Origin of the sequence: Streptomyces sp. NPDC005262 (genome assembly GCF_042872425.1) — a bacterium.
Taxonomy (GTDB): domain Bacteria; phylum Actinomycetota; class Actinomycetes; order Streptomycetales; family Streptomycetaceae; genus Streptomyces.
The window spans coordinates 115,344-173,014 of sequence record NZ_JBIAKK010000009.1; the positions used below are offsets into that span (position 1 = coordinate 115,344).

Annotated in this window: 44 protein-coding genes and 5 pseudogenes (2 of these 49 cut by a window edge); 26 read left to right on the plus strand and 23 right to left on the minus strand. The window is 69.4% G+C overall.

All coding sequences use genetic code 11. From position 1 onward, the window contains the following. Nucleotides 1-285 carry the beginning of a helicase-related protein gene (locus ACFYP5_RS22735; RefSeq protein WP_389038911.1) on the minus strand. Its footprint begins 2,712 nt before the window's first position, so the window shows 285 of its 2,997 coding nt (coding positions 1-285); its start codon is at nt 283-285; its stop codon lies off the left edge, out of view. 158 nt (nt 286-443) lie between these two features. Between ACFYP5_RS22735 and ACFYP5_RS22740 the strand changes: the two genes are divergently transcribed. After that, nucleotides 444-3,032, plus strand: a complete 2,589-nt coding sequence (locus tag ACFYP5_RS22740; RefSeq protein WP_389038914.1) for a DEAD/DEAH box helicase — start codon at nt 444-446, stop codon at nt 3,030-3,032. A gap of 96 nt (nt 3,033-3,128) precedes the next feature. On the opposite strand, the pseudogene ACFYP5_RS22745 reads toward ACFYP5_RS22740, so the two are convergent. Beyond that, a pseudogene (locus tag ACFYP5_RS22745) lies at nt 3,129-3,218 on the minus strand (DNA helicase); the annotation flags it as partial. Nucleotides 3,219-3,302: 84 nt separating this feature from the next. On the opposite strand from ACFYP5_RS22745, the gene ACFYP5_RS22750 reads away from it, so the two are divergent. Beyond that, on the plus strand, nt 3,303-3,590 hold the full coding sequence (locus tag ACFYP5_RS22750; protein WP_389038916.1) for a hypothetical protein: 288 nt from the start codon (nt 3,303-3,305) through the stop codon (nt 3,588-3,590). A gap of 109 nt (nt 3,591-3,699) precedes the next feature. Further along, nucleotides 3,700-4,049: pseudogene (locus ACFYP5_RS22755) on the plus strand (nucleotidyltransferase domain-containing protein); the annotation flags it as partial. A 278-nt stretch (nt 4,050-4,327) separates the two neighbouring features. On the opposite strand, the gene ACFYP5_RS22760 reads toward ACFYP5_RS22755, so the two are convergent. The 3 genes from ACFYP5_RS22760 to ACFYP5_RS22770 form a co-directional block, all read right to left on the minus strand. Beyond that, a complete protein-coding gene (locus ACFYP5_RS22760; RefSeq protein ID WP_389038918.1) occupies nt 4,328-5,146 on the minus strand; it encodes a phosphotransferase family protein in 819 nt (272 codons plus the stop codon). 179 nt (nt 5,147-5,325) lie between these two features. After that, a complete protein-coding gene (locus ACFYP5_RS22765; protein ID WP_389038920.1) occupies nt 5,326-5,832 on the minus strand; it encodes a MarR family winged helix-turn-helix transcriptional regulator in 507 nt (168 codons plus the stop codon). Continuing rightward, a complete protein-coding gene (locus ACFYP5_RS22770; RefSeq protein WP_389038922.1) occupies nt 5,829-7,655 on the minus strand; it encodes an FUSC family protein in 1,827 nt (608 codons plus the stop codon). Before ACFYP5_RS22770 ends, ACFYP5_RS22765 begins: the two co-directional genes overlap by 4 nt. A 130-nt stretch (nt 7,656-7,785) precedes the next feature. On the opposite strand from ACFYP5_RS22770, the gene ACFYP5_RS22775 reads away from it, so the two are divergent. Further along, nucleotides 7,786-8,550, plus strand: a complete 765-nt coding sequence (locus ACFYP5_RS22775; RefSeq protein ID WP_389038924.1) for a VOC family protein — start codon at nt 7,786-7,788, stop codon at nt 8,548-8,550. A gap of 211 nt (nt 8,551-8,761) precedes the next feature. Continuing rightward, the gene (gene pcaB / locus ACFYP5_RS22780) at nt 8,762-10,165 is read left to right on the plus strand and encodes a 3-carboxy-cis,cis-muconate cycloisomerase (protein ID WP_389038927.1); all 1,404 of its coding nucleotides are present in this window, start codon (nt 8,762-8,764) and stop codon (nt 10,163-10,165) included. 69 nt (nt 10,166-10,234) lie between these two features. Here pcaB and ACFYP5_RS22785 read toward each other — a convergent pair whose 3' ends face one another. Further along, complete coding sequence (locus ACFYP5_RS22785) at nt 10,235-10,879, minus strand: GNAT family N-acetyltransferase (RefSeq protein ID WP_389039281.1); 645 nt, start codon at nt 10,877-10,879, stop codon at nt 10,235-10,237. Between the two features lie 136 nt (nt 10,880-11,015). Continuing rightward, nucleotides 11,016-11,882, minus strand: coding sequence for a phospholipid scramblase-related protein (locus ACFYP5_RS22790; protein ID WP_389038929.1), 867 nt, complete (start codon nt 11,880-11,882; stop codon nt 11,016-11,018). A gap of 102 nt (nt 11,883-11,984) precedes the next feature. Here ACFYP5_RS22790 and ACFYP5_RS22795 point away from each other — a divergent pair, with 102 nt between their 5' ends. From ACFYP5_RS22795 to ACFYP5_RS22810, 4 genes are all read left to right on the plus strand, one after another. Beyond that, nucleotides 11,985-12,434 carry a hypothetical protein gene (locus ACFYP5_RS22795; protein ID WP_354393165.1) on the plus strand — a complete coding sequence of 150 codons (450 nt, stop codon included), beginning with the start codon at nt 11,985-11,987 and terminating at the stop codon, nt 12,432-12,434. Nucleotides 12,435-12,497: 63 nt separating this feature from the next. Continuing rightward, complete coding sequence (locus ACFYP5_RS22800; RefSeq protein ID WP_389038932.1) at nt 12,498-13,148, plus strand: DUF3105 domain-containing protein; 651 nt, start codon at nt 12,498-12,500, stop codon at nt 13,146-13,148. 26 nt (nt 13,149-13,174) lie between these two features. After that, the gene (locus ACFYP5_RS22805; RefSeq protein WP_389039284.1) at nt 13,175-13,795 is read left to right on the plus strand and encodes a DUF305 domain-containing protein; all 621 of its coding nucleotides are present in this window, start codon (nt 13,175-13,177) and stop codon (nt 13,793-13,795) included. Nucleotides 13,796-13,904: 109 nt separating this feature from the next. Further along, nucleotides 13,905-15,149: an ROK family protein gene (locus tag ACFYP5_RS22810; RefSeq protein ID WP_389038934.1), complete on the plus strand. Its 1,245-nt coding sequence runs from the start codon at nt 13,905-13,907 to the stop codon at nt 15,147-15,149. A 76-nt stretch (nt 15,150-15,225) separates the two neighbouring features. Here the strand turns inward: ACFYP5_RS22810 and xylA are convergent, their stop codons facing one another. Next, a complete protein-coding gene (gene xylA / locus ACFYP5_RS22815) occupies nt 15,226-16,395 on the minus strand; it encodes a xylose isomerase (protein ID WP_389038937.1) in 1,170 nt (389 codons plus the stop codon). A 270-nt stretch (nt 16,396-16,665) separates the two neighbouring features. Between xylA and xylB the strand changes: the two genes are divergently transcribed. The 3 genes from xylB to ACFYP5_RS22830 all read left to right on the plus strand — a co-directional run bounded on the left by xylB (nt 16,666) and on the right by ACFYP5_RS22830 (nt 20,400). Next, nucleotides 16,666-18,150, plus strand: coding sequence for a xylulokinase (gene xylB, locus ACFYP5_RS22820; protein ID WP_389038940.1), 1,485 nt, complete (start codon nt 16,666-16,668; stop codon nt 18,148-18,150). A 118-nt stretch (nt 18,151-18,268) separates the two neighbouring features. After that, nucleotides 18,269-19,555: a VWA domain-containing protein gene (locus ACFYP5_RS22825; protein ID WP_389038943.1), complete on the plus strand. Its 1,287-nt coding sequence runs from the start codon at nt 18,269-18,271 to the stop codon at nt 19,553-19,555. Next, the gene (locus ACFYP5_RS22830) at nt 19,555-20,400 is read left to right on the plus strand and encodes a hypothetical protein (protein ID WP_389038946.1); all 846 of its coding nucleotides are present in this window, start codon (nt 19,555-19,557) and stop codon (nt 20,398-20,400) included. The genes ACFYP5_RS22825 and ACFYP5_RS22830 overlap by 1 nt, the downstream gene beginning before the upstream one ends. Before the next feature lie 89 nt (nt 20,401-20,489). Here ACFYP5_RS22830 and ACFYP5_RS22835 read toward each other — a convergent pair. Beyond that, nucleotides 20,490-21,137: pseudogene (locus ACFYP5_RS22835) on the minus strand (ThuA domain-containing protein); the annotation flags it as partial. 356 nt (nt 21,138-21,493) lie between these two features. Between ACFYP5_RS22835 and ACFYP5_RS22840 the strand changes: the two are divergent. From ACFYP5_RS22840 to ACFYP5_RS22850, 3 genes are all read left to right on the plus strand, one after another. After that, a complete protein-coding gene (locus ACFYP5_RS22840; protein WP_389038949.1) occupies nt 21,494-22,861 on the plus strand; it encodes a cytochrome P450 in 1,368 nt (455 codons plus the stop codon). 162 nt (nt 22,862-23,023) lie between these two features. Continuing rightward, complete coding sequence (locus ACFYP5_RS22845; RefSeq protein WP_389038952.1) at nt 23,024-23,422, plus strand: DUF6221 family protein; 399 nt, start codon at nt 23,024-23,026, stop codon at nt 23,420-23,422. A gap of 412 nt (nt 23,423-23,834) precedes the next feature. Continuing rightward, complete coding sequence (locus ACFYP5_RS22850; RefSeq protein WP_389038955.1) at nt 23,835-24,383, plus strand: DUF4232 domain-containing protein; 549 nt, start codon at nt 23,835-23,837, stop codon at nt 24,381-24,383. Nucleotides 24,384-24,625: 242 nt separating this feature from the next. Here ACFYP5_RS22850 and yicI read toward each other — a convergent pair whose 3' ends face one another. After that, entirely contained in the window at nt 24,626-26,911 is a 2,286-nt protein-coding gene (yicI, locus tag ACFYP5_RS22855; RefSeq protein ID WP_389038958.1) for an alpha-xylosidase, read from the minus strand. 61 nt (nt 26,912-26,972) lie between these two features. Further along, nucleotides 26,973-29,843, minus strand: coding sequence for a glycoside hydrolase family 3 C-terminal domain-containing protein (locus ACFYP5_RS22860; protein WP_389038960.1), 2,871 nt, complete (start codon nt 29,841-29,843; stop codon nt 26,973-26,975). A gap of 572 nt (nt 29,844-30,415) precedes the next feature. Here ACFYP5_RS22860 and ACFYP5_RS22865 point away from each other — a divergent pair. The 6 genes from ACFYP5_RS22865 (at nt 30,416) to ACFYP5_RS22890 (ending at nt 39,467) form a co-directional block, all read left to right on the plus strand. After that, nucleotides 30,416-32,020: an extracellular solute-binding protein gene (locus tag ACFYP5_RS22865; RefSeq protein ID WP_389039288.1), complete on the plus strand. Its 1,605-nt coding sequence runs from the start codon at nt 30,416-30,418 to the stop codon at nt 32,018-32,020. A 101-nt stretch (nt 32,021-32,121) separates the two neighbouring features. Further along, the gene (locus tag ACFYP5_RS22870) at nt 32,122-33,213 is read left to right on the plus strand and encodes an ABC transporter permease (RefSeq protein ID WP_389038963.1); all 1,092 of its coding nucleotides are present in this window, start codon (nt 32,122-32,124) and stop codon (nt 33,211-33,213) included. Next, nucleotides 33,210-34,193, plus strand: coding sequence for a carbohydrate ABC transporter permease (locus ACFYP5_RS22875; protein ID WP_389038965.1), 984 nt, complete (start codon nt 33,210-33,212; stop codon nt 34,191-34,193). Before ACFYP5_RS22870 ends, ACFYP5_RS22875 begins: the two co-directional genes overlap by 4 nt. Before the next feature lie 77 nt (nt 34,194-34,270). Then, nucleotides 34,271-36,541, plus strand: a complete 2,271-nt coding sequence (locus tag ACFYP5_RS22880; protein WP_389038968.1) for a 1,4-beta-glucanase — start codon at nt 34,271-34,273, stop codon at nt 36,539-36,541. A gap of 14 nt (nt 36,542-36,555) precedes the next feature. Then, nucleotides 36,556-38,532 carry a beta-galactosidase gene (locus tag ACFYP5_RS22885; protein WP_389039291.1) on the plus strand — a complete coding sequence of 659 codons (1,977 nt, stop codon included), beginning with the start codon at nt 36,556-36,558 and terminating at the stop codon, nt 38,530-38,532. A 227-nt stretch (nt 38,533-38,759) separates the two neighbouring features. Continuing rightward, nucleotides 38,760-39,467: a hypothetical protein gene (locus tag ACFYP5_RS22890; RefSeq protein ID WP_389038970.1), complete on the plus strand. Its 708-nt coding sequence runs from the start codon at nt 38,760-38,762 to the stop codon at nt 39,465-39,467. A 54-nt stretch (nt 39,468-39,521) separates the two neighbouring features. On the opposite strand, the gene ACFYP5_RS22895 is transcribed toward ACFYP5_RS22890, so the two are convergent. The 4 genes and pseudogenes from ACFYP5_RS22895 to ACFYP5_RS22910 all read right to left on the minus strand — a co-directional run bounded on the left by ACFYP5_RS22895 (nt 39,522) and on the right by ACFYP5_RS22910 (nt 43,949). Then, nucleotides 39,522-40,532, minus strand: a complete 1,011-nt coding sequence (locus tag ACFYP5_RS22895; RefSeq protein WP_389038972.1) for a LacI family DNA-binding transcriptional regulator — start codon at nt 40,530-40,532, stop codon at nt 39,522-39,524. 292 nt (nt 40,533-40,824) lie between these two features. Next, a pseudogene (locus ACFYP5_RS22900) lies at nt 40,825-41,046 on the minus strand (carbohydrate ABC transporter permease); the annotation flags it as partial. 354 nt (nt 41,047-41,400) lie between these two features. Beyond that, on the minus strand, nt 41,401-42,654 hold the full coding sequence (locus ACFYP5_RS22905) for a cytochrome P450 (RefSeq protein ID WP_389038974.1): 1,254 nt from the start codon (nt 42,652-42,654) through the stop codon (nt 41,401-41,403). Next, complete coding sequence (locus tag ACFYP5_RS22910; RefSeq protein ID WP_389038976.1) at nt 42,651-43,949, minus strand: cytochrome P450; 1,299 nt, start codon at nt 43,947-43,949, stop codon at nt 42,651-42,653. The genes ACFYP5_RS22905 and ACFYP5_RS22910 overlap by 4 nt, the downstream gene beginning before the upstream one ends. A gap of 262 nt (nt 43,950-44,211) precedes the next feature. Here ACFYP5_RS22910 and ACFYP5_RS22915 point away from each other — a divergent pair, with 262 nt between their 5' ends. Further along, nucleotides 44,212-46,884: a TIM-barrel domain-containing protein gene (locus tag ACFYP5_RS22915; RefSeq protein WP_389038979.1), complete on the plus strand. Its 2,673-nt coding sequence runs from the start codon at nt 44,212-44,214 to the stop codon at nt 46,882-46,884. 149 nt (nt 46,885-47,033) lie between these two features. Here the strand turns inward: ACFYP5_RS22915 and ACFYP5_RS22920 are convergent, their stop codons facing one another. After that, a complete protein-coding gene (locus tag ACFYP5_RS22920; RefSeq protein ID WP_389038981.1) occupies nt 47,034-47,201 on the minus strand; it encodes a hypothetical protein in 168 nt (55 codons plus the stop codon). On the opposite strand from ACFYP5_RS22920, the gene ACFYP5_RS22925 reads away from it, so the two are divergent. Together ACFYP5_RS22925 and ACFYP5_RS22930 are read left to right on the plus strand one after the other, a co-directional pair. Then, nucleotides 47,194-49,761: a tetratricopeptide repeat protein gene (locus ACFYP5_RS22925; protein WP_389038983.1), complete on the plus strand. Its 2,568-nt coding sequence runs from the start codon at nt 47,194-47,196 to the stop codon at nt 49,759-49,761. The two genes, ACFYP5_RS22920 and ACFYP5_RS22925, sit on opposite strands and share 8 nt — an antisense overlap. 67 nt (nt 49,762-49,828) lie before the next feature. Next, nucleotides 49,829-49,990: a DUF397 domain-containing protein gene (locus ACFYP5_RS22930; protein WP_389039293.1), complete on the plus strand. Its 162-nt coding sequence runs from the start codon at nt 49,829-49,831 to the stop codon at nt 49,988-49,990. A 233-nt stretch (nt 49,991-50,223) separates the two neighbouring features. On the opposite strand, the gene ACFYP5_RS22935 is transcribed toward ACFYP5_RS22930, so the two are convergent. The 5 genes from ACFYP5_RS22935 to ACFYP5_RS22955 form a co-directional block, all read right to left on the minus strand. Then, a complete protein-coding gene (locus ACFYP5_RS22935) occupies nt 50,224-50,991 on the minus strand; it encodes an amino acid ABC transporter ATP-binding protein (protein ID WP_389038985.1) in 768 nt (255 codons plus the stop codon). Nucleotides 50,992-50,998: 7 nt separating this feature from the next. After that, the gene (locus ACFYP5_RS22940) at nt 50,999-51,787 is read right to left on the minus strand and encodes an amino acid ABC transporter permease (protein ID WP_329167476.1); all 789 of its coding nucleotides are present in this window, start codon (nt 51,785-51,787) and stop codon (nt 50,999-51,001) included. Between the two features lie 50 nt (nt 51,788-51,837). Continuing rightward, the gene (locus ACFYP5_RS22945; RefSeq protein ID WP_389038987.1) at nt 51,838-52,668 is read right to left on the minus strand and encodes a transporter substrate-binding domain-containing protein; all 831 of its coding nucleotides are present in this window, start codon (nt 52,666-52,668) and stop codon (nt 51,838-51,840) included. Between the two features lie 395 nt (nt 52,669-53,063). After that, nucleotides 53,064-53,276 carry a DUF397 domain-containing protein gene (locus ACFYP5_RS22950; RefSeq protein WP_389038990.1) on the minus strand — a complete coding sequence of 71 codons (213 nt, stop codon included), beginning with the start codon at nt 53,274-53,276 and terminating at the stop codon, nt 53,064-53,066. Next, complete coding sequence (locus ACFYP5_RS22955; RefSeq protein ID WP_389039296.1) at nt 53,273-54,127, minus strand: helix-turn-helix domain-containing protein; 855 nt, start codon at nt 54,125-54,127, stop codon at nt 53,273-53,275. The genes ACFYP5_RS22950 and ACFYP5_RS22955 overlap by 4 nt, the downstream gene beginning before the upstream one ends. 166 nt (nt 54,128-54,293) lie before the next feature. On the opposite strand from ACFYP5_RS22955, the gene ACFYP5_RS22960 reads away from it, so the two are divergent. Next, a complete protein-coding gene (locus ACFYP5_RS22960; RefSeq protein WP_389038992.1) occupies nt 54,294-54,806 on the plus strand; it encodes an ATP-binding protein in 513 nt (170 codons plus the stop codon). A gap of 184 nt (nt 54,807-54,990) precedes the next feature. Further along, nucleotides 54,991-55,648, plus strand: a pseudogene (locus tag ACFYP5_RS22965) (class I SAM-dependent methyltransferase). Between the two features lie 50 nt (nt 55,649-55,698). Here ACFYP5_RS22965 and ACFYP5_RS22970 read toward each other — a convergent pair. Then, nucleotides 55,699-57,024, minus strand: coding sequence for an epoxide hydrolase family protein (locus tag ACFYP5_RS22970; RefSeq protein WP_389038995.1), 1,326 nt, complete (start codon nt 57,022-57,024; stop codon nt 55,699-55,701). A gap of 577 nt (nt 57,025-57,601) precedes the next feature. Next, nucleotides 57,602-57,671, minus strand: the end of a protein-coding gene (locus ACFYP5_RS22975) for an alpha/beta fold hydrolase (RefSeq protein ID WP_389038998.1). The gene runs 923 nt beyond the window's last position; only the last 70 of its 993 coding nucleotides appear in the window; its start codon lies off the right edge, out of view; its stop codon occupies nt 57,602-57,604.

Here is a 57,671-nt window from a genome sequence, read left to right on the forward strand (position 1 = left end):
GGCAAGCATCGGGTCGAACAGGCCGGCCAGCGAGATCCGCTGAGCCTCGGCGACCAGCTTGAAGTCGCTTGCCTTCGCATCGAAGGCGCGGCTGCCGCTGCGGGCGACGCTCAGCTTGTCCTCATCCTTTCGGAAGACGACCCGCTGGTCGAGGCCGCCCGCGGCGGTCTTGTAGGTCAGCTCGAGTGCGTTCGTACCGTGCCACTGGGCGGCGATGACCGTGACGATCTCCGCCGGTATGAGTCCCTCGATGCGCAAACCCGGCTTGAGCTCCTCGAGCAGCACGTACAGAACCTCCTGGTTGGCAGCCTGCGAACGCTACTCGGACGTTCCGGCGATTTTGCGGTCCCGTCGACTTCGTCAACCGGGGTCGCTAATCTTCGCAGAGGTCATGCGAGTCGGCGGGGGCAATGGAGCGAGAAGAACGTCAGCACCTTCGTGGTGTGGTGGAGGAAGTCAGCGGGTGGCGCAAACTCGCGGCGAGGATCGTCAAGGAACGCGAGCCCGTCGAGGCAGCGGCGGAAGGTGCGGCCAGGCAGTTCTTCGGCCGAGTGACTTCTCTCGGGACCGGCGCCACCACCGCATGGCGCGTACTGCAGCTCGCGCCGTCCGATGCCGACCTGGTGACCTCCCTGGCGAGCCGTCGGGCCCTTCCGGCGCTCACTGCCCATGCCCAACAGGGCATCCACCAGTTGACCGGCGAGGCCAGCCGGGCGCTGACGGCCGTCCGGGCGCTGTTCGGTGCCCGCCGGATATTTTCGGGCAAGAGCCGTAAGGGCGAAGCAGGGCAAGCTGCGGCATACCTGATATCCCTCCACGAATGGGCTGCAAGCACCCCACTCGTCAGCGAGTTGGAAAGCCTGGCAGCATGGGATGGGAAGACTCTCCCCGCAATCGAGCCCTCGACCATCCTCGATGACACGGTCGGCTTCGCCCAGCGCCTCGGCGACCGGGCCGAGCTCGTTGGACGGCACGAACTGGACGTCGCCAAGACCGCGGTCAGCGCGATCGATCAGGCCCTGCAGCGCGAGGACCAGTTCAGAGCGGCAGTCAATGCCGCCGGCAATGCCGTCCGACAGGACGAAACTCGCAAGCTGGTCGCCGAGATGCCCGTCGAGCGGCTCAAAGACGCAACCAGCGGCCAACTGCGGATCACGGCGCTCATCGATGCCGGAATCAGGAACGTGCAGCAGGTCCTCGACCAGAAATCACGGATCCGATCCCTCCCCGGAGTCGGCGAGACGACGGGCAACCGGATGGTCGGCGCCGCGCGAACCATCTGGCAGACCACGCTGGACGAGATGCCGGTCCGGATCGACATCAAGAACCGATCCCGCGCCACCACGCAGCTCCTCAAGACGATGCGCGCTTGGGACGCGGCACGTTCTATCCGCAGCGCGACAGCGGACCTCGCTGCCGCCGACGCGGTTCGGCCGCTCCTCCAAAGCCTTGATTCCAAGACGTCCCACGTGGCTGTCGTCCCCCAGGCCCGGACCGTCGACGAGTTGCGTACCGCGCTGGCGGCCGTCGAGCACCGCGGGGCGCTGCTCAAGGGCGGGGACACCGCCGCAGGCGGTGATCCCTGGGAGGATTTCATCGCCCGCCCGGCCGACTACTACGCGATGCTCGCGGATCTCGGATTCCTGGCCGACGACGCCGAGAAGAGCCAAGGCGACCTACCGACCGAAATCGTCGAGGCGGTCAGGGAACTCAAGCTCGACACCACCCATCTGAAGGCGTCCCTGCGCGGGTACCAGTCATTCGGCGCCCGCTTCGCGATCGTGCAACGCAAGGTCATCATCGGCGACGAGATGGGGCTGGGAAAGACGGTCGAAGCACTGGCCGTACTCGCCCACTTGCGCGCCAAGGGCTCCTCGCACTTCCTGGTCGTCTGCCCAGCCGCTGTCGTGACCAACTGGGTGCGCGAAGCCCAGGCCAAGTCCGATCTGCGAGCGTTTCGCCTGCACGGGCCCGGTCGCGACGATGCCCTGAAGTCCTGGATCCGCAACGGTGGAGTCGCGGTCACCACCTACGACATCCTCGGTTGGCTGGAAGACCGGATCCCCGAACGCGCCCGGCCTGCATGCCTGGTGTTCGACGAAGCGCACTACGTCAAGAATCCGGGCGCCCAGCGAACCCGGCGCTCCACGGCCTTGATCGAGCGCTCGGAACGGGCGATCCTCCTGACCGGCACCCCGCTAGAGAACCGGATCGAGGAATTTCGCAATCTCGTCGGCTATCTCCGGCCAGACCTGTCGATCAGTGCCTCGGAAATCGCTCCTCGCCAGTTCCGGAAGCAAGTGGCGCCGGCCTACCTTCGGCGCAATCAGGAAGACGTCCTCACCGAGCTCCCGGAGCGGGTCGACGTCGACGAGTGGATGCCGATGTCCAACGCCGACGAGCAGCACTACCGAGCGGCTGTCATCGAAGGCAACTTCATGGCCATGCGCCAGGCCGCGCTACGCGCCGGCGCCAAGTCCGAGAAGATGCAGCGCCTCATCGACATCGTCCAGGAGGCAGAGGACAACGAGCGTAAGGTGCTGGTCTTCTCGTACTTCCGTGACGTCCTCGACGAAGTGGCGTCGGTCCTTCCGGGAAAGGTGTTCGGGCCCCTTACCGGCTCCGTTCCCGCCGCGAAGCGACAGAGCATGGTTGACGAGTTCTCCCAAGCCCGTCACGGGGCAGTCCTCATCGCGCAGATCGTGGCAGGCGGCGTCGGACTGAACATTCAGTCGGCATCGGTCGTCGTGATCTGCGAGCCCCAGCTCAAGCCGACGACAGAATGGCAAGCCATCGGCCGCTCCCACAGGATGGGGCAGCTGGAGTCGGTGCAAGTACACCGCCTGCTCTCCGAAGAAGGCGTCGACCAGCGCATCATTGAGATCCTGGCGCGCAAGAACCAGCTCTTCGCGGAGTTCGCCCGCGTCTCCGAAACCGCCGACAGCGCTCCGGAAGCGTTCGATATCACGGACGCTGAGCTGGCACGGGAGATCGTGGCGGCCGAGCGCGAGCGCCTGCTCACAGGCGGCTGACGGACGCAAGGCACGGATTCTGATCGCGAATGATCTGACAGCCGGCGCTCCGCCCCGCGGTAGGTGGTCACCGCAGGGCAGAACCGCGTCGGTCTGCTACAGGGGGAGGAACGGGCTGGGCTTGCCGTGCCAGGAGATGCGCAATGCGTCCCGGGCTCGCGTGGTGGCGACGAAGAGTTGGTTGCGGCTCCGTATCGAGTCGTGATCAAACTGCCTGCTGCATAAGCCGGTGGTGGCCGCCTGCGGGGACTCGCGTGAGAGCATCCGTCCATGAGTAGCGACCTGGAAGTGAGTGCTCTGGCGATCAATGTCACGATCCCGCAGGCGCTCCGCTGGACGGACACTCGACGCGGTGAAGCGTTCACGCTCACCACACTCAACGTCCGGCTTCTCCCGGACGGCAGCCTCGCCGCAAAGGCCTATGGCCGACCCGTCAGTGGTGGTCGGGGCGCATACGTCTCGTTCCCAGTCCCCGACAATCCCGAACTGGCATCCCTGATCGCAGACGCCGCCAGCCGTGCCGGGAGGTTGTGGGCCGCCCATCGTGGTCTCAGCTGAGCCCAGTTCGACTCGATGGCAGACGGTGGCAGTCCCAGATTTCGCTCCCGCGGCGCGGCCGGGGAGGATAGATCTTCTTGCATGACGCGAGTGCAACTGACGGATGACCCTCACGCCGGCGGAAAGGGAAAGGAGTCGCTACGGCCTTACCTGTTACATGGACGACCTGGTCGACACCCCGTCGGCCAATCGGTATGAACAGCTTTCCCTCGCCGACTTCACCCTGCGCGAGGCGGCACATCTGCTCACCGCCCATCACGGCGCTTGGACGGCATCGGCAAGTGGCTGCCCCGCCGACTGCTGAGCGCGGACCCGGTACGTGGCAAGGCTCTGCTGGACGGCCATCAGGCCGTGGCCGATCGCGCCGACCCCGCACCGCTGGCCGCTGCAGCCGAGCAAGTTCTCGATCTGCTCGGCGGACCGCTGCGCGAAGGATACGCACTCCTCTGGCGCACCTGATCCGACGAGCCACACTTCACGCTCTGGGGCGGACGCTCAAGAATTTCGCTCTGAACATTGTCCCGCGACATGCGTGAAGGTCGGCATGCCGAGGTCGGTGGGCCGGGTGACTGTGGTGGCGTCAATCTGTCCGAGCTGGTCACGGGCACCAGCGAGGCCGCGCACCGCCGGTCCGAGCAGGCGCGCCGCTGGTCAGGGCACGACCAGTCAGCCAGCCCAGCGCGTTACGAACATGGGCCTCGCTGCCGACCCGCCCTCGGCAACCACGAACACGCTCGTCAGTCCAGCAGGTTCAACAAGCGGCCGGCCTGTCTTTCTGTAGTCCCTGGCGGGTTCCTCGGCTTGTCACCCTTGTCGAAGGAGAGCAGGAACAGCCAGACCAGGGCGAGGAGCCGACGGCAGTCCTTCAACCGAAGGGATTCAGCTGCCGTCAGCTCGAATTGCTCGAGAAGGGCCTCAACGTCGAGGGGCTGGTCCACCCAGCTGGCCACGTGCTCGGTGATCTCAGCCAGCTCAAAGGCGCGATCGCTGACTCCCGAGTCCTCGAAATCGACGACGCGCACTTCGGAGCCGTCCCACAGGTAGTTCGCGAGATTGCCGTCCCCGGGCCCGAAGACTCGTGGGACGTCTGGCTGACCGGCGGTCTCCATACCCGACTCGGACAACCAGGCCAGGCCGAGGTTCATGGCGCGGCTCACCTCGTCGCTGGCCATGGCCTGAGTCTGCGGCGTCCAAGAGCGAAGTCGAGAAATGAGGTCCTTCTGATGCGCTGGTCGACGAGGGACTGCGACCAGCGCATCAGGCGGCACCGCTGCATAGAGCCTCGACAGCGTCGCGGCCAGCGCCTTGATTTGCCCGTCGTCGAGCGAGCGGCCACGCAAGGGCTCACCAGGCAGCCGGGACATCACCACCGCGGGTTCCGGTGCCTCAAGGTCCGCTTCCCAGGGTTCGGGAGCCAAACCGGGCGCATACCTGGCAAGCAGCTTCAGTGCCCGCCACTCACGCTCAGCTTGCTCGCGATGCTCGCCCCGAAACCGCTTGATCGCGCTACGGGAACCCAACTCGACCCCGTGAGTACTCCACTGTTCAGAGCTCATGGACAGCGATCCTGGCAGGGAACCCCGCTGGTGCGCCGACTGGCCCGGTTCACGAAGCGGCCCGTCTCGCCTCGGTCGGCAAGCGCGCGTCAGCGAGCTGCGACATCCGTGGGTGGCCGACGTCCGGAGCCGGCCGTTCGACGGCCGGCGCCCACGCGCAGCGGGGTCCGGTGCGGAGGTCAGCGCCGGGACCCGCCGATGCGTCCCTCCAGCTGGACCAGCAATTCGCTGAGCTGCGCGCTGAGTTCGCCGCGGGTCCGCTCGTCGAGGCCGGAGAGCACGGCGCGTTCGTACGCCAGTTGCCGTGGCAGCAGCTGGTCGACCAGGGCGCGCCCTCCCTCGGTGAGACGGACGTGTGTGACGCGCCGGTCGCGCTCGTCGCTACGGCGGTCGACCAGGCCACGCTCCTGGAGGATCCGGAGGCGCTTGGTGACGGCCGCGCCGGAGGAGAACGTCTCCCTGGCCAGTTCGCCGGGGGTGAGTTCGCGGTCGGTACGCCGTACGGCGCCCAGCAGGTCGAATTCGGCGCGGGAGAGTCCGGCGGCGCGCAGCGGTGCGTCCTCCGCCTGCTGGAGCAGGGCGGCGCAGCGGTTGATGCGGCCGATGAGTTCCATCGGTCCGGTGTCCAGCTCCGGGTTGACGGCGTGCCACTGCCGTACCACCGAGGCGACGATGTCGTCGGTCACACCGCTCCGATCTCCGGGGCGGGGGCGATCAGCCCCTGCCGTGTTGCTGTCGCCGCGAGCGTACGGTGTCCGGCCTGCTCGGCCGCGAGAATGTGCTCCTCGGGCAAGGCGCGCTGCCACCATTCGCCGGCTGCCGTGTCGCCGGCCTCGCGCAGTTCGACGAGCGATCCGGTGAGCCTGCGGCGGGCGGCGTCGAGGGCTGCGGGCGCGGGTGCCGGGGCGGCGATGGTCTGTACGGCGTGGGCCCGGGCCCGGTCGGTGGCGGCGAGGGCCCGTTCCAGCCGTCCGGTGGCCCGTCGGTTGGTGACGGCCATGGCGGCGAGGATTCCGACGGCGGCGCCGATGACGGTGTCCAGGACCCGGTCGCCGATGAGCTCTCCGGCCGGGTGCGTGCCGCCGAACTCCAGGACAAGGAGGGCCATCGGGGTCACGGCTATGGAACCGAGCCAGTAGTTACGGGTGATCAGGGCCTCTGCGGCGAAGTTGAAGAAGAGGCAGCAGCCGATGAGTGCGAGTGAGCTCGTCCGGGAGACGGGGAGGACCACGGCGAAGACGAGCACACCGAGGAGGTTGCCGAGGGTGCGCTGCAGGGCGCGGTTCCAGGAGAGCGTGACATTGGCCTGGTAGAGGGAGGCGGCGGTGACGATCGCCCAGTAGGGGCGGCCGACGCCGACGGCCATCGAGACATATCCGGCGAGGGCGCAACCGATGAGGGCGCGGGCGGCGATGGGCAGCAGCGGGGAGCCGGGGGCGAGTGCGCGCAGCACCGCCCGGCGGGCGTCGCGTCGGCCTACGGTCCGGCGCGCGGCACGCTCGGCGTCGATCCCGAAGAGCTCCTCGGCGGTGCCGGGCGCGGCCGGCGGGGTGGGGACGGGGCCGCGGGCCCTGGTCTGCCGGGCCCAGGCGCGAAGCCGGTCGGGGCCGGCGACGCGGGCTTGGAGGTCGTGGTCGCCGGTGCGGGTACCAACGGCCGTGGGGACGAGCTCGCCGTCCCGGTCCGCTGCACGGGCGTGGCCGCCACCGTCGGCGTCACCGCCCCGACGCGCGTGGCCACCGGGGTGCGCACCCAGGGCTCCCCGGGCGAGTGCGGCTTCGGCGTGGACGACGAGCCGCTCCAGCTCCCGGCGTACGGGGGTGGGGCGCCCGGCGGCGAGCAGTGTCTGCCAGGCCGTGTGGACGGCGGCGGCCGCGGCGTGCCGGGTGCGGTGCCCCGGGTCGTCCGCGTACGCGGCGGCAGCGGTCAGGGCTCGGGCGGTCGCGCGCCGCTCCGGGCCCTCCCGGCGCAGCAGCGCGGGCCCGACGGTGACCAGCCAGGAGACCGCGCCCGCGGCCACGGTCAGCGCCAGGTGTCCGGGGACCTGGCCGAGGTGCTGCGGGGCGAAGAGTGCGGCCGAGGTGACAAAGGTAAAAATCACCGGTCCGGGCGGTCCGATGCGGGTGGCGTCGCAGAGCACCTTCTGCCCGGCCGCGAGAAGCGCGCCGACGGCGATCAACACGGCCGTCGAGTCGGTGAGTGATGCTGTGACCAGGGATACCGCCATACCGATGAGCATGCCGACGACGACTCCGGCGACGGTACGGGCGCGGCGGGCGTACGGAAGGCTGTGGCCGTACAGGGCACAGAGCGAGCCGGCCATCGTGTACATCACGAGGTCGAGCCGGCCGAGGGCGAACAGCGCGAGATTCGGTACGGCGGAGGCGACGACCACGCTCAGCGCCGGCTTGAACCACATGTCCGAGGGTCGGGCCAGGCGCAACGGGCCGACCAGGGGAAGTCTGCGGACGGAGGAGGGCTGCCGGGTACGAAGGGTTGAATCGCTCACCAAAACACTTTAGCAGATATTACACTCGTAAAACACTTCCGCGCTGGCCCCGCTCCCCCGCCGGCCATAACGTGCGAGAACACGCACCTCCACGCGTCCACGCAGCGGCAGAGGGAACAGAGGAAACGCAATGAAGCTCACCGAACCGGTGTCCGGTGGCCCCTGCTGGGTCGAGCTCAGCACGCCCGACATCACGGCAGCCAAGGCGTTCTACGCGGCGCTCTTCGGATGGCGGTCCGAGACCGACCCGCGCGAGGAGGCCGGCGGCTACACGCTGGCGCACCTCGGTGATGAGCGCGTCGCCGCACTCAGCCCCGTCTATCAGCCGGGCCAGCCGCCGGCCTGGACGGTGTCGTTCGCCACCGAGGACACGGACGCCACGGTCGACAAGGTGACGGCGACAGGCGGCTCGCAGCTGGTCGGCCCGATGGACGTCTTCGACCAGGGGAGGTTCGCGGTGGTCGCGGACCCGACCGGCGCGGTGTTCTCGCTGTGGCAGGGCCGCGCCTTCGCGGGCGCCGACCTGCTGAACGAGCCGGGCGCGCTCGGCTGGGTCGAACTCGTCACCCGAGAGGCCGATACCGCCCTCTCCTTCTACCCGGCGGTCTTCGGCTGGACGGTCACCGCGTCGGAAACGTACCCGCAGTGGGGCGTGGACGGCGCCGATTTCGGCGGCATGCTGGTGATGGACGACAAGTTCCCGCCCGAGGCACCGCCGAACTGGCTGCCCTACTTCGCGGTGACCGACGTCGACGCGACCGCGGCCACCGCGCAGGGCGCGGGCGGCGAGCTGATGATGCCGCCGACGAGCGTCCCCGGCGGCCCACGGATCGCGGTGGTGCGTGACCCGCAGGGCGCGGTCTTCGGCATCTACCTGGCAGGCGAGGAAGGCTAGGGCTGTCCGTCGGATCACGGGCGGGACCGGGGCCGTCACCCGGATCCGTCTCCGGCCGGTGCGGCTCCGTCCATGCCGGGGGCCCGCCGCTGGAGTCGCTGGACACGGAGCGCCGGGCCAGACTGATCGCGACGCCCACGGACCGGCGCACCCACCGGTTCGACATCCGTCCGCACGGCGCCGGCCGAACGGTCCTCCTGGAGTGCAGCTGATGTACGAGAGCGATGCCGGCCTGCTCGCCCCCGGGCGGGCCGGCTCCCCCGCCGAGGCCACCACCGGCGACAGCGCCTTCCTTCAGGCGATGCTCGACGCCGAGGCCGCGCTGACCCGCGCCCAGTCCGCCTGCGGACTCGCCCCCGCCGCGGCAGGGCCTGCGGTGACGGAGACAGCGGACGCCGACCGCTTCGACGTACGCGATCTGGCGCTGCGGGCCCGCTCCGGCGGCAACCCGGTCATCCCGCTGGTCGTGGACCTCACGGCGGCGGTTCCCGAGGACGCCCGGCCTTATGTGCACCGGGGTGCGACCAGCCAGGACATCCTCGACACGGCCGCGATGCTGGTCGCCTCACGGACGCTGGCAACGATCCTCGACGATCTGGAGCGGGCGGCGGGCGAGGTGGCACGGCACGCGGCCACGCACCGCGACACACAGATGGCGGGGCGCACGCTCACCCAGCACGCCGTACCGACGACGTTCGGACTGAAGGCTGCGGGGTGGCGTGCGCTGATCCTCGACGCCCGGGACCGGCTGAGTGCGGTACGGGCGTCGCTGCCCGCCCAACTGGGTGGCGCGGCAGGAACACTGGCGGCCTTCGCCGCCTTCTCCGCTCCCGCCGCCTCGCCCACCGCTCAGGAGGACACCGAGGAGCAGGAGGACACCGACGGGCGGGGGGAGGTCGACCTGCTCGCCCTGGTCGGCGCCTACGCGCGCGAACTCGGGCTGGCGGAACCGGTGTTGCCCTGGCACACGCTTCGTACCCCGATCGCCGATCTCGCCGGTGCGCTCGCCTTCACCGCGGGCGCTCTCGGCAAGATGGCCGCGGATGTGCTCACACTCTCCCGCACCGAGATCGGCGAGGTCGAAGAGGAAGAGGGCGGCGATTCGTCGGCCTTGCCGCACAAGGCGAATCCCGTGCACGCCACGCTGATCGCGGCGGCTGCCCGCCGCGCCCCGGGCCTGGCGGCCACTCTGTACAGCTCGCTGGCCGCCGAGGACGAGCGGCCCGCCGGGGCGTGGCACGCCGAGTGGGAGCCGCTGCGCGAATTGCTGCGGCTGGTCGGCGGCGCGGCGCGCGACGGCGCCGCACTCGCGGCCGGGCTGCGGGTCGTCCCGTACACCATGCGGGAGAACCTCCAGCTCACCGACGGACTGATCGTCTCGGAGCGACTGGCTGCCGTGTTCGCCGACCGGATCGGCCGGGCGCGGGCCAGGGAGGTGCTTGCGGCCGCGGCGGACCGGGCTCACTCCGAGACGACGGACCTCGCCGATGTGCTCTTCGACGTCGTGCGCGAGGAACCCGGGCTCGCCGGCCTCGATCTGGCGGAACTGACCGACCCCACCCGGTACATCGGGTCCGCGGGCCCCCTCACCGACCGGGCACTGGAACGCCGATGACTCCGCCGCCCGACCCTGCCGAGCCTCGGTGACTGCACACCGGTCCGGGCGATCACCACGCTGCCACCGCTAACGGTTGTCAGGACGGGCATCCCGACCGGCGGCGACGCTCGCCGCGTCGCCCCGGATCCGGGCATGGATGTGCATGTCGTGCCACCCGTCTGCGTGCAGATGCCCCCGCCGCCGGGTGCCCTCCAGCGCGAAGCCCGACTTGGTCGCGACGCGGCAGGACGCCTCGTTCATGACGGAGTGGGCGAGTTCCAGACGCTCGAAACCGACCTCGTCGAAGGCCCAGCGCGCCACGGCGGCCACGGACCTCGGTGCGACGCCCTGCCCGCGGGCGGCGGGCAGGGTCCAGTAGGCGCATTCGGCCTGTCCGATGCCCAGCATCAGCGAGCGGAGCGAGATCCGTCCGAGCAGTTCCTCGGCTCCGTCCGGCGCACCGTTCCTCGGGCGGACGACCGCCCAGTGGACACCGGTCTCGGCGTGCCAGGCGTCCTGCCACTGCTCGATCCAATCGCGGGCCTCGTCCCCGGAGTCGGCCCGCCGCAGGTGCCAGCGCTGGATCGCCGGATCCGAGAAGGCGGCGAGAACGGCGGGTGCGTCGGTGCGCTCCCACGGTCGCAGGAGCAGATCGCCGGCGACCGGCAGGGCGGGCTGCGCACCTTCCGCCAGACGGCCGGAAGGGATGTGGGGCGGCACCAGGTAGGGCATGTCCGTCATCGTCCCACCGGGTGGCGTCCCTCCCGGGCAGCGGCCGTGCGGCCGTCCCGGGGACAAGCCTCCGCCCGCACCCCCGTATACATGTGTACGGGGCGCGGGCGGTGCGTGTCGTGCGGAGGGACGCCGGTCAGCCGAGGCCGCGGGCATCCTGCTTGAGGGCGGTGTCCACGGTCAGTGCCGTTGCCACGACGAGGCTCAGCAGCGGCTCGGGCAGCTGGTAGTGGATCTGCAGCACGTAGTTGTCCGCCGTCGTGAACAGCGTCTTCGCGAGGCCTTCCCAGGTCTTGGTGATCCGGGCGATCTCCGCGTCGTTGTGGTCGACGATCGCGAAGTTCCAGGCGCGCCAGTTCTCCGCCTTGATGGCACCGACCTTCTGACCGTCGACCATGATGGCGAAGTTGATCTTGCCGATGGCGTTCTGCTGGACGATCTCGCCGACGGGGCTGCCGTCCGGGCGCTGCACGACGACCCGGGACTTGATGAACTTCGCCGGGCGGGTCAGGAGCAGCTGCGGCTGACCGTACGCGTCACGGATCTCGAGCTTGTGGGTGAGGTACTGGTCGATGCTGGAGACGAACCGCAGCACCTTGCGCAGCGCGCTCTGGCCGACCTGGATGACCGAGCCGATCGTGTTGCCGTGCTGGTCGAAGACGCTGTACTCGTTCGTCACCTCGATCAGCTTGGCCTTCTGGTTCACGACCAGGACCTGCTGGTTGAAGAGCGAGGCGCCGCCGGGGACACCACCCTGCTGAGGCTGCGCCACCTGCTGAGGGGCGAACTGCTGCGGCGCGGCCTGCGGCTGAGCGGGGACCTGCTGATACCCGGGGGCGGCCTGCTGCTGGGGAACCTGCCCCTGGGCCGGCGCCTGCGGCTGCTGTCCCCCGGCCGGGTTGGTGTGCTCGGTCCACTGGGAGCCGTCCCAGTAGCGCAGCAGCTGGGGCGCGCCATGAGGGTCCGGATACCAGCCCGCAGATACGTTCGAGTGCATTGTCACCGGGGCACACTATCCCGCCGGTCCGACAGCGGAAGTGTCTACTGCCGGATCCACAGCCACCCCATACTTCTTGAAACTTCACACACCGATACGATGTCGGTGATGACCAGGCTCGGCGAACGGCCCCACGCACGGCGCGGTGACGTCCGTGTGTCCGCCGTGCTCGGCTGGGTGTTCGCCCTGCTCGCCGTGGTCTCGTGCTGTTCGCTCGCCGAGACCGGCGCGGCCGCGCACCACGTCATGACCGCGACGACGACCGCGACTGCGACCCCCACTCCGGTCACGGCTCCCGGCACGGCTCCCCCGCCGACGGCGCGCATCGTCGTCGTGGCCGAGGCTCCGGGCGGCAGGGGCGCCGGCAGTTCCTGCCACGGCACCTCGGAGCATGCGACACCCGTCGTCCTGTCCCCCCAGGCCGCCCCCGTCGCGCTCCCCACCTCGACGGTCACCGCACCGGAAGGCCGGCTCACAGGTGCCGCCGGTATCCGCGGCCCGTCCAACGATGCCGGTGGCGCCGTCGACCGCCTCCGTCTCCAGGTTCAACGGACCTAGAAGCAGGCCCGGTTCTTCCGCCTGCCCACTTTCCGTACATCGTGTTGAACCCGAGGACTCCCCATGACTTCCGCCAAGAAGCAGCACAACCCTGCCGCCGCGCGCCGCGCCAAGCTGGAGGAGGCCCGCCGCAAGGAGCGGGCCCGCGAGCGCCGCAGCCGCGTCATCACCATCGCCGCATCCATCGCCGTCGTCGCCGGACTCGTCGCGGGCGGCGGCTATCTGATGTCCGCCGCCGACAAGCAGGACCAGGCCGAGGAGCAGGCCAAGTCCTCCCCCGTCCGGGGCGAACGGAGCTGGGACGAACTCACCCAGAACCACGTCCGGAAGAAGGTCGACTACCCGATGAACCCGCCGGTCGGCGGCGACCACAACCCGGTGTGGATGAACTGCGACGCCGACGTCTACACCGCGCCGGTCCCGAACGAGAACGCCGTCCACTCGCTGGAGCACGGCGCCGTCTGGGTCACGTACAACGAGAAGGCGAAGCCCGACGACATCGCGAAGTTCGCCGAACGCGTCGCCAGGACGCCGTACTCGCTCATGAGCCCGGTGAAGGACCAGGACGCCCCGCTGATCCTCAGCGCCTGGGGCAAGCAGGTCACGGTGAAGAGCGCGACCGACGCACGCGTCGCGCAGTTCTTCACCAAGTACGTCCAGGGGCCGCAGACTCCGGAGCCGGGCGCCGCGTGCACCGGCGGGATCGCCCGGTGACGTCGTCGGTACGCACTCCGTGGCGGATGGGTGCGGCGGGAGCTGCGGTGCTGCTGCTGGCTCTGGGGCTGGTCGCGCTGACGTTCGTACGCCCGACCTCGTCGTCCGCCCCACAGGAGGCGAACCGGGCAGCCGTGCCCGCGGACACCTCGGTCGATGTGGGGTTCGCACGTGACATGTCGATCCACCATCAGCAGGCGGTCGAGATGTCGTTCGTCGTCCGTGACCGGACGGCCGACGAGGACGTGCGCCGGCTCGCGTACGACATCATCAACACCCAGGCCAATCAGCGCGGCATGATGCTCGGCTGGCTGGACGTGTGGGGCCGCGCCAAGAGCTCGAGCCGCCCGCCCATGGAGTGGATGGGCCACCCGGTCGAGCCCAGGAGCGACGGTTCGCTGATGCCGGGCATGGCGACCGACACCGAGCTGGACGCACTGCGGGCGGCGAAGGGCAAGGACGCCGAGGTGATGTATCTCCGGCTGATGACCGCGCACCACCGGGCCGGTGCGGAGATGGCACAGGCGGCGGCCGCCGGGGCGGGCACCGACGAGATCAGGAACCTGGCGGCGGGCATGGTCCGTGGCCAGCAGTCGGAGATCGCGCTGATGGCGGACATGCTCGAGGAGCGCGGCGCCACGACCTGAGCCGGACGGTCCGAGCTCGGTGGTCCCGCACGCAGGCGACCACCGAGCCGGGTCCGGAGCAGGCTCCGGACCGTACTGACGTACGGCATCGCATAGGCTCATCAGCGATATGAAGAGCAACCTCACGACGCTGGGGCCCAAGGCCGACAAGGACACCGTGCGACGGAGCAACCTCAGCCTGGTGCTGCGCGCCGTCCGTGACGAGGGCGACCGCGAGGCGACCAGGGCCGGGGTGGCCGCGCGCGTGGGGCTGACCCGTGCCGCCGTGTCCTCGCTGGTCGAGCAGCTGCTCGACAGCGGGTTCCTGACCGAGTCGGGCAAGACGTTCAGCGGCCAGGCCGGGCGCCCCGGCACCGCACTCAAGGTGGCGCGCACCGGCCCCGCCGGGCTCGGTGTGGAGGTCAACATCGACTACGTGTCGGTGTGCGTCGTCGATCTGGCCGGCACCGGCCGGGTCCGGCTGACCGAGCACCTCGACAACCGGGGCGCACCACCCGCCGAGGTGCTGGCGCGGGCCGCCGGGATCGCGGCACGCACCCTGGAATCGGCGGCCGAGCAGGAGCTGTTCCCGGTCGGGGTGGCGCTCGCACTGCCCGGTCTGGTGTCCGGCGGCGCGGTGCGCCAGGCACCCAACCTGGGCTGGAACCAGGTTCCGGCCGAGGAACTCTTCGCGGCCTCGCTGGCCGCGCTGCGTCCCGGCCGCACGGAACTGCCGGTGAGTTCGGAGAACGAGGCCAATCTGGCGGCGCTGGCCGAGCTCTGGTTCGGCGGCCTCGACGAGGTCCGCAGCTTTCTGTACCTGACGGGTGAGATCGGCGTCGGCGGCGCCCTGGTCATCGACGGTGAACTGCTGCGCGGTGCGCACGGGTTCGCCGGGGAGATCGGGCATGTGGTGGTCGACGCGGACGGGCCGGAGTGCCGGTGCGGTTCGCGTGGCTGCCTGGAGCAGTACGCGGGGCAGTCGGCCCTCCTGCGGGCGGCCGGGATCGAGGAGACCGGCCGCGGCGGCGGGGTGGCCGAGCTGGAGCGGCGCACCCGGGCCGGGGACGAGCGGGCCGTGGCCGCGGTGGCCGATGCCGGCCGGATGCTGGGCCGGGTGCTGTCCGGGGCGGTGAATCTGCTCGACCCGGACGCGGTGGTGCTCGGCGGGATCTACCGGGGCCTGATGCCGTGGCTGTCGGCGCCCGCCGACGAGGAGCTCACGGGCAGGGTGGTGTCCGGGCTGTGGTCCCGGAGCGGCGGGCGGCTTCGCGCCTCGTCGGTCGCGGGTGACGCCGCGCGGGGTGCGGCGGCGCTGGTGATGCAGGACGTGCTGGCCGACCCCGCGACGTACGCGGCGAAGGCGGCGGGCTGACCACGGGGTAGGTGCGGGTGGCGGGCCGGACCGAGGTGTTCGGCCGCCGGACCTGTCCGGCGGCCGCGCCCTGGCGTCAGCGGACCCCGAGCAGGTGGTCCAGCGCCAGCTGGTCCAACGCCTCGAACGCCATGCTGCGCTCCGCCGCCGCGGTGACGTCGAAGTCCTCGTACGCCGACCGATCGGCCAGCAGCCCCGCCACGCCGTCCTCGGCGGTGGGCAGGGCCAGCTCGTCGAGCCGGGACGCGCGCAGTGCCTCCTGGACGGCCGGGTCGGCCCGGAAGGCGGCGGCCCGCTCCTTGAGGATCAGGTAGTTGCGCATGCAGCCGGCGGCCGACGCCCAGACCCCGTCGTAGCCCTCGGTCCGCGGCGGCTTGAAGTCGAAGTGGCGCGGGCCCTCGTAGTCGGAGGTCTCCAGGAGGTCGACGAGCCAGAACGCCTGGCGCAGGTCGCCGGCACCGAAGCGGAGGTCCTGGTCGTACTTGATGCCGGACTGGCCGTTGAGGTCGATGTGGTAGAGCTTGCCGGCCCACAGGGCCTGCGCGATGCCGTGCGGGAAGTTCAGCCCGGCCATCTGCTCGTGGCCGACCTCCGGGTTCACGCCGTACATCTCCGGGCGCTCCAGGCGCTCGATGAACGCGAGGGCGTGGCCGACGGTGGGCAGGAGGATGTCGCCGCGGGGCTCGTTCGGCTTCGGCTCGATCGCGAAGCGCAGGTCGTAGCCCTGCTCGACGACGTACTCGCCGAGGAGGTCGAAGGCCTCCTTCATCCGGTCCAGCGCCACCCGCACGTCCTTGGCGCCACCGGACTCCGCGCCCTCGCGGCCGCCCCACGCCACGTACGTGGTGGCGCCGAGCTCGACGGCGAGGTCGATGTTGCGGATGACCTTGCGCAGCGCGTAGCGGCGCACCTCGCGGTCGTTGGAGGTGAAGCCGCCGTCCTTGAACACCGGGTGGGTGAACAGGTTCGTCGTCGCCATGGGCACGACGAGACCGGCCGCGTCCAGCGCCTGCCGGAACCGCTTCACGAGGCCTTCGCGCTCGGTGTCCGTGGAGCCGAACGGGATCAGGTCGTCGTCATGGAAGGTCACACCGTACGCACCGAGCTCCGCGAGCCGCTGGACGGATTCGACCGGGTCGAGCGCCGCGCGGGTCGCGTCGCCGAACGGGTCGCGTCCCTGCCAGCCCACCGTCCACAGACCGAACGTGAATCGGTCTCCCGGGGTGGGCGTGAAGCGTTCCGTCATCGTCTGACCACCTTCGGTGCAGTCGGGTCCGCAACCGATCGAGGTCGTCGAACCCCTATTTGTTCAGTGTCATGATTAATCTTGCACGGCACCCCTCCGCGCCGTAACCCCTCGTCACCCATCGCGTCCGCGAATCGAGGGACGCCCCTGGTCCGAACGCCCGCGATCGCGTAATTTGTTTTCAGCACGACCAAATCGTTCACACCTGTGCCCACCAGCACACCTGTGCATCCACACCCGCACACCCGCACCGCGAGAATGAGGTAACCCATGCCGCCGCGTACCGTCGTCATCGGCGTGGACAGCTCCACCCAGTCCACCAAGGCGGCCTTCGTCGACGCCGCCACCGGCCGGCTCCTCGCCGTCGGACGTGCGCCGCATGTCGTCACAGGTGAGGCGGGGGCCCGCGAGACCGACCCCGAGGTGTGGTGGCAGGCGCTGCGCGCCGCCGTCGCCGTCGGGCTGAAGGAGTCCGGCGTATCCGCCACGGACGTCACCGGCATCGCGGTGGCCGGTCAGCAGCACGGCCTGGTCGTCCTCGACCGTGCGGGCCGGCCGTTGCGGCCCGCCCTGCTCTGGAACGACACCCGCTCCGCCCCGCAGGCCGCCGCCCTCACCGCCGCACTGGGCGGTGCGGATGCCTGGACCGCCCGCACCGGATCGGTGCCGGTGGCTTCCATGACGGCCTCGAAGTGGCAGTGGCTGCGCGAGAACGAGCCGGAGACCGCCGCCGCGACCGCGGCGATCCGCCTCCCGCACGACTTCCTCACGGAACGGCTGACGGGCGTGGCCGTCACCGACCCCGGCGACGCGTCGGGCACCTGCTGGTACTCCACCGCCACCGGTGCGTACGACCCCGAACTTCTCGAACTGCTGGGCCTGGACGCCACGTTGCTGCCCGAGGTCGCCACGACCGGAGCGGCGCGGGCCGGTTCGCTGACCGCCGAGGCGGCACAGACGCTGGGGCTGCCGGCCGGAATCGCCGTGGCGGCGGGCACCGGGGACAACATGAGCGCCGCGGTCGGCCTCGGTCTCGGCGGCGCCGGACTGCTGGACCATCCCGTACTGAGCCTCGGTACCTCGGGTACGGTCTTCGCCGCCTCGGAGACCCGGCCCGCATCGGCGGCGCTCTCCGGTTTCGCCGCGGCGGACGGGACGTACCTCCCGCTGGCCTGCACGCTCAACTGCACGCTCGCCGTGGACAAGGTCGCCGCCCTGCTCGGCCTGGACCGCAACGACACGGCACCCGGCGGCGAGGCGGTGCTCCTCCCCTACCTCGACGGCGAACGCACCCCCGACCTGCCCACGGCCTCCGGCCTGCTCACCGGCCTCCGGCACGACACCACCCCGCAGCAACTTCTCGGCGCCGCCTACGAAGGCGCGGTCGTCACCGTGCTGCGCGCCCTCGACGAGCTGCTGCGGGCCTGCGGGCTCGACCCGGCCGACCCCGAGGTGGCCGCCCGGCCGCTGCGTCTGATCGGTGGCGGCGCGCAGGGGCAGGCCTGGGTGGAGACGGTACGACGGCTCTCCGGGCGCCCCGTCGTCGTGCCCGGCAGCGGCGAACTGGTGGCGCTGGGCGCGGCCGCACTCGCCCAGGCGGCGGCCACCGGCCAGGACCCGGTCGCGATCGCCGCCGCGTGGGACACCGGTGACGACACCCAGCTGCCGCCCGTCGAAAGGGACACGGAGACCTGGGAGCGGGTCGGCTCGGTCCTGGAGCGGGCCGCGGAGCCGCTGCTGGGCGGGGTCAAGTAGCGCGGCGACCCCGCGCGTTCACCGGGTTGAGCCGCCCCGGTCGCGCATGTGTCATCAAGCGCGGACGGGCATGACTGCCGGTTTGGGAATGCCATGTGATCTTCACTAGTATCCGGCGATGATCATAAGAAGAAGGCTGACGGTCGGGGTGGGCATTCTGCTTGCCACCCTGACCGCCGGGCTCGGCACGGCCCTCCCCGCCGCGGCCGACGAAGCCCCCACCAAAGCCTCCCCCAAGGTCGAGCTGGTACTCGACGTCAGCGGCTCCATGCGGACCCGTGACATCGACGGCCAGTCCCGGATGACCGCCGCGAAGCAGGCGTTCAACGAGGTTCTGGACGCGGTGCCCGAGCGGGTGCAGCTCGGCATCCGGACCCTCGGCGCCGACTACCCCGGCGACGACCGGAAGGTCGGCTGCAAGGACACCAAGCAGCTCTACCCGGTCGGCCCGCTCGACCGCACCGAGGCGAAGACCGCGGTCGCGACCCTGGCTCCCACCGGCTGGACCCCGATCGGCCCGGCCCTGCTGGGCGCAGCCGACGACCTCGATGGCGGCGACTCCACCCGCCGGATCGTCCTGATCAGCGACGGCGAGGACACCTGCGGCCCGCTCGACCCGTGTGAGGTGGCACGCGACATCGCGGCCCGCGGCATCCACCTCGTCATCGACACACTGGGCCTGGTGCCGAACGCGAAGATCCGCCAGCAGCTCACCTGCATCGCCGAGGCGACCGGCGGGACGTACACGGCCGTCCAGCACACCAATGAACTCTCCGACCGGGTCACCCAGTTGGTGGACCGGGCGGCCGAGCCCGTCGTCACCCCGGTGGCGACCGAGGGCGCGGCCAGCTGCTCCGCCGCCCCGCAGCTCAAGGCGGGTCTCTACACCGACCGCGAGAAGCTCGGCGAACACCGCTGGTACCGGGTGGATGTGCTGCCGGGTCAGGAGCTGCGCGCCTCGGTGAGTGTGTCGGCGGACCGAGCCGTCAACAACGACTACGGCGTGCTGCTGCGCGCCGTCACCGTGCACGGCCGAGAGATCGTCAGAGGATCGGAGTCCGGCACCGGCCGCACCGACGCGATCTCGTCCGGTCTGCGCTACCCCAAGGCCGAGCAGGACGACCCGGACAGCACGGACGGCGAGGACACGCCGGCCGCGGAGACCGTCTGCCTCCAGCTGAGCAACTCCTTCTCGGCCCCCGCCTCCGTCAAGACCTCGCCGGGCATGCCGGTCGAGCTGACCGTCGACGTGGTGGACGCGCCGGACGACGCGGCCGACGCCGCCGCGTTCGGTCTCGGCCGCGGCTGGTGGCTGCTGGGCGTACTCGTCCTGACCGGACTGATCGCGGGTCTGCTCATCGGCTGGATCTCGCGCTGGCGCATCGCCGTATGGAGGACCAACTGATGGTGCGTACAAGACGAGTACTCGCGGGTGCGCTGCTGGCCGGGTGCGCCCTGCTGACGTCGGCGGGGGCGGCCGCGGCCGACGACCCGTCCGCGAGCCCGAGCCCGAGCGCGTCCGACGGCGGTACGGGTCCCACCGAGGCGGGCACCACGTTCCGTACCGCCACGGCGATCCAGCAGAACCAGCGCGCCACCGCCGGGGCGTCCACGGGTGACTACCTGTACTGGGTGTTCCCCGCCGACGCGGGCCAGCGAGCCACCGTCAAGGCGACGGTCACCCTGCCCGAGAGCGCCACCCGGCACGGCGTGTCGACCTGGCAGGTCGATGTGTACGACGGGCTGCGGCGCCGGCAGGCCTGCATGTACGGCCACCAGACCAGGAAGGCGGCCGCGGACGCGTCGACGGTCGAACTCTCCTGCGTCCTGCGGACCGTCCGTGCCTGGTCCGAACCGTGGGCCGACGATCCGCTGCCGGGCAGCTACTACGTACGCCTCACCGTCGTCGATCTGCCGTCGGCGGACCTCGGGCAGCCGGTGCGGACCGAGGTCGAGGTGACGGCGGCCGACAAGGGCGGAGCCCATGACGTCGACGGCGCACTGAGCGAGCCGTTGGTGCCTGGTGCGTCCTCCGTGCGGCAGACGTCCGACGACGCGTCCTCGGGCGACGAGTCCACCACGCGGGTGTCGCTCGGCAGCGAGCCGGACGACGGCTGGGCCTCCGGCTGGTGGACGGACCGCTGGATCTGGACCGTCGGCGGTGGCGTCCTCGGGGCGCTGGCGGCCGTGTTCGGCTACTCCCTGACCCGCGGCAGCGGCCGCCCGTCCCGGGTCCCGCCGCGCGTCTGACCGCCCTTCGGCCGCACTCCGGCCTGCTCCACGGCGCCTTCGCCCGTTATTTCCGGGGCGGGGGCGCCGTGGCGCGACAGGCCGACATGACGGAGCCCGCCGAGGAGATGGGCGCGGAACGTGGGGTCCAGGTACGCCTCGCGGGTGTGCCCGAGCGCGGTGTAGAAGACCCGGGCGCCGGCATGTTCATGGGACCAGACAAGGGGGTGGTCGGCTCCCATGCCGCCGCCTTCGTACGTGGACTCGTCGGCGCGGGCGAGCACCCGCACACTGCCCCGCGGGTTCGCCCGGAAGTCGTACCACTCGTCGGTGAACTCCCAGGTGGCACCGAGATGCGCGGTCGCGGGGTGACCGTGGTCCTCGACGATCACCGTTCCCGGCTGGAGGGCGGGATGGCGGTCGAACCTGGCTCCGAGGAGTTCGCCGTAGAACGGCCACTCGTACTCCGTGCAGGCCGCGGCATGCACCCCCATGAACCCTCCGCCGGCAGCGCAGTACGCCCGAAGTCCGGTGCGCCCGGCACGGGTGAGGACTTCCCCGCTGGTGGAGAGGAACACCACGGCGGCGTAGCCGGCGAGCCCGCTCTCGAAGACGTCCGGCGCCTCCGTCGCGTCGACGGCGAAGCCTTGCTCGTCACCGAGTTCACGGAACGCGGTGACGGCGTCAGGGATCGAGTCGTGCCGGTAGGCGGTGGTACGGGTGAAGACGAGGATCTTCGGAAGACTGCGCGACGCCATCACGTGCTCCGGAGGCCGGATCGGGCGGGACGCCCCTCATCATGCCCGCCGGGAGACCACGACTTCACCGGCGCACGGACGGGGCCGGGGACGGTTGGATCCAGCTGCTGGAGGAGCTGGTGGGGCGGGGCGGGGTGTACGCGGGGTTGCAGCCGGCGGGGTCCGCGTAGAGCGTGCCGGCGCAAGGGCGGGAGCGCGGCACGCCCGGCCGCACTCCCGTAACCCGGCACGGTTACTCTCGACAACTCACGTACTCCATAAGGCTGATGGGCTTCCCGGCCCCTCGGCCACCGTGCAGTCCAGTCATGTCGCCGCGTACCGGATCCGGGTACGCCACCAGCGAGCGGAGACCTTTCATGTCCACGGAGACCGGCCCGGCCGTCGATGCCGAGCCGCGCGGCCACATGCCCGTACCGGGCCCCAAAGGGTTGCCGTTTCTCGGGAATCTGCCGCAGTTCGGGAAGAACCCGCTGGCGTTCTTCGAGCGGCTGCGCGGGTACGGGGACATGGTCAGCTGGCGATTCGGCCCCAACTCCTGTGTCTTCCTGGCGGATCCGGAGTGCATAGGGGAGCTGCTCACCGAGACGGAACGCACCTTCGACCAGCCGGCGCTGGGCATCGCGTTCCGCACCGTGATGGGCAACGGTGTGGTGGTGGCACGCGGTCCGGACTGGCGGCGGAAGCGCTCGCTGGTGCAGCCGTCGGTACGGCCGAAGCAGGTGCGGTCGTACGCGGCGACGATGGCGGGCAGCACGGTGGAGCTGGCGGACACCTGGTCCGGCGGTGAACGCATCGACATCAAGCGGGAGATGGCCGCGCTGACGCAGCGGATCGCCGTCCGCACCATCTTCGGGGTGGACACCCCGGCGGACGCCGAGGCGATGGGGAGGGCGATGGATGTCGCCCAGCAGGAGATCGGCAAGGAGTTCAGCGGCATCGGTGCGCTGCTCCCGGACTGGGTGCCGACGCCGGGCCGGTCCAGGATCAAGAAGGCCGCCGCGGTCATCGACGCCGAGGTGGGCCGGGTCGTGGCCCGGCACCGTGACGGGGACGGCGAGCGCCCCGACCTGCTGAGCCGGCTGCTGACGGCGGTGGACGAGACCGGTGCGCAGCTCACGGACGAGGAGATCCGCGACGAGACCGTCACCCTCTACATCGGCGGGCACGAGACCACCAGCTCCACCCTGGTCTGGGCGTGGTACCTGCTGTCCCGCAACCCGCAGGCGCGCGCCGCGCTCACCGAGGAGCTGGACCGGGTGCTCGGCGACCGGGAACCGGAGTTCGACGACTACGCGCGACTGACGTACACCCAGGCCGTCGTCAAGGAGACGCTGCGGCTGTACCCGACGATCTGGCTGGTGACCGGGGTCGCCAAGGAGGGGGCGCGAATCGGCGGCGTGGACATGCCGAAGGGCACCAGGGTGTGGACGAGCCAGTGGGCCACGCACCGCGACGAGCGGTGGTTCCCGGAGCCGGAGGAGTTCCGCCCGGAACGCTGGGACGCCGAGAGCGGCGACGAGATGGCGGAGTACGCCTGGTTCCCGTTCGGCGGCGGCCCCCGGGTCTGCCTCGGTACACGGTTCGCGATGGTCGAGGCCGTGCTGATCCTGGCGGTGCTGGCGCGCCGGTTCGAACTGGACGTGGACGCGGGCGACGTCAACCCCGTGCCCACGCTGACACTCCAGCCGGACCGGGATGTCATGGCGACGGTACGGGCCCGGTAGTCCGGCGGGAGTGTGTCCGTATGGCGGAACGGTCGCGGGCTCGGTGTGCAACCGCCTTCCGCCGTACGGCATCCTCGTGCTGAACGAGTAGTCCGGCCCCGGGCTCCGTGGATGATCACGCCGGTGCGGGGCCGTACCTGACGGCGGAGGATGCGGAACCCGATGACTGACAACTCCGAGATGGTGGCCTTCGTGCGGGCGCGCCTGGCCGAGGAGGAACAGGTTGCGCGAGCGGCCGGCGGCCAGAGTTGGCGGTGCCCGGCCGAGACGCCGGGAGAGGTCCATGACCGCACCGGCGCCATCGCGTTCAGCCTTCGGACCCATGGTTACGACGATCACATCGCCCTGCAGGATCCCGCGCGCACGCTCCGCCGGGTCGAGACGAGCAGGGTCCTGCTGGACGAGTACGAAGAGGTAGCCGCCCTGGACATCGACCGGCCCCACCACGACTTCGCCTCCGGCCGCGCGGTCGGACTGGGCTTCGTGGTACGGCAGATGGCCGCGGAGGACGCCGGGCACCCCGACTACCAGGCCAAGTGGCTGCCACGGTTCACCCAGTGATCGACCGTCCGTGTGACGCGGCGTCACCGGGCACGCCGGGTCGACCGGCCGTCGGCGTGGAAGGGGCTGCGCGGGCGTGCGTCTCACCGAGCCGGACGGCCGCGCTCCGGGCCGCACCGCGTCGAGCCCGCAGGTGAGGGCGGGTACGTGGACGGAATGACAGCTCGTTTCCGCAACCACAGATGTGCCGTCCTCCGTGGCGCAGCCCTTCGCCGTGCACTGCGGCCACCACGGGCCCGGCCGGGGACCTCCGGCCGGTTCTCCCCACCTCCGCGCTCTCCCGCCGAAGGCTCGCCGTCCTGACAGCGGGCAGGCGGCAACCGGACGGCAGATACTGATCTGGTCCGTCCGCACCAGACCTTCGCCGGGCACCCCGCCGCAGTCAGGCCGTCGAGCAACCGGGAGCAACACCATGCGTCTCCGCCGCCCTCCGACCTCCGCATTCACCGTCCCGGCCGCCGCAGCGACCGCCGTGTTGCTGGCCGCCACCAGCGCTTCGGCCGGGGTCGGCACCGCGCACTCGGCGGGACTCGGCCGGCTCGGCACGTGTCCGGAGAAGGCCCTCGCTGTGAAGGCGGCGCCCGGTGGCCGGGAGAACGTGGTGCACATCAGCGTCACCAACCATGGCGGTTCCCGTTGCGTCGTGGACAGGATTCCGACGATCACCTTCGCCGGGCTCGACGGCTCCGCCCAGACCGTGCCGCCCGCCGGGAGCGGCCCGTACACGCTCGCCCGCGGCGGGCGGGCGTACGCCGCCCTCCGCACCGCTGACCCGGCGAGTACCGAGGGGCATTTCGTCGGCACCCTGAGTGTGTCGGCCGATCCCTCGCACCACGGGGTCACCTTCGGCGCGGCCGCCGTGGGCATGCCGCAGGGGATTCACGTCTGGGAGCCGATCACCACGCTCTGGCACGGTTCGGCGGCGGCCGCCTCCTCGGCGCTGACGGACGCCCTGGGCTGAGGGCTGTCCCGTCATCCCTGGCGGGCGCAAGCCGACCGCTACGGCACCTCGCTGCATTGTCAGGACGCCCGCACACGACCGGTACGAGGACGCCCCTCCGCCTTGCGGTGCACCGCATCCGACGCCGCGGTCCGATCCACCGGGGACAACGTGGCAGCCCTCGGGGCCGGCGCGCCGGTGTGCCCTCGCCCCGCCCCCGTGGCGCGGGCCGAGGGCACGTCCGTGCGGGCGTCGCGCGCCCCTCAGACCGCCGTCACCTCCACCGTCCCCGCTCCCTGCCCCGTCGCCCCGCTCTCCTCCACGCTCACGCGGTAGGGACGGTCCGTCCCCTCGGCCGTGACCCGTGTCGAGCCTGAGGCGCTGTCCCGTACGACCCGGTAGGCGGCCGCGGCGGTGCCCGTCAGGTCCACCAACGTGACAACCGTTTCGGTGGTCGATGGCGCCGGGCCGAAAGCCCGCAGCGTCAGGCCGTCCAGCCAGTCGCCGTCCGGGCGCTGGTCGTCCGCGCCCCACGGGAGTACCGCGCCGGGGCGGACCAGGAGCGGAAGGCTGTCGAAGCCGTGCGTCTCGTGGCGCCAGGCCGGTCCGGTTACCGTTTCGCCGGTCAGCAGGTGGGTCCAGGTGCCTTCGGGGACGTAGTACTCGACCTGGCCGTCCTCCGTGAAGACGGGGGCCACCAGCAGGTCCGGACCGAGCATGTACTGGCGGTCCAGCATCCGGGTGGTCGGGTCGGCGGGGAACTCCAGCAGCATCGGCCGCATCATCGGGATGCCCGTGCGGTGGGCCTCGGCCGCCACCCCGTACAGGTACGGCATGAGGCGGTGCTTGAGGAGGGTGAACTTCCGGGCCACGTCCACGGCCTCGTCGCCGAACGCCCACGGCACGCGGTACGACACATTGCCGTGCAGCCGGCTGTGCGAGGAGAGCAGGCCGAAGGCGAGCCACCGTTTGAACACCGCGGGGTCTGGGGTGCCCTCGAAACCGCCGATGTCATGGCTCCAGAAGCCGAAGCCGGAGAGCGACAGCGACAGACCACCGCGCAGCGACTCCGCCATCGCGGTGAACGAGGCGAAGCAGTCGCCGCCCCAGTGGACCGGGAACTGCTGGCCGCCCGCCGTCGCCGACCGGGCGAAGAGCACCGCTTCGCCGTGCCCGCGCTCCTTCTCCAGGAGTTCGAAGACCGTGCGGTTGTAGATCTGCGCGTAGTAGTTGTGCATCCGCTCCGGGTCGGAGCCGTCGTGCCAGACGACATCCGTCGGCACCCGCTCGCCGAAGTCCGTCTTGAAACAGTCGACGCCCTGGTCGAGAAGGACCCGCAGTTTGGCGTCGTACCACTCGCGGGCGGCCGGATTGGTGAAGTCGACGAGTGCCATGCCGGGCTGCCACAGGTCCCACTGCCAGATGTCGCCGCCGGGACGGCGCACCAGATAGCCGTGCTCGGCGCCCTCCGCGAAGAGCGGTGACTTCTGGGCGATGTACGGGTTGATCCACATGCTGATGCGCAGTCCGCGTTCCTTGAGCCTGGCCAGCATGCCGACCGGGTCGGGGAAGACGTCCGGGTCCCACTGGAAGTCCGACCACTGGTATTCGCGCATCCAGAAGCAGTCGAAGTGGAAGACCGACAGCGGGATGTCCCGCACCGCCATGCCGTCGACGAACGAGGTGACGGTCTCCTCGTCGTACGACGTGCAGAACGAGGTGGTCAGCCAGAGGCCGAACGACCAGGCCGGGGGCAGCGCGGGCCGGCCGGTGAGGGCGGTGTAGCGGGCCAGGATGTCCTTCGGCGTCGGCCCGGCGACGATGTAGTACTCCAGCGACTGGTCCTCGACGCTGAACTGCACCTGGCCGACCGACTCCGAGCCGATCTCGAAGGAGACCTTGCCGGGGTGGTTGACGAAGACGCCGTAGCCGCGCGAGGAGAGGTAGAACGGGATGTTCTTGTAGGCCAGGTCGCTGCTGGTGCCGCCGTCCGCCTGCCAGATGTCGACGGTCTGACCGTTCTTGACGTACGGGGTGAAGCGCTCGCCGAGTCCGTAGATGTTCTCGCCGACGTCCAGGGCGAGTTGTGCGATCATGTGATGGGCACCGTCGGGAGTGGTGGCGAAGGCGGTGCCCTTGCTGTCCACTCCCGTCAGGCGGCGGCCCCGGGCGTCGAGGAACGTCATGCCCCACGGTCCTTCGCCGTCCATGCGGAGCGTCAGCGGGCCGCTGGTCAGTTCGGTGACCGCGCCGTCCCGGCGGGTGCGGGCGGCGGCGGTCGCGTTGTCGAGGCCGGGGAACTCGAAGTCCGGTCCGTGGTTGACCTTGCCGGCGTGATGGGTGGTGCGTACGCCGATGATCCCTTCGGCCGGGGAGAAGCAATCGACCGTGATGAGTGGGGTGTTGAGGGTGTCGCCGCGCCGTTGGACCTGCTTGACCGCGGCGTAGGCGGTGAACTGGTCGGTGTCGACCCGCAGGTCGCGGATCTCGGTCGCGTAGCAGGCGCGGACGCCCTCCCGCATCAGCCAGAAGCCGTCGGTGAACTTCATGAGGACTCCTTGCCGGGGGCAACTGGACGGAGGTGAGAGTCAGGACGTGGGTACGGCAGGGTCACTCGGTTGCTCCCGTGAAGGCGATTCCGGCCAGACGCACCGTGCCCCGGAGCGCGACCTGTACGTCGCGCACGCCGGAGGCGGTCAGCGGTGTCTCGTGGCTGCGGTAGTCGTAGGGGCCGTCGGTGGCGGGGATTCCTACGGTCGTCGTGCGACCGTCGACCGTGATCTCCACGAATCCCTCCCCCGCCGCCGACACCTCGACGGCGCGGGTACCGGCCGCGAAGTCGCACCGCCGGAAGAGGAGTTCGTTCCCGGGCACGGTAGCGGTGACGGCGTCACCGTCCGTCTTCGTGCGGTCGACGATCTCGGTGCCGAACTGCTCGTCGTAGTCGGCCGCTTCGAGTCCGTGGTGCAGGACAGGGCGGGGGCCGGACGGTTCGCCGTCGACCGTGACGACGGTGGTGAGCCTGATGTCCGCGGAGGAGGCTCCGGCCTGGACTTCGTACGCACCGGACTCGACGGTCCAGCGGCCGTGCGCCACGTCCCAGTGGCCGAGCTCGGTCACCGGGACGGCGAACTCGATGCGCAGCCCGGCACCCGGCGTGAGATGCAGACGCCGGTGGCCGACGAGCTGACGAAGGGGCCTGACGACGGACGGTGCCACGGCTCGCACGTAGAGCTGGGCGACCTCGTCGGCGGCGACGACACCCGAGTTGGTGACGGTCACCGACACGTGCAGCCGGTCACCGTCACGCTCGGCCGTCAGCCCGGTGTAGGTGAACGCGCTGTACGACAGTCCGTGGCCGAACGGGTAGAGCGGCGTGCCCTCGTAGTAGAGGTACGTCTGCCGTGAGCCGATGATGTCGTAGTCGAGCAGGCCGGGCAGCTCCGCGTCGGAGGTGTACCAGGTCTGCGGGAGCCGGCCGGCCGGGGAGACGTCGCCGGACAGGATCCGGGCGAGCGCGGTCCCGGCCGCCTGGCCGCCGTGCGCGATCCAGAGCAGGGCGGGGAGTGCGGCCGCGGCGCCGGTGAGTGCGTACGGGTAGGCGGAGGTGACCGCCAGCACGGTGCGTGGATTCGCGACGTGCGCGGCGCGCCAGAGGCGTTCCTGGTGGGCGGGCAGGTCGAGGGTGGTGCGGTCCTCGGTCTCGCGGCCGTTGATGTGCGGGTCGTTGCCGACGACCACGATCACGGTGTCGGCGTCCTCGGCCGCGCGGGCGACCGCGTCCTCGCCGCGCTCGACGACCTCGATCTCGAAGACGGCGGCGGCCCCGGCGTGTCCGGAAACTTTTTCGTCCACCCCGGCAACCTTCACGCCGTCGGCGGCAACCGAGACGTACCCACCCGTTCCGATGTGCACAAGGCGGTGCCCCCCGGCGTGACCTTCCACCTTCTCCCAGCGGAATGTCTCCTGGACGATCCAGCCGCCGGGTTCGTCCGCGGACGCGCGTACGTAACCGTCCTCGGCGACCGACAGATAGCGGCCGTCGGGCTCCCGCAAGGTGAGCACACCGTTGCCCCAGTCGACGAGCGCCAGCTCGGACGGGGTGTCGCCGCACGTCAGCGGCGGAAGGTCGGTGCGGCCGGCGAGGAGCGCCGGGTCGAGGGCGCCTTCCCCGCCCTGGCCGGCGCCGGTGCCGGGCCCGGCATCGGGGATCTGCAGCCAGCCCGCCGCGCACTTCAGGCGGATCAGGTCGGCGCCCTCCGCGAACGTCACCCGGTCCGCGCCGAACCGGTTCCGCACTCCGTCGAGCGGGGTGGACCGGTGGATCAGTGTGCCGCTGTACCAGTCGAGCTTGCAGGCGTCCGCGAGCAGGCCGACGACCGCGATCGTGCCGGGCGCCTTGGGGTCGAGCGGCAGCAGACCGTCGTTCTTGAGCAGGACCACGGCCTGTTCGGCGGCCTCCTGGGCGAGCGCCCGGTGTTCGGCCCTGTCGAAGGCGGTGGTGTCCGCGTAAGGGTCGAGTCCGGGGTCGAACTCGCCCAGCGAGAAGCGCAGTTCGAGCAGACGGCGGACCGCGGTGTCGATGTCGGACTCATCGAGGAGACCCTGCTCCAGTGCCCGGTGGATGCGGCCGGTCATGACGGTGGAGTCCTGGCCGTGGTCGGTGAAGCTGTCGACTCCGGCCTTCAGCGCGGCGGCCGTGGCTTCTTCGTGGGTGTCGAAGTAGTGCTCGGAGTCGACCAGGTTGGACGGCGCCCCGGCGTCGGAGCAGACCACGAGCGACTGCTCGGTCCAGCGTCGCAGCTGCTGGGACAGGAGCGGCGAGACATGGTTGGGCCGCCCGTTGACCAGGTTGTAGGCGGGCATGACACCTGCCACCGCGCCCGCCCGCACGGCGTCGCGGAACGCCCGGAGGTCGTACTCGTGCAGCACCCTCGGGCGGACCGACGAGGAGGAGGTGTCCCGGTCGGTCTCGTTGTTGTGGGCGAGCCAGTGCTTGAGCACCGGGGCTGTGCGCCAGTAGTGCGGGTGGTCGCCGCGCAGTCCTCGGGTGTACGCGACGGCGATCGCGGAGGTCAGGGCGGCGTCCTCCGCGTACCCCTCCTCGCCGCGCCCCCACAACGGATGGCGCAGAAGATTCACGGTCGGGGCCCAGACGTTGAGGCCGACCCGGTCGTCCTTGGCCCGCTTGGCCCGGACCTCGTTGCCGACTGCCTCGCCGACCCGGCGCACCAGGTCGTCGTTCCAGGTGGCGCCCAGGCCGACGGCCTGCGGGAAGACGGTCGCGGGGCCCATCCAGGCCACGCCGTGCAGTGCCTCCTGGCCGGTGCGGAAGGCACCGATTCCGAGCCGGTCGACCGCGGGTGCGAACTGGTGCAGCATCGCGATCCGCTCGTCGAGCGTGAGCCGCTGAAGCAGATCGTCGATGCGCCGGGCGAACGGCAGTTGCGGGTCGCGGAAGGGCTGCGGTTGTTCGGTCACGTGCGGGTCCCCTTGGAGAGGTGGGAGGTTTCGCGAGGTCCGGGCCTGCTGAGGATTCGTCCAGGCCTCGGAAGATCCTTCGAAGCGCTTCGATGCTCTGCGTCAACCCCTGTGGGTGTCAAGGGTGCAACCTCGTCATTCATGGCCAACCGGGCGCGATCACACCGGGAAACGGTTCGGAGACAGCTCGGAGGAATCTGGAAACGGACTCTTGTGCCTCCGGAGCCCTTCACTTAACCTCGCTGCAACATCGAAGCGCTTCGACAGAGTTTCGATGGGGTGCCGGTCGCCCGCAATCTCCTTGATCTCCCGGGACGGTGACGCGTTCTGTCACCGTGTCACCTTCTTGTTGAACCGCTTCACCTCGGCCGGTTCAGCCGGTTCCACCGGTCCCTCCGGTCCACCGGCCCATCCGGCTCAGCCAGCAACGCCCCACCTCAGACACAGGAGCCGAACGGCGGTCGCCCGCCGTGTGTCGTCCTGGTGCGCCTCGAAGGGTTGACGCAATGACGCCGAATTCCTCCCCCGCCTCCACCGCCCCGAGCCGACGGAGCTTTCTCGCTTCGAGCGCTGTGGCCGCGGTCGCCGTGGCCGGCGGGGTGCCGCTGCTCGCCGCCTGCGGCGGCGGCTCCGGTTCCGGGAGCAAGGAAGGTACGACGACGGGCAAGGCGCTCAAGAAGATCCTGCCGAACTACATCCCGTCGAACCTGGTCCAGCCCGACGTGGCGAGCGTCAACGGTTCGAGCCCCGGCTTCACCAAGCTGCCGGACCCCTTGGCCACTTCGGTGAAGTCCGCACCGGGCAAGGGTTCCGCGTTCCGGATCATGACTCCGCTGTGGGGCACCGTCCCGAAGAAGAACAACCCGTACTACACGGCCGTGAACAAGGCGGTCGGCGCGACGCTGAACTTCGGCCCGCAGGACGGCAACACGTACCAGGACAAGATCGGCGCGGTCCTCGCCGGCTCCGACATCCCGGACGTCGTGACCATTCCCGGCTGGAACATGCAGGGCCAGATCCGCAACGCGATCACCGCCAAGTTCGCCGACCTGAGCCCCTACCTGGCCGGTGACGCGATCAAGAAGTACCCGAACCTGGCGAACATCCCGACCGGCGCCTGGCAGTACTCCGTCTTCGGCGGCAAGCTCCGCGGTCTGCCCATGCCTTCGCCCGTCATCGGCAACGCGATCTTCTACCGCAAGGACCTGATCGGCTCCGGCGCCGTCCCCGGCAGCGCCGCCGATCTGCTGGCCTTCGGCAAGGAGTACACGGACGCGAAGAAGAAGGTCTGGGCCTTCGACGACCTGTGGACCTGCATCCAGAAGATCTTCGGGCTGCTGCCGGACGCCCCGCACTACTGGCAGCTGGAGAACGGCAAGCTCGTCCACAAGATCGAGACGCAGGAGTACCGCGAGGCGCTCTCCTTCGCCCGCAAACTCCACGACGGCGGGTACGTCCACCCGGATGCCGAGGCCGGCAAGGACGCCGACTCCAAGATCCGCTTCACCGGCGGACACGTCCTGATGTACAACGACGGCACCGGCGGCTGGAAGGGCATGGTCACCGAGCAGGCCGCCGCCAACCCGAAGTTCGACATGCAGGCACTGGACTTCTTCGACCAGGACGGCGGAAAGCCCGTCCTCTGGCAGGACGACCCGGCCGGCATCTTCACCTTCCTCAGCAAGTCGCTGCCCAAGGCGAAGATCGAGGAGTTCCTCGGCATCGCCGACTTCGCCGCGGCGCCGTACGGCACCAAGGAGTTCATGCTCACCAACTACGGCGTGCAGGACACCCATTACACGATCAAGGAAGGAGTGCCGACCTTCACCCCACAGGGCATCCAGGAAGCCCAGCCCGCGACCTTCCTGTTCCTCGCCTCGCCTCCGCACACCATCGCCTTCCCGGACGAGCCGCAGCTGGTGAAGGACTACGCCGGCTGGATGGCACGCCAGGCCCCGAACATCAGGAAGCCGCTCTTCTTCGGCATGCAGATCGTCGAACCGCAGCGGTACGCCTCTCTGTACACGCCCTTCGACGACCTGCAGAAGGACATCCGGCGCGGCCGCAAGAAGGTCAGCGACGTCGACGCCGCGGTCACGACGTGGAAGAACAGCGGCGGCGACAAGCTGCGCGACTGGTACCAGGACATTCTCGACAAGAACGGCTCCGGCAACTGACGCGTACGACGGACACGGACCCGTAGGTACGACAGCGAGACGGCCGCCGGGCACAGGGATCCCGGCGGCCAGGGCGGAGAGCACGACATGGGGAGCACACGGTGAAGCCACGGGCCACGGTTGCGACCGAAGCGGACCGAGCGGCCGACCGGGCGACGGGCCCGATCGGCGACGGCGGGAGCGAGGACAGCAGGAGCGAGGACAGCGACGGCACCGCGGGCGGCGGGCAGAGCGGCAGCAAGCCCCCGGCCGCGGACAGGACCCCACCGGCGGCAGGCGGCATCACCTGGCGCCTGCGTCTGCGCCGGGACCGCACGCTGGTCCTGATGACACTGCCCGCCATCGCTCTGCTGCTGATCTTCAACTACATCCCGCTGCTCGGAAACATCGTGGCCTTCCAGGACTACGACGTGTACGACCTGGGCATCACCGGCAGCCCCTTCGTCGGCTTCGACAACTTCACCCGGATCTTCGAGGACTACCGCTTCTGGCAGGTCCTGATCAACACGCTGGTCATCTTCCTGACCCAGCTGCTCCTCTTCTTCCCCATCCCGATAGCCATCGCCCTGCTGCTCAACACGATCATGAGTGCGCGGGTACGGGCCTGGGTGCAGGCCGTCGTCTATCTGCCGCACTTCTTCTCCTGGGTGCTCGTCGTCACGGTCTTCCAGCAGATGTTCGGCGGGGCCGGCCTGGTGGCGCAGTGGCTGCGCGAACACGGCCATGAGGGCTTCGACCTGATGACCAATGCGAGCTTCTTCAAGTTCCTGGTCACCGCCCAGGCCGTGTGGAAGGACGCCGGGTGGGGCGTGATCGTCTTCCTCGCCGCGCTCGCCGCCGTCAACACCGATCTGTACGAGGCGGCGGCCGTCGACGGTGCGGGGCGCTGGCGCCGCATGTGGCACGTCACACTGCCCGCGCTACGTCCGGTCATCGCCCTGCTGCTCGTCCTTCGAGTCGGCAGTGCGCTCAACCTCGACTTCGAGCAGATCCTGCTCCAGCGCGACCAGGTCGGTCCGGGCGCTTCCGAAATCCTCGACACCTACATCTGGTGGACGGGCATCAAGACCGGTGACTTCGGCTACGCGGCCGCCGCCGGAATCTTCAAGGGACTGTTCAGCGTCGCCATGGTGCTGGGTGCGAACAAGGTCGCTCACATGCTGGGCGAGCAGGGGGTGTACTCCAAGAAATGACGACTCTCCTGGAAACGGACAAGGACAACACCCGGCCGGAGCAGCCCTCCACGACACCCGAGGAGTCACCGCTCCAGCGCGCACTGCGGATCGAGCCCCGCCCGGTGTGGGAGGAGGAGCCCACCAAGGCAGGTCTGGCCTTCAAGGGCTTCGGTCTCGTCGCGATCTGCGCGATCGTGCTCGTACCTCTGTGGGTGGTGGTCGTCACCAGCCTCTCCGACACGAAGACGATCAACGACGCGGGAGGTCTGGTCGTCTGGCCGAGGACCGTCACCTTCGTCGCGTACAAGGAGCTGCTCGGCGGCGGCGCCGTCACCCGGGCGGCCTTGGTGAGCGTCGGCCTGACCCTCGTCGGTACGGCGTTCAGCATGGTGATCTCGGTGCTCTGCGCATACGGGCTGAGCCGGCGGGACTCCTTCGCGCACAGCAAACTGCTGATGACACTGATGGCGACGATGTTCTTCGGCGCCGGGCTCATCCCCACCTATCTGCTGGTCACCGGCATCGGACTGAGCAACAGCTACTGGTCGATGATCCTGCCCAGCGCGATCAGCGTCTTCAACATCCTTGTGCTGCGCGGCTTCTTCATGGACACCGCGCCCGAACTGATCGACGCGGCGCGGATCGACGGCGCGGGCGCGTGGCGGATCCTGCTGCAGATCGTCATGCCACTGTCCCGAGCGGTGATCGCCGTGATCTCGCTGTTCTACGCGGTCGGCTACTGGAGCCAGTGGTTCAACGCGATGCTCTACATCCAGGACAGCGACAAGTACCCGCTCCAGATGATCCTGCGCCAGCTCGTCCTCCAGCACCAGGTGCCGCCGGGCGCGATGGGCGCGGCGGTCAGCAGCGGGGCGATCAACAGTCTCGCCGTACAGATGGCGGTCATGGTGCTGGCGCTGATCCCGGTCGCGGTGCTGTCGCCGTTCGTCCAGAAGCACTTCCAGAAGGGCATGCTCACCGGCGCCGTGAAGGGCTGACAGGCACCACACGCTCCGGGACCCCACCGCTTCCTTCGTTCTCTCCCTCTCCTTTCCTCCACCGGAAGGTGTTCGCCATGCGCGCTTCGTCCGCGCCCACGCCCCGTCGTCGCACCGTGCTGGCGGGAGCGGCTGTCACGGCTGCGGCCGTCGCTCTGCCGGTCTCGGCTCCCGCCGCAGCCCATGCCGCGAGCCGGCGGACGCCCCACAGGGTGCAGGGAGCCCAGGCCCACCGATGGCGCACGGCGGCGATCGGCGGCACCGGCTTCGTCACCGGTCTGCTGTTCCACCCGTCCGTGAAGGGACTGGCCTACGCCCGTACCGATATCGGCGGTGCCTACCGCTGGGACGACACGCGGTCCCGATGGAGCGCGCTCACGGACCAGTTGGGCTGGGACGACTGGAACCTGCTCGGCGTCGAGGCGCTGGCCGTCGACCGGGCCCACCCCGACCGGCTGTATCTCGCGCTCGGCACGTACGCACAGTCATGGGCCGGACCCGGTGCGGTGCTGCGCTCCGAGGACCGGGGAGCGACCTGGGCCCGCACGGATCTGACGGTGCGGCTCGGGGCGAACGAGGACGGCCGGGGCGCCGGTGAACGGCTGCTCGTCGACCCGTGCGACAGTGAGCGGCTCTGGCTCGGCACTCGCCACGACGGGCTGCTGCGCTCCACGGACCGGGGTGCCACCTGGGCGTCGGCGGACTTCCCTGCCACACCGTCGGCGAACGGCCAGGGCATCATGTTCCTCGTCGCCGCGGGCCGTGCGGTGTACGCGGGCTGGGGAGACGGCGGTACGCCTCTCTACCGTACGACCGCCTCCGGCGGCTGGGAGGCGGTGCCCGGTCAGCCGTCCGGCGGTGTCGCGGCGTCGAAGGTGCCGATCCGGGCGGCGTACGACGCCCACACCCGTGCTCTGTACGTCACTTACGCGGACGCACCCGGCCCCAACGGGCAGGCCGACGGTTCGGTGCACCGCCTCGACACGGTCACGGGCAGCTGGACGGATGTCACTCCGGTGGCGCCGGACCCCGGCGCCGGGGACGGCTTCGGATACGGCGGGGTCGCCGTCGATGCCGGGCGGCCCGGCACGGTGGTCGTCACCACCAACAACCGGTGGTCGCAGATCGACACCCTGTTCCGGTCCACCGACGGCGGCGCCACCTGGACGTCGCTGAAGGACGCGGCGGTCCTCGATGTTTCGGAGACGCCGTATCTCCGCTGGGGCGGGGACGCGGCCAAATTCGGCTGGTGGATCCAGGCCCTGGCCGTCGATCCGTACGACTCGCAGCACATCGTGTTCGGCACGGGCGCCACGATCTTCGGGACCCGCGATCTCGTCCACTGGGCGCCACAGATCCGCGGCCTGGAGGAGTCCGCGGTGAAGTTCCTGATCGCCCCGCCGACGGACGGTGCCCGGCTGCTCAGCGGACTGGGCGACATCGGCGTGATGTACCACGAGTCGCTGACCACGTCCCCGTCGCGCGGCATGGCATCGAACCCGGTCTTCGGTACCGCCACCGGCCTGGCACTGGCCTCGCTCGAACCGTCCTATGTCGTACGCACGGGCTGGCCCTCCGGCTCGGCTGCGGTCGGGGCGTATTCCGAGGACGGAGGCAGCAGCTGGCAGCCGTTCGCCGCGCAGCCGGAGATCGCGGCCGCGGCCCCGGGACCGGTCGCCGTCGGGGCGGACGGGGCGACTCTGCTCTGGTCGTTCATCCACTGGGACGGCACGAAGTATCCGGCGCACCGCTCCACGGACAACGGCGCGACCTGGACCGAGGTGGCCACCTTCCCCAAGGGCGGCACACCGCTGGCCGATCCGCTCGACCCGACGCGGTTCTACGTGTACGACACGGACACCGGCGTGGTGTTCCGCTCCACCGACTCCGGCGCGACCTTCATACAAGGTGCGACTCAACTCCCTTCCGGTGACGTGCAGTTCAAGATTGCCGTCGCCCCTGGCCGCAGCGGTGACCTGTGGCTGTCGGCAAAGGACAACGGACTGTTCCGGTCCACGGACGGCGGCCTGACCTTCAGCGCTGTGGCGGGCTGCCAGGCCTCGCACGCACTGGGCTTCGGCGCGGCCGCGCCGGCCGGCCCCGGGAAGTCCGGTCGCCGGGTCCGTGACTCCTACCCGGCGATCTTCCAGACCGGGCGGGTCTCCGCCACCTTCGACGGGGTGGCGGTGCTGCGCTCGGACGATGCCGGCGCCACCTGGGTCCGGATCAACGACGACAGCCATCAGTGGGGCTGGACCGGCGAAGTGATCACGGGTGACCCCCGCGTCCACGGCCGTGTTTACCTGGGCACCAACGGCCGCGGCATCCAGTACGCGGACCCGGAATGAGGAACGAGAAGTCCATGCCGTCCCTGCGCGACGCAGCCCGTGGCCGCATCCTCTTCGGCGGCGACTACAACCCCGAGCAGTGGCCCGAGGAGGTGTGGGAGGACGACGTACGGCTGATGAAGGACGCCGGGGTCAACTCCGTCACCCTCGGGGTGTTCTCCTGGGCGAAGATCGAACCACGCCCGGGCGCACGGGAATTCGGCTGGCTTGACCGTCTGATGGACCTGATGCACGCCCACGGCATCGGGGTCGTGCTCGCCACACCGACCGCGTCCCCGCCGCCGTGGATGGGGGCGGAGCACCCGGAGACGCTGCCGCGCGGCGAGGACGGCTCGGTCGTCTGGTACGGATCGCGGCAGCAGTTCTGCGCGAGTTCGCCGGTCTACCGGCGTTACGCGGCGTCCCTCACCGAGGACCTGGCGGCGCGGTACGCGGATCATCCGGCGCTGACCGTGTGGCACATCAACAACGAGTACTGCACGCACTGCTGGTGCGACGGGACCGCCGCGCACTTCCGCCGGTGGCTGCGCGGCCGCTACGGCTCTGTCGAGTCTCTCAACGAGGCCTGGGGAACGGCCTTCTGGAGCCAGCGCTACGACACGTGGGAGCACATCCTGCCCCCGCGCAAGGCGCAGTACATGAAGAACCCGACGCAGGTGCTGGACTTCAAGCGGTTCACGTCGGACGCACTGTTGGAGTGCTACCTGGCCGAGCGCGACATCGTCGCCCGGCACACCCCGCACATTCCGGTGACCACCAACTTCATGCCGTTGTGGTCGGGGCAGGACGCCTGGGCGTGGTCGGCCCAGGAGGACATCGTCTCCGTCGACAGCTATCCGGACCCGAAGGATCCGCAGGCCGCCCAGTACAACGCGATGCTGGCCGACATGACGCGCTCCCAGGCGGCCGGACCGTGGATGCTGATGGAACAGGCCGCGGGACCGGTGAACTGGCGGGGCGTGAACCATCCGAAGCCGGCCGGCCTCAACCGGCTCTGGTCGCTGCAGTCGGTGGCGCGCGGCGCCGATGCCGTCTGCTATTTCCAGTGGCGGCAGTCCCGTCAGGGCGCGGAGAAGTTCCACTCCGGGATGATCACGCATGCGGGTGAGAACGGCCGCACGTTCCGGGAGGTCAAGCGGCTCGGCGCGGAACTGGGGGCGATCGGGGCGGCGGTGAGCGGTGCGGACGTGCCGGCCGAGGTGGCGATCCTGCACGACTGGGACTCCTGGTGGGCGGGCGCCCAGGAGGGCAGGCCGTCCAGGCTCCTCGACTACACGGAAATCGTGCAGAGCTGGCACCGGGCCCTTTGGGAGTCCGGCATCGGCACCGAATTCGCCCGCCCCGAGCGCGACTTGACCGGGTTCCGGATGGTGGCCGTTCCACAGCTGTATCTGCTGACGGATGCCGCGATCGACAACCTGGTCGCCTATGTACGGGGTGGCGGGACTCTCGTCTGTGGCTTCTTCAGCGGGATCGCCGACGCGGACGACCGGATCAGGCCGGGCGGCATGGACGTGCGGCTGCGTGAGCTGTGCGGCATCCGTACGCTCCACGAGTGGTGGCCGCTCGACGCGGACACCACGGTGGAGTGCGACGGCTTCCGGGCCTCGGTCTGGTCGGAGGAGCTGGAAGCGGATCCGGGGGCGGAGGTCGTCTCCGCGTACCGGGGCGGCGAGCTGGACGGGCTGCCTGCCGTAGTCCGCAACGACCGTGCGTACTACGTCTCGACGCTGCCCGAACCGGAGGCGCTGCGCGCCCTGCTCGGCCGGGTGGCGGCCGAGGCGGGGGCGGCGCCCGTGCTGACCGGGCTGCCCGAGGGTGTGGAGGCCGTCCGCCGCGGCGATCTGCTGTTCCTGCTGCACCACGGCCGGAGCAGCGTCACCGTACCGGTGCCCGGTGCGCAGGTGGATCTGCTGACCGGGGCGGCGGTCAACGGCTCCGTGGAGCTGGGCCGTTACGGCGTGGCCGTGCTGCGCGGCGCAATCCTGTGACCGCCGCAGGTACGGAGGCCGGCGCCCCGGGCCGCGACGGCACGTGGGAGCCGCGCCCCGCGGCCCGCTGGGAGGACGCCTTCCTCCCTGCCGAGCCCCCACCGAGACCTCCGCCGGAACTCCCGTTGCCCTGCTGGACCTGACGGCCGGCGTGGACCGCGTCCTCACTCCGAGGCCGCGTTAGCACATCCCCCCACCCCAACTCCCCGCACCATGGAAGGGACACCATGGCACGACGCATCCTCAGCAGGTTCGTACTGGCACCGGCGGCCGCGGTCGCCGCGCTGATCGGCTTCGCCGCCGCACCTGCCCAGGCCGCGATCTGGTCCTCCTCGGGCCAGTGGGGCAACTACACCACCGGCGACGGTTACACCCTCTACAACAACATCTGGGGTTCCGGCGCGGGCGCCCAGACCATCTGGGTCAACTCCTCCAGCAACTGGGGAGTCTGGGCCAACCACCCGGACACCGGCGGAATCAAGTCATACCCCAACGCGAAGAAGGTCGTCGGCAAGTCCATCACCTCGCTGGCATCGCTCACCAGCAGCTACAACGTCACCGTCCCGTCGACCGGTGACTACAACACGTCGTACGACATCTGGGACACCGACTACGACTACGAAGTGATGCTCTGGGTCAACTACAACGGCGATGTCGGCGCGCTCGGCACCTCGCAGGGAACGGTGACGCTCGGCGGTCACACCTGGACCGTCTACAAGGGCGACAACGGGTCCAACCAGGTCTTCTCGTTCCTGCGGACCTCGGACTCCTCCTCGGGCACGGTGAACATCCTTCCGATCCTGAAGTGGATCAAGGACACCAAGGGCTGGTGGGGGAACGAGACCATCGGCGACGTCCAGTTCGGCTACGAGATCACGTCGTCGCCCGGCGGTCTGGACTTCTCGACGAACGGGTTCAGCGTCTCGTCGAGCTGACCCGCACAGGAAGGAGCCGGCCCCTCGCGGGGCCGGCTCGTTCGCCGCGTGCTGTCAGCGTACGGGGGCGGGACCGCTGCTCGCCCGAACCGTCAGCTCCGGCGCCAGCAGCTCGACTTCGTCCGTGCCACGGCCGCCGAGCTTCGCAACGACCTGTTCGACGGCGCGTCGCCCCATCTCCTGTGCCGGTATGGCGACCGAGGTGAGCCGTACGGAAGCCTCGGAGGCCAGCTGCTGGGGACAGATGGCGACGACCGACACGTCCTCGGGCACCGCGCGCCCCTGCTGACGCAGCAGATTGAGCAGCGGCTCGACCGCCGACTCGTTCTGCACGATGAACCCGGTGGTGCCCGGCCGCTCGTCGAAGATCCGGGCCAGCGTCCGCTCCATCGCCGCGTACCCGCCGTCGCAGGGCCGGTGCAGCACCCGCACCCCGGTCTGCTGCGCCTTCGCCCGCACGCCGTCCATCGTCCGCTCGGCGAAGCCGGTGTGCCGCTCGTACACCGCGGCCGCCTCCCCGATCACCGCGATCTCGCGGTGGCCGAACCCGGCGAGGTGCTCCACGCAGAGCGCCCCGGTGGCCTCGAAGTCGAGGTCCACGCAGGTCAGCCCTTCGGTCTCGGCGGGCAGACCGATCAGCACGGCGGCCCGGTCGGTCTCCAGGAGCAGCGGCAGGCGTTCGTCGTGCAGTTCCACATCCATCAGGATCATGGCATCGGCAAGGGAGCTGCCCGCGATCCGTCGAACGGCCGCCGGACCTTCCTCCCCGGTCAGGAGCAGAACGTCGTAGCCGTGCGCGCGTGCTGTGGTGGCGACGGCGATGGCGATCTCCATCATCACGGGCACATACATGTCGGTGCGCAGCGGCACCATGAGTGCGATGATGTTGGACCGACTACTGGCGAGCGCGCGGGCTCCGGCGTTGGGGTGGTATCCGAGTTGCTGAATACTTCGCTCCACCCGCTCCCGGGTGGACATGGAGATGGACCGCTTCCCACTGAGGACATAGCTCACCGTGCTCGCGGAGACTCCGGCATGCTGGGCGACCTCGGCAAGGGTGACCATTCGGCTCTCCATCACAGGACGACGGCGGATTCCGGCACAGGCGCTGACACGTGGCGAAAGGGTTGGCGAAGCGCTTCGATTCCGACTTACTCGCCTGCGACGTGTACGGCCAGAGCGAGCCTAGACTGAGTCACCCAGCGAGTCCAGAGCATTTGTCGAAGCGCTTCGACTGCCTGACGTGGAGCGGCCAGGGAAGCCTACGGCGTCCGGTCACGCAATCGCCGGACCGGCTCGGGTTCGAGCCGGTCCGGCGATTGCGGGCCGACGGCCGCCGGGCGGACCCGGCACTGCGTCACTGCCCTGCGAGACCCGTGTGCGCAACCCCTCGGACGATCTGGCGCTGGAAGAGCACGAAGACGATCAGCAGGGGCAGCCCGGCGATGACGACGGACGCCATCATCTGCGCATACCGGAGTCCGTACGAGGTCTGGACGTTGACCAGTCCGACGGGCAGCGTCATACCGTTCGGGTCGGTGGTCACGAGGAACGGCCACAGGAAGTTGTTCCACGTCGAACCGCGAGGCCGGGGGCAGGTGCGAATGATCGCGCGTCGAGTGGGCGGCCGGCTCGGCGTGGACCAGCGCCCCCGGAGTTCGCCGCCGCGTTTCGTTGTGTCCGTCGTGGCACCACCCGGCATCGTCACACCGCCGCGACCTGCACGCGCGTACGGCTGACCGCCAACGGGGCGCCCCAGGAAGTGCCCGTCCCGCACGCCGCCCGCGGCCACCGACGGCGCGAGCTTCAGGTGTGAGGAGTCCCTGACCAAGTAACGCCGGTATCAGCCCATTCCCTGCAAGCCGCGCCTCCTCCGGCCGGGTGAGAAGGCGCTCGTACGGGGACCGCTCGACACCGCGGCCCCCGTCGTGACTCATCCGTTCAGCAGAACCGGGAAGGCTTCCATATCGTTCTGCGTCATCACCGGCAGCTTGCGGATCTCCTCGTCCGGCACGGCAAGTCGCAGCCCGGGAAAGCGCCCGAACAGCGCAGGGAGAGCGATCCCGGCCTCCACCCGTGAGAGTGCCGCTCCCGGGCAGATGTGCGGGCCGTGGCCGAAGGTCATGTGGCGGATCGGGGTCGGCCGGGTGATGTCGAAGGCGTCGGCATCCGGTCCGTGCTGCTCGACGTCACGGCCGATGACCCGGTAGGAGATGACGACACCCTCCCCCTTGGCGATCACGCTGTCGCCGACCTGAATGTCCTCCGTGGCGAACCGCATCAGCAGATGCGTGGTGGGGGTGTCCCAGCGCAGCGTCTCCTCGATCACCGTCTCCCACGGGATCTCGCCGTCGAGGACCTTGCGCAGCTGGTCGGGGTGGGCGAGCAGGGCCCGTACCGCATTGAGGATCAGCCCGATGGTGGTCTCGTGCCCTGCCGCCACCATGGCCTTGAGATTGCCGACCACCTCTTCCTCGGTGAGCGGGTCCCCGCCCTCCTCGGCAAGGATGAGCGCACTGGTGAGATCGTCCGTGGGCCGAGCGGTCTTCTCGCGGACGAGTCCGGCGTAGAAGACGTCCAGCTCGGCGAGCAGGGCCATCCGTTCCTCGTGCGGGGTGAGCATGGAGAAGAAGACTTTGTACTTCTTCGTCAGCATGGCGTGTTCGGACTCTTCGACGCCCATCAGCATGCCGACCACCCGCATCGGCAGTGGTTGCGCGAACACAGACTTGAGGTCGACCACGCCGTCCTTGCCCTGTTCGGCCAGAGCGTCCAGCAGCTCCTCGGTGAACTTCTCGATGTCCGGGCGTATCGCTTCGAGGCGGCGTGGTGTGATCGCCTGGGAGGTCTTGGTGCGCAGCCGCCGGTGCTCCTCGCCGTCCACGGTGAACATGGAGCGCCCGGCATCGATCATGCCGATCAGCGGCCAGGCGTGGGTCACCGCCCCGCTCTGCCAGAGCCCCCACGCGTCGATGTCCTTCACCAGGCGTGGGTCGACGAGCAGTTGGCGGGCCTCGGCATGCCGGGTGACGGTCCAGGCCGGCACACCGAGCAGCTCGATCCTGGCGAGTGGTCCGGCGTCGCGCAGCCGCGCCGTCTCACCGTCCAGGTCCTGCACCATGGGGTCGATGACCACGGTCGCGCCGGCCGAGGCTGCCTCGCGGGCAGCGGCGTGAGGGCAGTTCACGAGAAGTCTCCTGTCGTACGTACGGGGCTGAACCGGACGGGCAGCGATTCCATCCCGCGCAGAAAGGCGGACTGCCGCCGGACGAGTGTCTGCGCGGGAACCGCCAGGGCGAGATCGGGCAGCCGGTCGAGGAGCACCTCGATTCCGGTACGCGCGATGGTCTCGGCGATCTCCTGGGCGGGGAACGGGCAGCGGTACTCGCCGTAACTGAACGCCAGATGCGCACTGTTGCCACCTTGGCCGGACGGGTGGCCGGTGGAGAGATGCTGCCGTACATGCGGATCGGAGTTGGCCGCGCCCAGGCCGAGCAGCAGCATGTCCCCGGCCCGGATCGACCGGCCGGCGAGCCGGGTGTCCCGGGCCGCCCAGCGACCGGCGAGGATCTGGGTCGGGCTCTCCTCCCAGAGGACCTCGTTCATCGCTTCGGCGACACTGTGCCGGCCGCCGGAGAGGGAGTCGGCGAACTGGTCGTCGGTGAGCATCAGGCGCAGCGAGTTACTGATCCAGTCGGCCGTGGTCAGATGCCCGGCGGCCGTGATGGCCATCAGGTCGAGGGCGAACTCCTCCTCGGTGAAGGGCTCGTGGTACGCCAGCATCCGCGTGGTCACGTCGTCACCGGGCACCGCCCGCTTGGCCGCGACCAGCCGCTGCATGTGCTCGCCGAACCTCGCATACGCGCTCTGTGCCTCGGGCCCGCCGTCGGCCAAATCCTTCAGCACCCGGGCGATGTCCGCTCCTTCCGCGTCGGGGAAGCCGACGAGCCGGGCGAGGACCAGTACGGGCAGCGGCTCGGCGAAGTCCGCGACCAGATCGGCCGCGCCGCGCGTGCAGATGCCGTCGATGATCCTGTCCGCCAACTCCTCGCAGTGGCGCCGGATCTCGAACGGATCCGCGCCCTCCAGGGCGGCGCCCACCATTTCGGCGTGGCGGCGGTGCTCGGCGCCCGCGGTGAAGTAGATCGACGGCATCGGGCGCCCCACCATCGGGAGCAGTGGCCAGTCCTCGGGGATGTGCTCCCACTGGTTCCAGAGACCGACGTCCCGGGGGAACAACTCGCCGTCGCTGGTTACCTGGTGGAGTTCCCGGTAGCCGATGACCAGCCAGGCGGGGAACCCGCCGGGCAGCTCGACGGGCACGACGGGACCGTGATCGCGCCGCATGGTGCGGTAGAGGGCCTGGGGCTCGGTATGGAACTCGGGGCCGCTGAGGGGCACTGCGCCCGCGCCGTGCTGAACGGGGCAGCCGCGGCCCAGTGGTTCAGAGGACGCGGGATCGGCGATTGAGGGGCGCGTCATCGAGCTGACTCCTTCGGCGGCGGCGACTCGCGTTGCGTACCCACGATCAACGCGGCACCACTATAGGGATGCGGAGTGAAACTTCGATGCCAATCCCGATCACTCTCTCCACATTTTTGATCACGACACCCTCCGAGTCGCACCGGACCGGCAACCACCCGTTGACATGCACCTGCGTAATGGTGAATCCTCGCGCGAGAAGTTGCGCGATCTGACGCATGTTCAAGCATTTACAAACATTCAGTCCGGAGGGATGTATCCCGTGCGAAGACTTCACCACCGGGCCCGCCAGCCGGCCTTGGCCGCGGTAGGACTTGCCGCCGCCCTGGCCGCCACTCTGCTCGGCGCCCCCGCCGGACCCGCCCACGCGGCGACTCCCGCGAGCGCCGTGCTCGATGACGCCCACAAGAGCGTGACGTGGCAGAGCCCGGTCTATCCCAAGGGAACGGTCGGCAGCCCCACCGACTGTCCGCCCGCCGCCGAGGACCCGGACAACAAGGTCTGCGACCGGTTCGACCTCACCGTGTCGACTCCCGACGGCTACTGGGACGACAACCCGGAGGGCGGTGTGCCGATCTCCATCGAGTGGCAGAAGCCCGCCGAGGACTTCGACATGTACATCTACGACTCCGCCGGCAAGCAGGTCGCTTCCAGCGCGGGCACGGCCGACCCCGAGGCCGCGGTGGTCCCCCGGGCGCACGGGACGTACCACGTGGTCGTCGTGCCGTACGACGTCACCGACAACTCGTTCACGGGCAAGGCCTATCTGCCGGAGACCACCGATTCGGGCAACCTGACCTCCTTCAGCGGGGGCCACGGCAGCTACTCCGTCGAGGCCGGCGAGCTCAAGGCGAAGGCGGACTTCCTGACGGGTGGCCAACTCCGGCTCCAGGCCTCCCCCTCGGGTGAGTTCGCCGACCCGGCCGGCTCGGCGATCATCCGCCAGCAGCCCGCGGTACAGAAGCACACCAGCACCTTCGACAAGGGCGACTACTACGGCATCCGCTCCCCCGACGCCGTCCTGCGCGTCTACAAGAAGCCGCTGCGCTTCGGCCTCTACAAGGCCGACAACCGCACCCGGATCTGGCAGGAGGACAAGCCGCTGCGCTGGTCCACCGGCGGTATGCGGCAGAGCCTGGAGCGCGGCGCGGACGAGCAGTTCTTCGGCGGCGGCGAACAGAACGGCAGCTTCTCCCACCGCGACAAGACGGTCTACGTGGCCAACAACACCAACTGGAACGAGGGGGGTTACAACAACTCCCAGCCCTTCTACCTCTCCAGTGCCGGCTACGGCGTCTACCGCAACACCTTCGCACCCGGCGTCTACCACTTCGGCTCCCCGGTCCAGACCGGCCAGCAGGAGCGACGCCTCGACGCGTACTACTTCATCGGTGACGCGAAGCAGGTGATCGGCAAGTACACCGCCCTGGTCGGCAAGCCGTTCATGCCACCGGTGTACGGCCTCGAACCGGGCGACGCCGACTGCTATCTGCACAACGCCAACCAGGGCGAGCGCCACACCCTGGACGCCCTGAAGGTCGCCGACGGCTATACGCAGAACCAGATTCCGCTGGGCTGGATGCTCGTCAACGACGGCTACGGTTGTGGCTACGAGAACCTGCCGGAGACCGCCAAGGGCCTCCAGGACCACAACGCCCAGCTGGGCCTGTGGACCCAGAACGGCCTCGACCAGCTCGCCGATCAGGTGAAGAGGGGCCAGCGGGTCGCGAAGCTCGACGTCGCCTGGGTCGGCCAGGGATACGGCATGGCGCTGGACGCCTGCGACAAGGCCAAGTCCGGCATAGAGGAGAACAGCGACGCCCGCGGCTTCGTCTGGCTGCCCGTCTCCTGGGCCGGCGCGCAGCGCTGCGGCGTCCTGTGGAGCGGCGACCAGTCCCTCTCCTGGGACTTCGTACGCTGGCAGATCCCGACCTACGCCGGCGCCACCATGTCCGGTATCGCGTACAACACCGGCGACGTCGGCAGCATCTACCGCCACGACGCCAAGATGTACGCCCGTGACCTGCAGGCCAAGTCGTTCCTCCCCGCCCTCATGACGATGGATGGCTGGGCGACGGACCTGACGACCAAGAAGAAGATCAACCAGCAGCCGTGGGTGGACGGCGAGCCGTACACCTCCATCAACCGCAAGTACCTCCAGCTGCGGGAGCGGCTGCTGCCGTACCTGTACACCCTGTCCGCCGAGGCCGCGAAGACCGGCGTGGGCTCGGTGCGCCCGCTGTGGCTGGAGTACCCGGACGACCCCGAGACCCTGGGCGCGAACGCCAAGTACGAGTACCTGGCGGGCTCCGACTTCCTGGTGGTCCCGGTCTACGAGGACTCCGACACCCGCAACGGTATCTACCTGCCCAAGGGCACCTGGACCGACTACTGGACGGGGAAGACGTACCAGGGCCCGACCACGGTCAACGGCTACCACGCACCCATCGACACCCTGCCCCTGTTCGTCAAGGGCGGCTCCATCGTGCCGATGTGGCCGAAGGGCACGACGTCCTGGCAGACCCGGGACCGGCACGAACTGGACTACGACCTGTACCCGCAGGCCCCCAGCACGTACACCCTGTACGAGGACGACGGTGTGACCCGCAAGTTCACCGGGGGCGCCTCGGCGACGCAACAGGTACACGTGCAGGCACCCACCCACGGCAAGGCGAGCACCACCATCAAGGTCGGTGCGAGTGTGGGGCGTTACGAAGGGAAGCCGGCGGCCAGGTCGTACCGCTTCACCGTCCACGGCAAGGACGCACCGTCGCAGGTCGTCATGAACGGCAGCCGCCTCCAGCGACTGACCTCGGCGACGTCACTCGCCTCGGCCGACTCCGGCTGGTACACGGACCCCGCAACCGGGATCACGGAGATCAGGACACCGTCCGTCTCCACGGGTCGCGGCTTCACGGTCGAGCTGCGGAAGTAGCAAGCACGAGGCCAGGGGCTGTCTTCGGACAGCCCCTGACCTCGTGTCCGGGAAAGCGACCCGGAAAGGACAGGTCCACTCTTTGCCCGGTCCAGCGTGCGCGGATCTTCGCCTCGCCCACACTGGTCGCCGCCTTCGTCGCCATGGCATCATCGGGCCACGCCAACCTTGTGGGGGATGAGCATGGCGGAGCAGATCAGTTCGCGTCGCAACACAATTCTCCTGGCAGGGACGGCTTTCAGTGCCGCTGCTCTGAGCGCGACCGGCGACCTCATTTTCAATGTCTTCGCCGAGCCGACCGCCAGGGTGATGTCCATCGGCGCTACCTTCGCGGCCGGCTCCCTCGTGGCCTATCAGGTGGTCAAGGCCCGGCAGGAGGAGTCCGTACGTGTGGTGGCATCGGACCGGACCCGGCGGCATCAGCTGGACAGGGTGGAGCCCTTGGTGGGGCGCGAATCCCTCCTGGGCGGACTACTGACGTTACTTAGGGATGTGCCCGCTCCAACCCGTGGCTCTCTGCCGGTAGGCGTCACGGAGAGCCAGGCGAAGATCGTCGTCGTGCACGGCGCGGCAGGCGTTGGGAAGACCACGCTCGCCCTCAATGCGGCACACCGAGTGAAGGACTCCTATCCCGACGGCCAGCTCTACGTCAACCTTCAGGGCGACGGCCACACCCCCAAGACCAGTAGTGAGGCGCTGGAGCACCTCCTGCTCAGCCTCGATGTCGCCCGTGACGATCTGCCGGCGGACGTCGACGGCCGGGCCGCCCTCCTCCGCAGCCTCACCAACGACCAGCGGCTACTGATCGTGTTGGACAACGCCCACCACACCGAACAGGTGCGGCCACTCCTGCCAGTGGGCGCGGGATGCTCAGTCCTGATCACCAGCCGGAAGCCGCTCTCCGGTGTCGCCCTGCGTGAGGCCCTGCCGGTCTCGCTGCCGGACGAGAGCGAGGCCTTGGACGTGCTGGCCCACTACGCCGGCCGCGAGCGCATCACCAGTGACCCCGTAGTCGCCCTGCAGATCACCCGCTTCTGCGGCAGGCTCCCGTTGGCCCTACGCATCGTCGGTTCGAAGCTGGCACAACGTCCTGACCTAAGCCTGAGCCGCATGCGGGCGCGGCTGGAGGACGAGAAGCTCCGCCTGAGGGAACTCGTCTTCGAGGACGACAGTCTGCACGCATGCCTGATGCTCACTTACCGGGACCTTGAGGAGACCACCCGGGCCGCGTTCGGTCTGATCGCCACGCTGCCGGTCGGTAGGCTCAGCGACTGGCACTTCGAGCACGTTGGCACCGCCCGTGGGGCGTTCGCGACATGCGACGAGCTGATCGAGGTCAGTCTGATGGAGGCCCAGGGGAACGAGGAGGCGGGTACCAGCTATCGCGTCCACGATCTGGTCCGTGTCTTCGCAGCCGAGCAGTACGAGCTGCTGCCGCCGGAGGAGCGGCGCCAGCACGAGGTCCGCTTGGTCAAGGCATACCGTGAGGCCGCGGTCAGCCTGGCCTCGCAGCGTGCGCCGGAACTCGGTGCGGAAGTGTCCGCCGAGAGGATCAACGATCTGCGCCGGGAGTCGGCCGCCGGCTGGGTGTCCGCTGAGCAGGAACGGCTTCGCTGGGCCATCGGCCGCGCCAGGAGCCTCGACATGTACCCCGAGGCAGCCGAGATCGGGGAAGCGCTGTCCTACTTCCTCGACGACATCAACCTTCCCCCCGGCTCTGCGGACTGGCTGTTCGATGCGACGCCGACCGAGACGCGGCCGCGCGTGATCGCCAGCCTGCGCCGTGCCCGCGCTGCGGCGGCCGTGGCCGAAGGTGCGCCGGACACCGCGCTGACGCTACTTGACCTTGACGAACCGGACGACAGCGCCGACCCGGTCGGGAGGGCCCGGGACGAGATGGTTGTCGCTCGCGGGTACGCGGCGAAGAGGGACTTCCGGGTAGCCCTGGACCACATGACCACAGCTGCGGAGCAACTGCGTACGTCCGATGACGCGTGGCACCTCCTCAACTCACTCGAGAAACTGGGCGAGTTCCAGAGGTGGCGCGGGAGTCCCGAACTGGCGGAGCAGAGCCAGAGGGAGGCACTACGGCTGGCCGAACGCACCGGTGATCTCAGGGCCCAGGCCCGTCTACGGCGCACCCTGGCGGAAACCCTCGGATATCTACGCCGTCCCGAGGAGGCGGCTCCCCTGCTGGAGTCCGCCATTCACGACTTCCGGGTGCTCAACGACCGCAGGTGGGAAGGCGCCGGCCTCTACGCTCTCGGCAAGATCTACCGCCTTCTCGGCCGACGCCAGGACGCCCGAGAGCGCTACGACCGGGCTGAGGAGATCTTCGGGCCGATGGGTGAGAGGCACTGGGTGGGGCGCGTCACCAACGCCCGGATCCGCGTCCTGGCCGGCATGCGACGCCTCGACGAGGCCACGGCCACGGCCAGGACCGCGCTGAGCCTCTTCGAGCAGGTCGGCGACGAGATGTGGCAGGCGCACACGCAGCGGGACATCGGGTGGCTCCACATCAAGGCCGGTCAGTCAGAGGCAGCCGTCGAACCGCTCACCCACGCCATCCAAGTAACTGAGCGAGCAGGAGATGCCTACGCCGGCTCCATGGCCCGGCATCTCCGCGGCGTTGCCTATCGGGAACTCGGCCGGTACCCGGAGGCACACGCCGACCTTGAAGCGGCACTCGACATCTACCGGTCCGGCTCCTACGAGTGGAACGAGGCGGCTGTGACCCACGATGTGATCCGCGTGCTCCGGGCTGAGGGGAGGACGGCGGAGGCCGACAGCCTGGAGGAGACCTCCGCTGCCTCCAACCCAATCTTCATCCGCATGCGCGGGCGCGACGGGGCCGAGGCCGTACCTGACGAGGACTGACCGAAGCAGCCGGGCAGCCAGTCGCCGGCGCTCTCGTAGGGGATCGAGGCCAGCCGATCTTCTTTGGATCAAGAGCTCGTACAGCTCCAACGAGGGTGGCGAGTGCATGGAGGTCGCGGCTTCTGCTGATGCGGTACTCGTCCGCGACTCGAAGGACCTGGGACGAACGGCCTTCGCCGTGGGGTCACTCAGCTGGTCGCGCTTCTTGGGCTTCGTCGCTCAGACGTGAGACCAGGCGATCCGCGCGGTGATCGTGAACTGTGGCTCTCCCGAGCGCCGGTGCCTCCAGCCCTGGAGCCGGGCCCCACGTACGGGCAGGCTCGCTGTCTCCGTCGCGAGGCAACCCGCGATCAATGCCCACCGCCGTTGTACGGTGCGGCTGCGGCCCCACCTGCCGCGGCTCTCCCCCTGCTCGTGACGAGGCGGTGAGTCGCGGCTCCAGCGGAGACCCGTACGGATGTGTCAGGCCTCGGGTTGCACGGCGTCCGGGTGCAGTACCCGGGCGAGGAAGGCCTTGGTCCGGGGGTGCTCCGGCCGGACCAGTACATCCTCCGGGGTGCCCTCCTCCACCACTCGGCCGTCGTCCATGAAGACCACGCGGTCGGCGACGTCGCGGGCGAAGCCCATCTCGTGGGTGACGACAAGCATCGTCATGCCTTCGTCGGCCAGGGTCCGCATGACCCCCAGTACGTCGCCCACCAGTTCGGGGTCGAGCGCGCTGGTCGGCTCGTCGAAGAGCATCAGCCCGGGTCCCATCGACAGTGCCCGCGCGATGGCCACACGCTGCTGCTGGCCGCCGGAGAGCTGGGCGGGAAAGCTGTCCTCGCGGTCGGCCAAGCCGACTTTGGCGAGGTTCTCCCGGGCGATGCGGCCGGCTTCCTCCCCGTCTCGTCCGAGAACGCGGCGCTGAGCGATCGTCAGGTTGTCCAGGACGTTCAGATGCGGAAAGAGGTTGAACTGCTGGAAGACCATGCCGATCCGTCGCCGCATCGCGTCCAGATCGATGTCCGGATCGGTCATGTCGACACCGCCGACGGTGACCGTGCCGCTGGTCGGCTCCTCCAGCAGATTCACGCAGCGAAGCAGGGTCGACTTCCCCGACCCCGAGGGGCCGACGACGCATACGACCTCGCCGGGCGCGACAGTGAAGTCGATACCGCGCAGCACTTCGACGTCGCCGAACGACTTGTGCAGCCCCTGGATCTCGATCGCCGCAGTCATGTCCGCCATCCCGTGATCACCTCGCCTGTGCATGACGGGCCTCGAGGCGCCGTACGAGATAGCCGAGCGGGACAGTGACCAGGAGGTAGCACAGGCCCGCGACGAAAATGGGGGTGGTGTTGGCCGTAGTACTGGCCAAGTCGCGCCCGAACTTGGTGAGTTCACGCTGCTGCAGTGTGACGCCCAGGAAGAGCACCAGCGAGGAGTCCTTGAAGAGCAGGACCATTTCGTTGGTGAGCGGCGGCACGATGATCCGGAATGCCTGCGGGATCACGATCGACCGCATCGCGGTGGCGTGCGACATGCCCAGTGTCCGCGCCGCCTCCAGCTGGCCGCGCGGTACGGCCTGGATGCCCGCCCGGATGGTCTCCGCCATGTACGCGGCGGAGACCAGGCCCAGGGCGCAGGCGACCTGCCCGTAGGTCTCCCCGGGGAAGACAAGCCCCGGGAAGGCGAGCGGGACACCCACCCCGACGAAGATGAAGATCAGCAGGGCGGGCAGGCCGCGGAAGAACTCGATGTACGCCATCGCGAGCCAGCGGTACGGCGCAACGGACGACAGCCGCATCAGGGCCACCACGAGGCCCAGTACGAGTCCGACGCCGAAGCCGGTCAGCGTGTACACCACGGTGTTCAGCAGCGCGACCGTGATGAGTTCGGGGAAGAGCCGCTGGGCGACCGACAGGTCCAGAAACTGCTCCTGGAGCTGCTGCCAGTCGGCCAGCGCGCCCACGACCACCACGGCGACCACGAAGACGGCGTACTGCACCCCACGGGAGATACGGCGCCGGCGTCGCGGCGACATCCGGGGCCGCGCAGCCGCCTCCTCCCGGTCCTTACCTGTGATCAGGGTGGTCACTGGGCGTCGGCACCCTTCGGCATGGGTCCGATCCACTGCTCGTACAGCTTCTTGTACGTGCCGTCGGACTTCGCGTCCTTGATGGCCTGGTTGATCGCCGCGAGAAGCTTGGGGTTGCCACCCTTGCGGACCGCGAAGCCGTACTGCTCACCGGTGTCGAGATTGCCCGCGATCTCGAACTTGGCGGAGTTGGCAGGGTCCTTGAGCCAGTTCTGCACGACCGGGTAGTCCTGCACGATGACGTCGACCTGGCCGGTGCGCAGTCCGTTGAGCTCGGCATCGGAGCTCTCGAAGGACTGCGGGTCGGCGCCGTGCGAATGGGCGAAGTCCTCGCCGGTGGTGGAGGACTGGGATCCGAGCTTGAGCTTCTGCTTGGTGATGTCCTCGACGGACGCCGCCTTGACGCCCTTGCGGGCCAACAGGGCCTGGGTGGCGTTGAAATACGGGTCGGAGAAGTCCAGATTCTGCTTGCGCTCGTCGGTGATCGTCATGCCGGCGGCTGCCACGTCACAGACACTGGCATTGAGGTCGGCACCGGTCTTGATCGTCTCGAACGACTTGTCCACGACTTCCTGCTTCACACCCAGGTCCTCGGCGACCAGATCGATCATCGAGACATCGAAACCGACCACCTTTCCGTCCTTCTCGGACTGGAAGGGTGCGTACGGCAAGTGCGTACAGGTTGTTATCTGGCCGGACTTGATCAGCTTCGCACCTTTGACGGTCGCGCCATCACCACTGCTACTACAGGCACTGAGCGGGAGTGCAAGCGCGACGGCCGCGCAGATCACGGCGATCCGGCGGGAGGGCAGGCGGGACGAGCTCATGAGAGTTCCCCTCGTGCACGTAGGACGGACTCGCGGACAGACTCGCGGATCGACGCCGAACCGCGATCAAGGTCCGCACAGAATGTCGGAGCACTGACCGAAAGTCCACCCTGCCTGGGTGGTACGGGACTTCGCCCCGCTCACTCGTGGCGGTTCGTCCCGGGGCTTCCGGGCGGGACTTCAACTCCTGAGTTTGCAAGGTGAGGGATTAAGGGATCAGGGACATTGCCCATGTTCGCGAGGAAGGACCCACAACCACTGTGCCCGCCGCTCCGCGTGGCGAATGATCCGCCGCGAGAAGGGCGTGGACGACGCGGACGACGGTCGGCGGCCTGACATACGCGCGGGACCCGCCGCCGATGGTGCGCGGCAGGTCCCACGGGGTTGCGCAGGGCTCAGGCCGACCTGTCCACGGCCACTCCGACGAACCGGGCCCATGCATGGCGGGAGACGGTCAGGACCGGTCCGGCGGCGACCTTTGAGTCCCGGATGTGTACGGCTCCGGTGGCGTCGGCCACCTCTACGCAGTCGCCTCCCTCGGCGCCGCTGTAGCTGCTCTTGAACCAGGCGAGTTCCTGAGCGACACCCGAGGTCCCTGCGATGTTCATAGCTCTCCCAGCAACTTCTCGACGAATCCCTGGGTCTCGCGCGGAGTGAGAGCCTGGGACCGGATGATCCCATAGCGCGCGGCGGCGAGACGGACCTCTTCGCGATCCGTCAGCAGGCTACTTCGCCCTTGGACCTCCATGTACGTGAGCTGCTCGCCGCCCTTGCGCGTGATGACGGTGAATGGGCCGTCGACGCCCGCGTTGTCCTCACGGTCGAGGGGCATGACCTGGATCTCGACGTTGCGCTTCTGACCGATGAGCAGCAGTTGTTCGAGCTGCCCTCGCAACACCGGCTTCCCACCAAGTGGACGACGCAGAACGGTCTCTTCGAGCACAAAGCTGAGCAGTGGCGCCGGCCAGCGGTTGAAGATTTCCTGCCGAGCGAGACGGGCTGACACGCGCAGCTCGATCGTCTCCTCATCCAGCAGAGGGCGACGCATGGCGAGCAACGACCGCGTGTACTCCTCCGTCTGCAACAGCCCCTTGACGACATGCGTGTCGTAGGCGCACAGCTCGACCGCCTCCGCCTCCAGGCGCGCCATGTCCCGGAAGAAGGGCGGGTACTGAGCCCTCGCCACCTCCTCCTTCAGCGCCTTGAGAACGCCCCCGGCATCCAGCACCTCGTCCGCCCGGTCGATAAACCTCGGCGGCGGGATACGCCTCCCTTGCTCGAAGGACGCGACCGACTGTCCCGCGTAGCCCACGCGCTCCCCGAACTCGGGCCGCTCCATCCCCGCTCGAATCCGCAGCAGCTTCAGCTGCCTGCCGAAAGCGGTCACCACGCCCGATCCCGGTTCGCCCTCCGGCCGGGTCCCGGCGCCATCCCGTAGGCCCTGCTCGCCCTGTTCCATCGGTTTCGAAGAGTCCATCGGCCCCACCACCTCACCGACCCAACGCCGCGCCCCGGACTTCGTCACGCGGCATGCCTCGTACACACCGCGCGCCGTCGCGTACAACCACCACCCGGCGGCGCGTCACCCATGGTTACGGTACGCCACCGAACGTCACCATGAAGGCATGACGAGCAAGCAGCCACTCCCCGTACGTCTCACCCGCACCGGTCAACCCCTGTTCCCCTGGCACCACTTCACGATGTACTTCAGTTCCACCCCACGCGGCGCCCGTCTCGCCCGACGCCTGGCCGGCGAACGCCTCGACGCCTGGGGAATCCCTTACGGAAGCGACGCCCACGACGTGCTGACGCTGATCGTGGCGGAGCTCAGCGCGAACGCCGTACGCCACGGGCGCGCACCCGGCCGCGACTTCCGCCTCCGGCTCTCGGCCGAGGGCGCGAGCCTGCGCGTGGAGGTCACCGACTCACGCGGCGAGAGCGTCCCGGCCCTGGCCGACCCGTCCGCCGACCTGGACGGACGTCGCGGCCTCCTCCTGGTGGCCGCACTCACCGACCGCTGGGGTTGGTATCCGAGCATCGACGGGCCCGGCAAGACGGTGTGGGCCGTTCTGGACGTGGCCTGTCGTAGTCGCTCATCCCGACCCCTGCCCCCGCTGCCCCCTCTCACCGTCAGGTGATCGACACGATCCGGCCGGGCGATTCGCACGGGATCCGCGGGAGCACCCACGTGCGGAGCTCCACAAACGGAGGCCCCCATGACTCTTGACCTTGCCCGAAGGTGAAGGCCGACAGTGTCTGGGGCGACCGAGCCGACGAGCTGAGTGCTCACCTCTGACCGAACCCGGATGCGAGGAACCTGCATTGGATGACGACGCTCTCCTGACGGAACAGATGGCCTACTACAGGGCCGGTGCTGCCGAATACGACCGGCCCTATGCGGAGTACGAAGACCTGCAGAGGTTGCTGGCTGTCGTCGATGAGCTCCCGATTGCCGGGGATGTGCTGGAGTTGGCCTGTGGAACGGGCCAGTGGACCACTCTGCTCGCCGCGCGGGCTCGTTCGGTGACGGCTGTCGACGCGGCAGCCGAAGTATTGGCCCTCGCTCGTGCACGTACCGCCTCCCCGACCGTCCAGTTCCTCGAGGCCGACCTGTTCGAGTGGCAGCCGTCGCGACGCTACGGCACCGTGTTCTTCGCCTTCTGGCTCTCCCATGTCCCGCCGACGCGGTTGCCCGACTTCTGGAAGACCGTCGCTGCCGCGCTCGCGCCCGGCGGCAGAGCGATCTTCATCGACGACGGGCCCCGCCGCAGCCGCATACGAGGAGGTCCTCACGAACCAGCCGACCCCCACGGCGCTGCGCCGGCTCGACGACGGCAGCCGGTACCGCATCGTGAAGGTGTTCCACGATGCCCGGACCCTCACGGACCACCTCACAGCACTGGGCTGGTCGGTCCGTATCCGGTCCCTGGCCGGGAACTTCATCGGCATTGCGGAACCACTGACCGACGCCGGCCGCTGATGCCGACTGTCCGCACCCACCGGCCCACTGGATCGAATCCGACCAGCGGGTCACTTCCCGAACGACGCCTGCGCCCCGGGGCGTAGCGACCTGAATGCGGACCTCAGTTCGTTGGTGAAGATGTCCGGCACTTCCCACGCCGCGAAGTGACCGCCGCTGTGGGCCTTGTTGAAGTAGATGAGATCGTGGTAGCTACGCTTCGTCCAGCTCAACGGCGCCTGGTAGATCTCGCCAGGAAATACTGTGACAGCGGCCGGGATGGAAACCGAAACGGCGTTGAAATTGTTGGCGTTGTTCTCCCAGTAGAGGCGGGCGGAAGAGATCGCGGTGTTCGTGACCCAGTAGAGCGTGATGTCGTCGAGCATCTCGTCCTTGGTGAGCACTCGCTCGGGATGGCCGTTGCTGTACGTCCATGCGGCGAACTTGTCGTACATCCAGGCGGCCAGTCCGACTGGCGAGTCCGACAACCCGTACCCCACAGTCTGGGGACGGGTGACCATCATGGCGGAGTAGCCCGAGCCCGTCTTGTAAAAAGCAGCAAGCTTGTTGTAGGCCCGCTTCTCGTCGACGGACAGGCCGGCCGGGGCCGGGTCTCCGCAAGCGAGTTTCTTCGCGATGTCCGCGGGCACGGTGGCCGGGAAATTGACGTGGATGCCGAGCAGGCCCGCGGGTTGCTGCATCGCCATCCTGTCCGAGATTACCGCCCCCCAGTCACCACCCTGGGAAACATAGTGCTCGTATCCCAGACGCTCCATCAGTACGGCCCAGGCGCGCGCGATGCGGTCGGGACCCCACCCGACACTCGTCGGCCTTTGCGAGAAGCCGTAACCCGGCATCGACGGTATGACGACATGAAAGGCATCCTCCGCACGTCCGCCATGGGCGGTTGGATTCGTGAGCGGGTCGATCACCTTGAGGAATTCCAGAATGGATCCCGGCCAGCCGTGAGTCAAGATCAACGGCAGCGCGTTCGCATGCCGGGAGCGGACGTGAATGAAATGAATGTCGAGCCCGTCGATCTTGGTCAGGAACTGCGGCAAGGAATTCAGCCTTGCCTCGATCCTCCGCCAACTGTAGGCAGTACCCCAGTAGCGTGCGAGTTCTTTCATGGTCGCCAACTGGACGCCCTGTGACTGATCCCGGACGGTCTCCCGGTCGGGCCATCGCGTCGCAATGATCCGTCGACGAAGATCAGCGAGATCCGGCTCCGGAACATCGACGTGGAATGACCGGATGCTCTCGATACTCTCGCTCCCGTTCAGGCCGACCGGCTTCTCGGGCAGCCGGCTGAAGGCTCCCGCGGTTGCCGCGGTCGTCGCAGCGGCCGAGGCGAAAAGAAGCTTTCGTCGCGAGAGCCATCGGGACGTCTCGGGCATGAATGTCTCCTCGGGCCATTTCCGCATTTTCGGGCGACCGGTTTCCTCGTCGTCGGAAGTCGAAATCCAGCACGCAGCCCATGCGGCCCGGGGAACTATTCAACCCGGGTTCAAGTGGGAAACAAGGGGCATTGAGATGCCGGTGTTCACCTTCTGGGCATTGCGACCGAATGCCACGTTATTCACCCTCATGTGACCTCGCAACTCGGAGCCGTACAGCGCGGCCTGGCAGTCGCGGGTGACCTGTGGACCGACTCACCGTTCGTCTCCATCACCCCGCCACGGCACACCGATCGCTTCGGCCGGCACTCACGCGATCGGCGCAGACGGCGACGAACGCCGCATCACCTGCGGCCGGTTCGCCCGCTGCTGAACCTGAAGTACGTGTTGTCGGGCTGCTCGGCGGACAGCACGCAGGTGGCTTCGGTACTCCCGGTGCGGTGACGCAGAGGATGGTCGTTGAGGACGAGGCCGGCCGATGCCCAGGCCGGCACCTCTGCGCTCGGCCCGCCAGGGGGTGGGCGCGTGCGACGACCTCACGTACGAGCGGCAAGGGCGGGCTCGGAGCCCGCCACCCTCACGTGGCGCTGCGCTCACTCGCCTCGCGCCGATCGCGCTCCAGCGCCCGGTGGTGCGGGGAGAGCGGC

Excerpts from the sequence above, each read along its gene's own strand:
- ACFYP5_RS22750 (WP_389038916.1), top strand. The coding sequence starts at position 3,303 with ATGAGTAGCGACCTGGAAGTGAGTGCTCTGGCGATCAATGTCACGATC.
- ACFYP5_RS22760 (WP_389038918.1), bottom strand. The coding sequence starts at position 5,146 with ATGAGCTCTGAACAGTGGAGTACTCACGGGGTCGAGTTGGGTTCCCGT.
- ACFYP5_RS22775 (WP_389038924.1), top strand. The coding sequence starts at position 7,786 with ATGAAGCTCACCGAACCGGTGTCCGGTGGCCCCTGCTGGGTCGAGCTC.
- pcaB (WP_389038927.1), top strand. The coding sequence starts at position 8,762 with ATGTACGAGAGCGATGCCGGCCTGCTCGCCCCCGGGCGGGCCGGCTCC.
- ACFYP5_RS22785 (WP_389039281.1), bottom strand. The coding sequence starts at position 10,879 with ATGCCCTACCTGGTGCCGCCCCACATCCCTTCCGGCCGTCTGGCGGAA.
- ACFYP5_RS22795 (WP_354393165.1), top strand. The coding sequence starts at position 11,985 with ATGACCAGGCTCGGCGAACGGCCCCACGCACGGCGCGGTGACGTCCGT.
- ACFYP5_RS22800 (WP_389038932.1), top strand. The coding sequence starts at position 12,498 with ATGACTTCCGCCAAGAAGCAGCACAACCCTGCCGCCGCGCGCCGCGCC.
- ACFYP5_RS22805 (WP_389039284.1), top strand. The coding sequence starts at position 13,175 with ATGGGTGCGGCGGGAGCTGCGGTGCTGCTGCTGGCTCTGGGGCTGGTC.
- ACFYP5_RS22810 (WP_389038934.1), top strand. The coding sequence starts at position 13,905 with ATGAAGAGCAACCTCACGACGCTGGGGCCCAAGGCCGACAAGGACACC.
- xylA (WP_389038937.1), bottom strand. The coding sequence starts at position 16,395 with ATGACGGAACGCTTCACGCCCACCCCGGGAGACCGATTCACGTTCGGT.
- xylB (WP_389038940.1), top strand. The coding sequence starts at position 16,666 with ATGCCGCCGCGTACCGTCGTCATCGGCGTGGACAGCTCCACCCAGTCC.
- ACFYP5_RS22825 (WP_389038943.1), top strand. The coding sequence starts at position 18,269 with ATGATCATAAGAAGAAGGCTGACGGTCGGGGTGGGCATTCTGCTTGCC.
- ACFYP5_RS22830 (WP_389038946.1), top strand. The coding sequence starts at position 19,555 with ATGGTGCGTACAAGACGAGTACTCGCGGGTGCGCTGCTGGCCGGGTGC.
- ACFYP5_RS22840 (WP_389038949.1), top strand. The coding sequence starts at position 21,494 with ATGTCCACGGAGACCGGCCCGGCCGTCGATGCCGAGCCGCGCGGCCAC.
- ACFYP5_RS22845 (WP_389038952.1), top strand. The coding sequence starts at position 23,024 with ATGACTGACAACTCCGAGATGGTGGCCTTCGTGCGGGCGCGCCTGGCC.
- ACFYP5_RS22850 (WP_389038955.1), top strand. The coding sequence starts at position 23,835 with ATGCGTCTCCGCCGCCCTCCGACCTCCGCATTCACCGTCCCGGCCGCC.
- yicI (WP_389038958.1), bottom strand. The coding sequence starts at position 26,911 with ATGAAGTTCACCGACGGCTTCTGGCTGATGCGGGAGGGCGTCCGCGCC.
- ACFYP5_RS22875 (WP_389038965.1), top strand. The coding sequence starts at position 33,210 with ATGACGACTCTCCTGGAAACGGACAAGGACAACACCCGGCCGGAGCAG.
- ACFYP5_RS22880 (WP_389038968.1), top strand. The coding sequence starts at position 34,271 with ATGCGCGCTTCGTCCGCGCCCACGCCCCGTCGTCGCACCGTGCTGGCG.
- ACFYP5_RS22885 (WP_389039291.1), top strand. The coding sequence starts at position 36,556 with ATGCCGTCCCTGCGCGACGCAGCCCGTGGCCGCATCCTCTTCGGCGGC.
- ACFYP5_RS22890 (WP_389038970.1), top strand. The coding sequence starts at position 38,760 with ATGGCACGACGCATCCTCAGCAGGTTCGTACTGGCACCGGCGGCCGCG.
- ACFYP5_RS22895 (WP_389038972.1), bottom strand. The coding sequence starts at position 40,532 with ATGGTCACCCTTGCCGAGGTCGCCCAGCATGCCGGAGTCTCCGCGAGC.
- ACFYP5_RS22910 (WP_389038976.1), bottom strand. The coding sequence starts at position 43,949 with ATGACGCGCCCCTCAATCGCCGATCCCGCGTCCTCTGAACCACTGGGC.
- ACFYP5_RS22925 (WP_389038983.1), top strand. The coding sequence starts at position 47,194 with ATGTCCATCGGCGCTACCTTCGCGGCCGGCTCCCTCGTGGCCTATCAG.
- ACFYP5_RS22920 (WP_389038981.1), bottom strand. The coding sequence starts at position 47,201 with ATGGACATCACCCTGGCGGTCGGCTCGGCGAAGACATTGAAAATGAGG.
- ACFYP5_RS22935 (WP_389038985.1), bottom strand. The coding sequence starts at position 50,991 with ATGGCGGACATGACTGCGGCGATCGAGATCCAGGGGCTGCACAAGTCG.
- ACFYP5_RS22940 (WP_329167476.1), bottom strand. The coding sequence starts at position 51,787 with ATGTCGCCGCGACGCCGGCGCCGTATCTCCCGTGGGGTGCAGTACGCC.
- ACFYP5_RS22945 (WP_389038987.1), bottom strand. The coding sequence starts at position 52,668 with ATGAGCTCGTCCCGCCTGCCCTCCCGCCGGATCGCCGTGATCTGCGCG.
- ACFYP5_RS22950 (WP_389038990.1), bottom strand. The coding sequence starts at position 53,276 with ATGAACATCGCAGGGACCTCGGGTGTCGCTCAGGAACTCGCCTGGTTC.
- ACFYP5_RS22955 (WP_389039296.1), bottom strand. The coding sequence starts at position 54,127 with ATGGAACAGGGCGAGCAGGGCCTACGGGATGGCGCCGGGACCCGGCCG.
- ACFYP5_RS22960 (WP_389038992.1), top strand. The coding sequence starts at position 54,294 with ATGACGAGCAAGCAGCCACTCCCCGTACGTCTCACCCGCACCGGTCAA.
- ACFYP5_RS22970 (WP_389038995.1), bottom strand. The coding sequence starts at position 57,024 with ATGCCCGAGACGTCCCGATGGCTCTCGCGACGAAAGCTTCTTTTCGCC.